The sequence below is a fragment of the Pseudomonas sp. GW456-12-1-14-TSB6 genome, from assembly GCF_059424205.1.
In genome coordinates this window covers 1-53,423 of record NZ_JBWKZE010000036.1, presented here as the reverse complement: position 1 = coordinate 53,423, position 53,423 = coordinate 1, and the positions used below count along the sequence as shown (strand labels likewise).

Below are 53,423 nucleotides of genomic sequence, written 5' to 3'. Positions count from 1 at the left end.
GCCCAACACCAAAACCCCGCCCCACGTTTCGACAATATCCCGCACAATCCCCAGCCCCAACCCATGCCCATGGGTCTGCTCATCCAGCCGCGTTCCCCGGCTGAACACCTGAGCCCGCTGCGCCTCGGGAATCCCCGGCCCGTCGTCTTCCACGCTCAGCACAAAGCCTTCCGCCGTCTCGACCACGCTCAGTCGCACCTCGGCATCCGCCCACTTGCAGGCGTTGTCCAACAGATTGCCGAGCAGTTCCAGCAAATCTTCACGATCCCACGGCAATTGCAGACCGGGTGGGGCCACATAACTCAGCTCCAGATGCTCGCCATGGATCATGTTCAACGTCGACAGCAACCCCGGCAGCTCGGCGTCGCAATCGAACAGCGCTCCCGGCAACGCATCGCCAGAGAGCCGCGCTCGGTTGAGCTCGCGGTTCAGCCGTTGCTGAACCTGTTCCAGTTGTTCCTTGAGAATCCTGCGCAGTTCCGGGTGCGCGTCGAGCCTTTCACTCGACGCCAGACTGAGCAGCACCGCCAACGGGGTTTTCAGCGCATGACCGAGGTTGCCCAAGGCATTGCGCGAACGCTTGAGGCTGTCTTCGGTGTGCGCCAGCAAATGGTTGATCTGCGCCACCAGCGGTTCCAGTTCCGCCGGCACTTGTTCATCGAGTTGCGAACGCTGGCCCTGCTGCAACTGGGCGATCTGCTCGCGGGCCTTTTCCAGCGGCCGCAACGCGCGGCGCACGGTCAGACGTTGCAACAACAGAATCAGCAGCAACCCGGCCAAACCGAGGCCGAGGCCGATCTGGCGCATGCGCTGGAAACTCTCGCGCACCGGCGTGTAATCCTGAGCCACGCTGATGGAAATCGACTGACCGAGCCGTCGATAGTCCGAGCGCAGTACCAGCAATTGCTGGCCGTCCGGCCCCAGTTGCAGGTTGCTGTGCAGGCCGGAGCGTTCGAGCAACGGCAGATCCTGATCCCACAACGAGCGGGAGCGCCAATGGCTGTCGGCGAAGTCGATGCGGAAGTAATGCCCGGAAAACGGTCGCTGGTAGGCCGGCGACAAGTGCCGCTCATCCAGCTGCAAGCCTTGCGGCCCGCGAACCAGCGCCACCAGCAGGCTCTCGCTGTCGTTGCGCAACCCGGCTTCGAGATAGCGCTGCAATCCCACTTCGAATAGCCACAGGCTGGTTTGCGCCAGCAGCACACCGACGACCACCAGCACGCTGATCAACCCGAGGCTCAAGCGGCGCTGGATCGATCTCACGAAGCCTGTCCGCCAAACAGATAACCCTGACCGCGACGGGTTTCGATCACACTTTTGCCGAGCTTTCGCCGCAGGTGATTGACGTGAACTTCAAGCACGTTGGAATCGCGCTCGGTCTCGCCGTCGTAGAGGTGTTCGGCGAGGTGGCTTTTGGAGAGAATCTGTTCCGGGTGCAGCATGAAGTAGCGCAGCAGACGGAATTCGGCAGCGGTCAGCTGAATATCGGCGCCGTCGCGCACGACACACTGGCGGCCCTCGTCCAGGTGCAGCCCGGCGGCCTTGAGCGTCGGCTGGTTGGCCTGGCCCTTGGAGCGGCGCAGCAGCGACTGGATGCGCAAATACAGTTCTTCCGGGTGGAAAGGTTTGGTCAGGTAATCGTCGGCACCGGCCTTCAGGCCTTCAATGCGCTCGGCCCAGGAATCGCGGGCGGTAAGGATCAGCACCGGAATCGTCAGACCGCCGGCGCGCCATTGCGCCAACACCTCAAGCCCCGGCACGCCGGGCAGACCGAGGTCGAGGACGATCAGGTCATAGGGCTCGCTGCTGCCCTGATAGACCGCATCGCGCCCGTCCGCCAGCCAGTCCACCGCGTAGCCTTGGCGTTGCAGGCCGGCGAGCAATTCGTCGGCCAGCGGTACGTGGTCTTCCACCAGAAGCAAGCGCATCAGTCAATCTTCCTTGTCTTTCACGAGTTCGCCGGTATCGGCCTTCAAGTGCAGCTCGCGGGCCACACCTTCGACGGTCAGCAACTCGACTTCATAAATGTAGACGTCGTGTTTTTCTTCCAGCTCGACTTCCAGCAGTTTCGCGCCGGGATAACGGTCCATCGCCTGGTGTAATACCTGCTCGAGCGGCAGGATCACACCCTGCTTGCGCAGATTGAGGGCTTCGTCGGGACCCAGGTCGCGGGCCATGGCCGTCGAGCAAAACATCACCAGCGCCAATGCCGTACGGCGGGTGGCGCGAACATTCACCTTCATTACGTATCCTGATGATCCTTGAGCACTTGCCCGCTCACCGCGTCCAGTTCCAGATCCCACTCCAACCCCTGCGGATCACGCAGTTCGATCTGGTAGATGTACTTGCCGTACTGTTCTTCCAGCTCGGTGTCGGTGATCGTCGAACCCGGGTGTTTGGCCAGCGCGGTGGCGTTGAGCTTCTCGAAGGAGACGATAGTACCAGCGTCACGCAGGCGCAGGGCCTCATCCGGGCCGAGATCACGGGCGTGAACGGTGCTGGCGGTGAGGCCGATGATCGAGGCGATGGTCAGGGCAGTCAGGGTTTTCATGGTGTCTCCGTATTTTTATGTGTCGCTACGGGCCGCACCTTAAAGGTGCGAACTTAACTGAAACTGAATTGCCATCATTGGGCCTGCTCCTGCAGCCACGGCAACATGTGCTTATAATCTTTCGCTTGCTAACGATCGAGACCGGTATGACCGCCATTCACATCAAGTTCCCTGCCCTCACCCTCAAGGCCGGCCCCAGGGCCATGGCGCGTATTCGGGCCCAAGGCCTGAACGCCGCCGACGTCGGCACCCTGCCCGGCGCTGCCGGTGGGCCCAAGGCATTGGGGATTCAGGGGCTGGATCTGGCGTTGTTCGGCGAGTGGTTGCCGGCGGCACCGCGCGAGCGTTCGCTGATCGGTGCCTCGGTGGGTTCCTGGCGGTTCGCCAGCGCTTGTCTGCCGGACGCCGCCGAAGGCATCCGCCGCCTCGGTCAGCTGTACACCGAGCAGAACTTCAACAAAGGCGTGACCATTGCCGAGGTCAGCCGCAGTTCGCAGCGCATGCTCGATGACCTGCTCGACGGCCGCGATGCCAGCCTTCTGACCAACGCCCATTACCGCTTGAACATCATGGTGGTCAAAAGCCACGGCGGGCTGGCGGAGGATCATCGCGGCCGGCTCGGGCTGGCGCTGGGTTCGGTGATCGCCGACAACCTGCGCGGCCGCGCGCGGCTGTCGCGGCACTTCGAACGGCTGATCATCCACGACCCGCGCCTGGCGCCGCCGGTGCATGCGCTGAACGACTTCCCGTCGCGTTTCGTCGCCCTCGACGCCGGCAACCTGCGCCAGGCGCTGCTGGCCTCGGGCTCGATCCCGATGGTCATGGAAGGCGTGCGCGACCTGCCGGGCGCCGGTGCCGGCACGTTCCGCGACGGCGGTCTGCTCGACTATCACCTCGACCTGCCCTACAGCGGCGACGGCATCGTGTTGTATCCGCACTTCACCGACCGGGTGATTCCGGGCTGGTTCGACAAGACCCTGCCGTGGCGCAAGGCGTCGGTGGAGCGCTTGCAGGACGTGCTGTTGCTCGCGCCGTCGAAGGAGTACCTGGCGCGTCTGCCCTACGGCAAACTCCCCGACCGTAACGACTTCAAGCGCTTCATGGGCGATGCGCCGAGCCGGCAGAAATACTGGCGCGCGGCGATGGACGAGAGCCGCCGGCTGGGCGACGAATTCCTCGAACTGACTGCCAATGGTCGCCTCGCCGAGCGCTTGCTGACCCTTTAGTCAGCACAGCCCTGGACAAGCTGGTAAACTCGCCGCCTGCCCGAATTCGCTGCGGCGAACGCCATCTGAACAGAGCTGAAATCACTGTGGAAATCTTCAAGGAATTTACGTTCGAATCCGCCCACCGCCTGCCCCACGTACCGGACGGCCACAAGTGCGGACGCCTGCACGGTCACTCGTTCAAAGTAGCGATTCACCTGAGCGGCGACCTCGATCCGCACACCGGCTGGATCCGTGATTTCTCCGAGATCAAAGCGATTTTCAAGCCGTTGTACGAGCGTCTGGACCACAACTACCTCAACGACATTCCGGGCCTCGAAAACCCGACCAGCGAAGTGCTGGCCAAATTCATCTGGAATGAGCTCAAGCCCTTGCTGCCGGAACTCAGTGCGATCCGCATCCACGAGACCTGCACCAGCGGTTGCATCTATCGCGGCGAATAATTCCCGCGACACAAAAAAACCACCGAGACCGGTGGTTTTTTTACGCCTATGCTTTTTGGCTCGAACCCGCCAAGAGGACAGGCCCATGACGGACTGGCTGCTGGATCAGGTCTTTGATTTCAACGGGCGACAGATTCGCCACGGGGTGCGCGGCGACGGCCCGCCGCTGGTGTTCGTGCACGGCACGCCCTTCTCGTCTTACGTGTGGCACCGCATCGCGCCGCACTTTTTTGCCACGCATCGGGTGCATTACTTCGACCTGCTGGGCTACGGCCAGTCCGAGCAACCGGACGCCGATGTCTCCCTCGGCGTGCAGAACGAATTGCTCGCGCAGTTGCTCGATCACTGGAATCTGCAACGCCCGGATGTGGTTGCCCATGACTTCGGCGGCGCCACCGTGCTGCGCGCTCATCTGCTCAACGGCAAGGATTACCGCAGCCTGACCCTGATCGACCCGGTCGCGCTGACACCCTGGGGTTCGCCGTTCGTGCAGCACGTGCGCCAGCACGAAGCGGCGTTCAGCGGCCTGCCGGATTACATCCAGCGCGCCATCGTGCCGACCTACATTCGCGGGGCGATTCACCGGGATATTCCCGATGACGAACTGGCGCCCTACGTGCAGCCGTGGCTGGGCGATCCGGGGCAAGCGGCGTTCTACCGGCAGATTGCGCAGATGGATCAGCGCTACACGCTGGAGGCGCAGACGCTGTACCCGACGATCCGTTGCCCGGTGCAGATTCTCTGGGGTGAAGAGGATCAGTGGATTCCCATCGAACGCGGGCGCGAGTTGCACAAGATGATTCCGGGATCGCAATTTCATCCGATCCCGAATGCCGGGCATCTGGTGCAGGAGGATGCGCCTGAAGCCATAGTCGCCGCGCTGCTGCGGTTCCTCTGATCCAATCCCGTGACCCTGTGGGACCAGCTGCTCCCACATGGTTCGGTACGGCGCCCGATGCACTGCTTTCGCGCCGATCATCCGTGTCTCGTCTATAAATACCCGCAACATCGCGTTTGGCACGACCGCTGCAACCACTTCGCGTCCTCCCCTTTCCAGCAAGGAACGCCCCATGACGCAAAACGATCCCGGCAACGATTACCCCCTCAGCGAAGTCCCGATGCACGCGCGCAAAGGCCTGGCCTCCACGGCGATGGTGCTGCTGGGCTTCACCTTCTTCACCGCGACCATGTTTGCCGGCGGCAAGCTCGGCGTGGCGTTCAACTTCGGCGAAATGCTCGCCGTCATCGTCATTGGCAATCTGCTGCTCGGTGTGTACGCCGCAGGCCTCGGCTACATCGCCTTCAAGAGCGGGCTGAATTCGGTGCTGATGGGGCGCTTCTGTTTTGGCGAAGTCGGCAGCAAACTCAGCGATCTGATCCTCGGCTTCACCCAGATCGGCTGGTACGCCTGGGGCACCGCGACGGCGGCGGTGGTGCTGGGCAAGTATTTCGACTTGAACGAAGCCACGGTGCTGGGCCTGATGGTGCTGTTCGGCCTGGTGTTCTGCGCCACGGCGTATGTCGGTTATCGAGGGCTGGAGATTCTGTCGTACATCGCAGTGCCGGCGATGATGTTGCTGCTGATGCTGTCGATGTGGGTCGCGACCGTGAAAGTCGGCGGCCTCGACGGTTTGCTCAGCGTCGTACCGACGGGTTCGCTGGACTGGTCGACCGCCATCACACTGGTGTTTGGCACTTTTGTCAGCGGCGCGACCCAGGCCACCAACTGGACGCGTTTTTCCCGTTCGGCGCGGGTCGCGGTGCTGGCCAGCCTGATCGGCTTTTTCATCGGCAACGGCCTGATGGTGCTGATCGGTGCCTACGGCGCAATCGTCTATCAACAGCCCGACGTGGTCGAAGTGTTGCTGTTGCAGGGCTTCGCCATGGCAGCGATGGCGATGCTGTTGCTGAACATCTGGAGCACCCAGGACAACACCATCTACAACTTCGCCGTCGCCGGCTGCAACCTGCTGCGCACCGGGCGCCGCAAGACCGTGACCCTGGCCGGTGCCGTGATCGGCACGGCGCTCGCGCTGCTGGGCATGTACGACATGCTGGTGCCTTATCTGATCCTGCTCGGCACGGTGATCCCGCCGATTGGCGGCGTGATCATGGCGGACTTTTTCTTCCGCTGGCGCGGGCGTTATCCGCGACTGGCCGACGCACGGTTACCGGCGTTCAACTGGCCGGGGCTGGCGGCTTACGCGGCCGGAACCGTCGCCGCGTTCGGCTCGCCGTGGGTCGCGCCGCTGGTCGGCATCGCCGTTGCCGCGTTAACGTATATCGCAGTGACCGGCCTGCTCGGCGCCCGCAACGCGGCCGCCCCTCTACAAGATCTATAAAAGGATTCGCCCGATGCACATCATCAACGCCCGACTGCGCAACCAGGAAGGTCTGCACGAATTGCACCTCGAAGACGGCCTGATCCGCAGCATCGCGCGCCAGACCGAAGCGCCGACCCTGGGCCCCGACGACCTCGACGCCGGCGGCAATCTGGTGGTGCCGCCCTTCGTCGAGCCGCACATTCACCTCGACGCCACCCTGACCGCCGGCGAGCCGCGCTGGAACATGAGCGGCACGCTGTTCGAAGGCATCGAATGCTGGGGCGAGCGCAAGGTCACCATCACCCAGGAAGACACCAAGACCCGGGCGAAGAAAACCATCCAGACCCTCGCCGCCCACGGCATCCAGCATGTGCGCACCCACGTCGACGTCACCGATCCGCAGCTCACTGCGCTCAAGGCGATGCTTGAAGTGCGCGAGGAAAGCCGTCACCTGATCGACCTGCAAATCGTCGCGTTCCCCCAGGAAGGCATCGAATCGTTCCGCAACGGGCGCGAGCTGATGGAAGAAGCGATCCGCATGGGCGCCGATGTGGTCGGCGGGATCCCGCATTTCGAGTACACCCGCGACCAAGGCGTCAGCTCGGTGAAGTTCCTGATGGACCTGGCCGAGCGCACCGGCTGCCTGGTGGACGTGCACTGTGACGAAACCGACGACCCGCATTCGCGCTTCCTCGAAGTGCTGGCCGAAGAGGCCCGCAGCCGCGACATGGGCGCCCTCGTGACCGCCAGCCACACCACTGCGATGGGCTCCTACGACAACGCCTACTGCGCCAAACTGTTCCGCCTGCTCGGGCATTCGGGGATCAGTTTTGTCTCCTGCCCGACCGAAAGCATTCACCTGCAAGGGCGCTTCGACAACTTCCCGAAACGCCGGGGCGTGACCCGCGTCAACGAACTGCTCGAAGCCGGGATGAACGTCTGCTTCGGCCAGGATTCGATCGTCGATCCGTGGTATCCGCTGGGCAACGGCAACATCCTGCGGGTCCTCGAAGCCGGCCTGCACATCTGCCACATGCTCGGTTATCGCAACCTGCAGAGCGCACTGGATCTGGTCACCGACAACAGCGCCAAAGCCATGCACCTCGGTGAACGCTACGGCCTGGAACAGGGCCGCCCGGCGAACCTGCTGATCCTGTCGGCGGACAGCGATTACGAAGTGATCCGCAGCCAGGGCCTGCCGCTGTATTCGATCCGCGACGGCAAAGTGCTGATGAAGCGGCAGATGCCGGTGGTGGAATTCGTCTAAGGTGTAGAAGTCGGCGCTGCAAGGGCGCCGACTTCTTCCGATGGACGCACTGTCATGCCGTAGTTCGCGCGTAGTTGCTCCGCTGCCATCCTCATTGATCCGTGAGGACGCGACATGAATCAAAAGACCACTTCCGATCCCATGGCCACGCTTTACCAGGAAGGCCGCCATACGTTTGTCGAACTCGTACCCGATGGAGGGGCCAGGCTCGACGCCTTGTTTCATACCGTTCCCGCACTGCGCGAACTTGCCGTTGGCGTGGTGTACGGGCATTTACACTCACGTCCCGGTCTTGATCCGCGATTACGCGAAGCGGTGTCGTTTGCCGCCATTGTCGCCTCGGGCATGGTCGGGCCACCGCTGAGCGTGCACCTCAAAACCGGCCTGGCATCGGGCCTCGCACCGGGTGAATTGACTGAAATACTGCTGCAGGCTTCGGCCTTCGCCGGTTTCCCCCGAGCGGTCAGCGCTGCGGAGCAGCTCAATCATCTGTTTGCAGACGCGGACCTTGAATCACCACCGTCACGCACCCCGAGAGAAGTCACTTCGAGATTTTGCTCTGACGTTCGCGAGGGCCATTCACCCATTCCGTTGAGTGCCGCCGTGAAACGCCAATTGCGGCACGCAGACCGTTTGGCGCTGCAAGCCTGCTCGGCGCAGGCTGTGATCGTCGAGTGCTTTCAAAGCCCCGAGACACAGCCCATAGCCCTGCTGTATGTGACGGTGGTCGATGACACTGTTGTCGCCGTGAAACTGTTCAAAGGCCAATGAACGGTTATGGATCGGGGCGGCTTTATCGCAAAACGATAGAGCCGACCTGTCAGATCTGACAGGCGACAATCGCTGCGTGTCGGCTCACAGTAAGCCCCAAGGGATCCATCGTTCCCGGGGGGACGATCATGAAAGGGACTTCACCACTTCTTCTGATTTTCGCGCTTGGCCTCGCCGTCACCGCCACCAGCTCTGCGAGCGCGGCAGTTCGCAACGGCGGCGGTGAAAATATTCTGCTGCAAACCTTCCACTGGAATTCCAGCCGCAATCCAACCCCCTGGTATTCAGTACTTGCTCAACAGGCGGCGACCATTGGCAACGACGGATTCACCCTTGTCTGGTTACCGCCCCCTTGGACGGACAACTCAAGCTGGACCGACAGCCAGGCTCAGACCTCCGGTGGTGGAGAAGGCTACTTCTGGAACAGCTTCGACAAAAACAGCCGTTACGGCACTGATCAGCAACTCAAACAAGCGGTGCTGGCGTTCAACAACGCTGGCGTGAAAGTCGTCTTCGACGTCGTGCCCAATCACACGGACGATAAAGCGGTCTTTCCGCTGTTCCCGGCAGGGAACAACGAACGGCGGCACGACTGCGCAAATTGTGACGAAGGTGACGCGTTTGTGGATGGGAGGGCGGATTTGAACACTGCGAATCCAACAGTCTTCGAAACCTTCAAAAACGAGTTCATCAATCTGCGCGACAACTACGGTGCTCGAGGCCTGCGCTTTGACTTTGTCCGTGGCTACGCGCCGGAAACCGTGGATCGCTGGATGAACGCCTTCGGCAACCAGCAATTTTGCGTCGGCGAGAACTGGAAAAGCCCCGGGGAATACCCGCCGGGCGACTGGCGACACAATGCGAGCTGGCAGGATGTGCTCAAGGACTGGTCGGATCGCTCGCACTGCACGGTGTTTGATTTCGCCCTCAAGGAGCGTATGCAGAACGGTTCGCTCGCCGAGTGGCGCCACGGTTTGAATGGCAATCCGGATCGTGCCTGGCGCGAAATCGCCGTGACCTTTGTCGACAACCACGACACCGGTTATTCACCCGGCGCCTACGGCGGCCAACATCACTGGGCGTTGCCCGATCCACTGGTCAATCTGGCTTACGCCTACATCCTCAGCAGTCCCGGCACGCCGACCGTTTACTGGCCGCACATGTATGACTGGCAGCGTGATCAACTGATCCGGCAACTGATCAAACTGCGCAAGAGTGCCGGAATCCGCGCTGATTCGCCGATTCGCTTCAACACTGCCTATTCGGGACTGGTCGCCACCACACAAGGTGTACGCGGCACATTGGTGATCGCCCTCAAATCCGATCTGCAACAGTTGCCGCAAGGCAAGGACGCGCCGACCTTGAACTGGGATAACGGCGATATCCGGATCTGGAGCGGCCCTGTGGAACCGGCGACAGTGGCAGTCAACGTGCATTGCGATAACGCCAATCCGCAACCGGGCGAAAGTGTCTATGCAGCGGGTTCATCGCTGGAGTTCGGGGCGTGGGACCCACAACATGCGATAGCGCTGACACTGAACAACAAACGCTGGAGCACAACCGTGGAGGTGCCAGGTCAGCAACAGCTCGAGTGGAAGTGCATCGTGCGGGGCCAGGCGCCGACCGCAGTGTATTGGCAGGCGGGCGCGAATAACGCATTCAAAAGTGGTGCGGTGAGCGACACTGTCGGGCGGTTCTGATCTTGAGGCTTCAGCAATTTTCGTCGCGCACGGCGGTGCCGAACAGACGCACGCCAGTCAGTTCTCCGTCGCGCGCCTCCAGCAGGATCAGCGCCGTGCCACCCGGCATTACCACCTGCACCTCTCCCGCCGACACCCAGCCTACCCGCCATGCCGCAGACGCCACCGCACTGGCGCTGGTGCCGGAAGACGCCGTCGGCCCCTCGCCCCGTTCGAACACCCGCGCCACAATGCGTTGATCACCGGCGCGCATCGCCCATTGCAGATTGACCCCGGCCGGGCACGGCTGGCCGGCGCCGGTGGGCATGGCGTAGGCGATGGCGGTCAGACGGTCTGCCAGGGGCGATTCAAGCATCTGTGCGTTGCTCGGCAATGCGGCTTCATCCTGCACCAGTGTCACGCAATGCGGATTGCCGATGCGCACGAACTGGCTGTGCACCCAGGCGGGATTGAGTTGCGCCAGCGGTCGAACACCGCTGACTTCCACACCGTTGAACGGCACCGGTTCAACGCCGAGCGCACCGACCGCTGCCGGGCCGAAACCGGGCTGGCCGAGGTCCAGCCAGAAGCCCTGCACGCCCGCCACTTGCGCCGGCTTGACCGAGGTCGGCACTGGCGATTGCGCATCCGGTTTATCGTGATGCACCCGTAGCGTCGCACCCTCCTCCGGCATCAGCCCCTGTTCGAGCAGCGCCCGGGAGAAAATCGTCAGGCCATTGCCGCTGCGTTCAGCCAGCGTGCCGTCGGTGTTGACGATCAGCACATCAAAGGGTGGCGAGGCTTGAAACGGGCCGATCAGCAAGCCATCGCTGCGGTGAGACTTGCTACCGGCGGGGCGTTGACCATCGGGCCAATCGCAGCACAGCGCAATGGCAGCAGCGCTCCATGCCTGTCGCGACAGCGCGCACTGCTCGGCGCCCGTCGGTAATTCGATCCCGGCATCGCGCAGCGCCTGGGGCGATACGACCCCGTAGATATTGCCTCGTGCATCGTAGAACTGCGTCATGAACCGGCCCTTGTTTTTCCCGTCGACAGGGGCGCCACTGTAAATCGCAACGCCCTGCCGAGGCGAGCGGGCTCGCTCCATCGAAAGAGCTGTGCAAGGATGTCCGCTGCTGAAACGTTTTTTGCCAAGGATCGTTATGACCAGCCTCACCCCTCAAGACACGTTCGTTCCCGGACGCCTCGAACAGATGTCCACGCGCATCGCCTTCTTCATCGCCGGGCTCGGCATCGCCGCGTGGGCGCCGCTGGTGCCCTACGCCAAAGCGCGCGCCGGGCTCGATGAAGGCACGTTGGGTTTGTTGTTGCTGTGCCTGGGCGTCGGCTCGATTCTGGCGATGCCGCTGGCGGGGATTCTGGCCACGCGGTTTGGCTGCCGCAAGGTAGCCACCGGCGGCACGCTGCTGATCTGTGCAGCATTGCCGTTGCTGGCGACGGTGTCGTCGATTCCGGCATTGATCGCCACGTTGTTCATGTTCGGCGCCGGGCTGGGCACGGTGGATTCGACGGTGAACCTTCAAGCGGTGATCGTCGAGCGGGCCAGCGGCAAGAACATGATGTCGGGGTTTCACGGGCTGTTCAGCCTCGGCGGGATCGTCGGCGCGGCGGGCGTCAGTGCCCTGCTCGGTCTGGGGCTGTCGCCACTGGCAGCGATGCTGGTAGTGGTGCTGGTGCTGATCGCGGCGCTGTTCAAGGCCGTGCCGCACATGCTGCCTTACGGCAGTGAAAGCTCGGGGCCGGCGTTCGCGGTGCCCCACGGGATCGTGCTGTTCATCGGCGGCATGTGCTTCATCGTATTCCTCACCGAAGGGGCGGCGCTGGACTGGAGCGCGGTGTTCCTGGCGCAGGAACGCGGGATCGACACTGCCTATGCGGGGCTGGGTTACGCAGCATTTGCGTTGACCATGACGGCGGGTCGCTTGACCGGTGACCGGATCGTCCGCGCACTGGGCGCAACCCGGATCATTCTGTTTGGCGGTCTGCTGGCAGCGGCGGGATTGTTTCTGGCGACCTTCGCCCCGAGCTGGCAAGCCGCGCTGCTGGGTTATGCGCTGGTTGGCGCCGGCTGTTCGAACATCGTGCCGGTGCTGTACACGGCGGTGGGTAAACAGACGGTGATGCCGGAAAGCATCGCCGTGCCGGCAATCACTACGCTGGGTTATGCAGGGATTCTGGCAGGGCCCGCGGTGATCGGTTTTGTCGCCCACGCCAGCAGCCTGAGTTTTGCCTTCGGGCTGATGGCGACATTGCTGGTGGCGGTGGCGATTGGCGGGAAAGCGCTGAAGGTATGAGCCTGATCTGATGTGTTCAGATCGTTCCCACGCTCTGCGTGGGAACGCAGCCAGGGACGCTCCGCGCCCCAAGAAAAGCGGACGCGGAGGTGTTCCCACGCAGACGGTTCGACGGAGGAACCATCAGTGCAGATCAGAAGCCTACGCTGGCCTGCACGAAGAACGTCCGTGGCGTGCCCACGTAGATCCCCGAGTTGTTGTCGCTGGAGCGGGTGAAGTACTGCTTGTCGAAGATGTTTTTCACCCCGGCGCCGAGCTTCAGGTTCGAGAGCTGCGAACCAAAGTCATAGCCGCCGCGCACGTTCCAGGTCACGTAACCCGGAATGTCGCCGTACTGCCCGTCCGCCGTGCCTTCGGTGATGTAATTGCCATTGAAGCTGCCATCAGCATTCACGCCGGTGCCCGGCGAGCGCTGTTTGGACTGGGCGAAGCCGTCGATGTTGTAGGTCCAGCGGTTGATGTCGTAACGCAGGCCGACGGTCGCCACCTGACGCGAGTAGAACGGCAGGTCGCGGCCCTTGAAGCCGGGGATCTCGCCTTCATAGGTCGCGCGGGTGTAAGTGAAACCGGCGTTGGCAGTCAGGCCATCGAGACGTGGATCGAGCGCCGCCATGTCGTAGTGCACCGACGCTTCGATACCCTGGTGCTTGGTCGCGCCGAGGTTGGTCCAGCCCACGTCGTTGCTGATGTATTGCAGTTCGTCATCGAAGTCGATGTAGAACAGCGTCACTTCCCCGCCCCACACGTCATCGTTGTAGCGCGTGCCGATTTCGTAGGTCTTGGCTTTCTCCGGTTCCAGGCCATTGGCGGTCTGGTCACCCGAGCCGCCCTGGCCGAGCTGGAAATATTGCAGGCTGCCGAAAGACGTCTCGTAGTTGGCGAACAGTTTCCACGCATCGGACAGGTGATACATCACGCTCAGGGCCGGCAGCGGCTCGTTGCTTTCGATGCTGCGGTTTTTCTCGGGGACGGGTTTGCCGGCGGTGTCGAGCACGGCGCGATCATGCCAGTCGGTGCTGATGTGTTCGAAGCGAATGCCTGGGGTCACGGTCCAGTTGCCGACGTCGATCTTGTTGTCGATGTAGACCGAGTTGGCCTCGGTGCCGCCGGTGCGATCCTGGAACACGTGACCGTCCGACGTCTTGGTGACCACCGGCTCGTTGTTGACCAGTGCCAGGCGGCTCGACTGCTCGTGCATCGCCTCTTTCAGATAACGGTAACCGACGCTGACTTCCTGGGTGGTCGGGCCTACGTCGAACACACGCGAAACACGCGGCTCGATGCCCAGCGTGTAGTAAGAACGCGGAAACGAGCTGAGGGTTTTCTGATCGCGGGCGGCGATGGTGCTGCCACGAAAGCTGTCGGAATAGTAGGTCAGCACTTCCGCCTGGGTGCGCTCGTCGATCTGCCGGATCCACTTGAACGACACGTCCTTGCGGCGGCCGCTGAAGCCGTCGTAGTCGCGGTCGGACTGGAACGGTTTGTCGTCGTACTGCTTTTGCGTCAGGCCGCCGGGCATGTCGGCGCTGGCGTCGTAGTAGTGGAAGTTGAGGCTGAAATCGTCCTGATCGGTCGGTGCCCAGTGGGTCTTGAGGATCACGTCGTCGATGTCGTTGCCGTTGTTGCGCTCGCGGTAACCGTTGCCGTTGACGCCCGAGTACAACAGCGCCATGCCGATACCGTTGTCGGCAGTGCCTCCAAGGAACGCGGTGTCGATGTGTTTCCAGCCACCGTGCTGCGAGGTCTCCAGAGTCGTGCCGATTTCACCGGTGGTTTTTTCCGGAATTGCACGGGTCACGAAGTTGATCACGCCGCCGACGTTCTGCGGTCCGTAACGCACGGAGCCGGCACCACGGACCACGTCGATGCTGTCGAGGTTGCCGGAAGAAATCGGCGCCATCGACAGTTGTGGCTGGCCGTACGGCGCAAACGCGGCCGGCACGCCGTCGATCAACACCGTGGAGCGTGGCGACAGACGCGACGTCAAACCCCGCACGCCGACGTTCAGCGATATGTCGCTGCCGCCGGTGCCGTTGGCTTCCTGCACCTGCACACCCGGCACGCGGCGCAGCACGTCGCCGACGTTCATCGCGCCCTGCTCGACCATCGCTTCGCGGCGGATCACGGTGCGCGCGCCGGGGTGGTTCTGCACCACGGCGGCGTTGGCGTCGCCGAGCCAGTCGCCGACAACCTTGATGTCGGTCACGCCCAGCTCCAGCGGGCCGTTGGCTGCGGAAGTCGGGGCCGGCGCCAGCGTCACCGAACCTTCATTGATCTGGTAATCCAGACCGCTGCCTTGCAGCAATTGGCGCAGGGCCTGCTCCGGAGAAAGATTGCCGTCCACCGCCGGCGCCTGTTTGCCAGCGACCAGGTCCGGGCTGAAAAACACCTGCAACGACGTTTGCTGGCCCAGTTCGCTCAGGGCCTGACCCAGCGGCTGTGCGCGGATGTGAATGGCTTCGGCGGCAAAAGCCATCGGCATGGCGGCGTTGACCGCCAGCGCGAGCGCCAGCGGCAACCAAGGAGATTTATTGTTTTTGGCGGTGGAGTTTTTCACGTCGAACGGAGTCCTGTGGATCGCAAGAGTGTGCGGCTGTTAATGCAAACCAGTTGCAGCTGAACAGGAAGACGACGAACTCGAAAAAAACCTGAATTTTATTTTGAAATTATTTCCTGGCTGCCGTCGGCAAGGGTGCGCACGGCCACCGGAAGAATGCTTGGCAAGGCCTTGAGCAAGGCATCGGTGTTGTCGGATTTGAACACGCTGGTCAGGCGCAAATTGGCCACGGCCGGGTTGGCGACCTTCAGCGGCTTGTCGCGATAACGCGACACTTCCTCGGCAACTTCGCTGAGGCTGGCATTGTTGAACACCAGTTTGCCGCTGCGCCAGGCCGTCAGCTCCGCCGGGTTGACCGCGTAGGCCGGCGCCACTTTGCCCTGGGCATCGATCCGCGTGCCGAGGCCGGCAGTCAGGCTGATGAAATCGGCATCGGCCGCATCACGGCCCTGCACCTTGACCGTGCCCTGCTCCACCGCGACCCGGGTCTGCGTCACGTCGCGCCGCACATCGAAGCGGGTGCCGGTCACCGTGACCTTGCCGCTGCCGGCCTCGACCACGAACGGGCGGGAAGTGTCGTGCTCGACGCTGAACATCGCTTCGCCTTCGGTCAGTTCGATGAGCCGCCGATCCTTCTCGAAACGCACCTGCAAACGGCTGCGGCTGTTGAGGTCGATCACCGAGCCGTCCGGCAGCGCGACATGCTTGCGCTCGCCCAGCGCGGTGGCGAATTCGGCGCTGTAACCCGTCGGGTGATTCAAGCCGCTGAACAGGCCGAGCCCGAGCGCCACCGCGACCACGCTGGCCGCCACGGCATAACGCAACAACGGACGGCGTTCGCGCCGCGCTGGCGGCATTTCGCACAAAGCTTTAAGTCGTGGCGCCGGCAGCAAATCCGCCGCCGTCCACAAGCCTTGCAGCAACTGGAATTCGTCCCGGTGCTGGGGATGTTCGTTCAACCACGCGTCGAAGTTCCGATATTGTTCGGCATCGATCGCTGGCTCCTGCAAACGCACAAACCAGCGTGCCGCGTCATCGCGCACCGTTGTTTGCCCGCACGCGCAATCACGAGTATCCATCATGGAATGTCCTGTTTGGCTGGGGATGAAAAGACGCCACGGCTCATGATTGCGCCCCATCCAGGCGATCACGCAGATGCCGCAGGGTGCGGATCATATACTTTTCCACCATGTTCTTGGACAGGCCCAGGCGTTCGGCGATTTCCGCCTGGGTCAGGCCTTCGATCTTCTGCCAGACGAAGATCCGTCGGCAGTTGACCGGCAGCTCCGTGAGCGCGCGTTCGATGGAGTCGGCCAGCTGGATCGCATGCATGTAATGCTCCGGGTCGCCGGTCGGCGACTCACTGAGATCGATCGCCTCCGACTCCATGGCGCCCCGCCGGTCCTCACGCCGATAACCGTCCACCGCAATATTGCGCGCGGTCTGGTGCAAATACGCCCGGGGTTGCTGCACCGCCGACGAATCGGATTCGAGCACCCGCACAAAGGTGTCGTGCGCCAGATCCTCGGCCTGCGAGCGATTGCGCAGGCGACGGGTCCAGGTGCCGATCAACTCTTCGTAATGCTCGAGAAAGCCGGGTCTGCGGGGCAGCATGGGGGTCATTGCGGCGTGCTGAAGAAAGGGGCGTGAATAGTAATGCTTCCTATTAAGCCGAAGCAATGGATTCCTCGGGTGTGCCGACGAAGCTGTTTTCTCTATCCCACCAGCGCTCTAAATCGCGGCAATCTCTACCTTGCGCGGACAGAACCAACCGTGCATCAAACCCGCCTGAAAGAACTGGACCGGCGCCTCGAACCCGGCCGACTCGATTAGACCGGCGACCTGCGGCGCAGGCAGAATCGCCACATCCCGGGCGTAGACCAAACGCGCTCGCTCAAGCATCTCCGCCGGCACTTGTGCCGATGCCATCAGCGTCATCCAGTGACGCAGCAATGCTTCAAAGGCCGGTGATTCGGTATCAGAGGCCAGATCAGCATTCGCCAGAACTCCGCCCGGCACCAGACGACGGGCAATCTCATGGAAAAAGTCGATACGAACCTGAGGGTCGAGCAAAAACTGCGACACCAGAAAACAGGTCGCGCCGTCGTAACCGGATTCATCCGTCAGCGTATCTAGATAGCCTTCGTGAAAACGGCAACGGGAGAAAAAACCGCCTTCGGTCGCTCGCTGACGGCACACGTCGACGCAGAGAATTCGGGCATTCTCCGGCAGGCCCGCGAACACCGAATCCAGCAGCAAATACAGGGCATCACGCAGGGGCGCCATGCCGCTCCACTGTTTGTCATAGACGGCGGACTGCTGGTCGAAGAGGGCCTTGAGTGCTTGATTGTCCATCGAAAACCTTCCTCTGCATCATAATCGAGTGCACCGCGCAGATTGCGGTGAAGTTTCATTATCGCAGGGCTGTCAAGGCTCTCGCGTGAAGCAGTCGATTGATCATTCCGCCCATCAACTGGTCGCAATCCATCAACCCCACACCCGTTCCGCACGGTACGCCGCGTTGCAAGTGGATAAAGAATTCGAGCTGGCACAGTTCAACATTTCCCAAGTGCACACCGAAGAACTCGGCGGCTTCATCTACTTCAACCTCGACCCGAATGCACTGTCGCCGCGGGATCTGTTCCCTGGGGCCGATGAGGAAATACGCCGCGTGTTTCCGGATCTGGCCGACATGCGCCTGATTCGGGCACACAACCTGTTGCAACAGATGCAGATGAGCGTGGCCCAGGTGGCGGCGTGTTCAGGGTTTGGCTCGCTGGAGCATTTCTCCCGCACTTACCGTGCTCGGTTTGGCTTCCCGCCGAGCGAGCATCGATGTCCGGCGTGGAGCACGCCAGTGATGCGCCAGTCGCTGGGCAAGGCACCTTGAAACGAAGAGCGGCCGTTCACCCGAGACGTTGCGCAAGCTTTTGGCAAAACAATGCCTGCAACAGGCAGGCACTATTGGAACTCGAACGTTCAGCTGTGCGTTCAGACCTCGTCGCACGATTGGCCACTTGAGTTCAATAACCGGACCGCTACCAACGCATTGTTCCCACCACCGCCATTGATCGTGTAGTCAACGCGAGCCGAGCCGTTTTGAATGGGTTTAATATTTGCGAGCCAGTCACCGATGTTTTTTTCCACCCCGTTGTCGACGTCATTCTGGGTAATAAAATGATTCAGCGATGTCTGAGTGCCGGGGATGGGCACTGAGCCACTTGGATCACTGTATCCCTGCCATGTGATTGTCAAAACACCACCGATTTGCGCACCGGTAAGTGGTCCAATTTTTACCTTGATGCCGTTCATTGGGTCAGAACGGCAAGTGATCACACCGTTAATTGCGCCTGGAAAAGTAATGTCGCTCATTTTTCAGCCCTCTGAATTGATTGGTTCAATGTCAGCGCAGGTTCAATCGGAACCACGCGCCTCAAGCCAATCGTCGTCCCTTATCAGCTTTTTGCACACTGTCAGAACTGACAGTCATTCAAGACCCATTCGCTATAACAACTTGTTCTTTCCAGCCAAACTCAGTTTCACTGTGGCACGAATCCGCGCGGGTTCTAGATCGGCTATCCGAGAACTCAGCGCTAATTCAGCTGGCGGTAGACCGGTTCCTCTTCGTCGAGGATTTCCATCAATGCGTTGAAATGCTTATCCGCAAACCCCGGATACTCCAGCCATTGCCGACACGTCTTGCGCGCCACTTCATCGCTGGCCACGCGCAATTCGCGCCCGGTCGCCAGTGCGGTGATGTACACCTCGCAAGCCCGCTCGAAGTAATAAAGATCATCAAACGCCTGGGCCACACTCGGTGCCGCGACCAACAAGCCGTGATTGCCCATCGGCAGGATCGGCTTGTCACCGAGCAGCCTGCTCCCCCGCTCCGCTTCTTCCCCAAGGCCCATGCCGTCAAAGCCGTCATCAATCGCCATCCGCTCGAAAAACCGCATGCTGTTCTGCTCGATCGGTGGCAGCCGCGAGTCCTTCAGGCAGGCCAGCTGGATTCTCAGGTGTTCGACGTTGTCGTGCATGGCGCGGCCTCCCGGTTTCACCCGAGTGTAGAGCGCGTGTATTCATCGACTTGACGGGAAACGACAGTGGCTGCCGTTTTGAGCGGGGTGCCCATCAGAAGCGGGAGCGAGCACGCTCGCTCCCACCGGTTTCACTGACGGTGAATCAGCCTTTTTCGTCGATCCCCGCTTGCAGGGGCCGACTGTCCAGATGACCGCTCAGGGTCACCGGGCCGACTTTCAGGTTGCCGTTTTCAAGGGACACCTTCGGTGCGTTTTCTTCGGTTTTGTGTGGCAGCTCCAGGCCGGCTTTTACGCCGTAGTCGAGGTTGCTCAGGTCGCGGCTGCTGACCTTCGAGCCGCCCAGATCGACTTGGCCTTCGGTGGCGGAAATCCGCGCGCCGGTTAGCTGGGTAGTGCCGCCGACAGTGAGATTCACACCCTGACCAGCGCTAATGCCGGAAGCCTGTTTCACGCTGTCCTTGTGCGCGTACTCGCCGTCGACTTTCAGCGTTGGCTTGTAGTCCGTGCCGGCCAGTTTGCCTTTGTCATCTGCGGGCGTCTTCTTGGCGGTCAGGCCCAGATCCACGTCAACCTTGGCGTGAGTGCTGGAGTCCTGACGGCTTTCGACCGACAGATCACCGGCCACGTTGCCGCTGACATTGCGCGCATCAATCCGCGCACCGTTCAGGCTCGCATCACCGGCGCTGTTCAACACCACCGTGTCAGCCTTGATCTGGCTATTCTGCCGAGTGGTGCCTTGCAGGTAATCCACGCCGACCTTGGCCCCGGCATTGAAGTCGTGATCGCTGCTGATTTTTTCATCGGCGGCGGTCGGTGTGCTTTTGCTCAGATTGCCACCGGCATTCAACGCCACATTCCAGTTGTTGCGGTTGTCGGTGGACTGCGCGGACTCCTGAACGAAACCGCCCTTCTGCGCGTCGATGCTGACGTTTGGCGCGCTGACCTGGGTGCCTTGCAGGTGCACCGAATCGCCGCTCAACGCGATGCCGTTCTGGCTGGTGAGCTGGCCACCGTTGAGGGTCTGCGTGTTCTCGTTGACCCGACCGATGTTGAAATTGCCGCTGAGGTTGCCGCCCTGATCGTGGCTCTTCTCGCTGCTGGTCTTGCTGCCGCCCGCCTTCAGGCCGCCGCCGAGATTGCTGCCGGTGGCGACGTGCGAGTCGGTGGCCGCTTGCAGGTTGAGCTTGCCGTCAGCTTTGAGGTCGATAGCACCAGCGCTGTCGATCTTCGTGCCCTGCTGCACCTGATTGCCACCGCTGCTCAGTTGCACCGGGCCGTTGCCATTGATACTGGCGACGTGGGCCTGGCTGTCGGTGGTCTGGTTGCCTTTGTGATCGAGCTGGAACCCGGCGCCGAGATCGATGTTGGTGCCGTCAGTGCCCGGCAAGGTGCCGACGGTCAGTGAACCGTTGCCACGCAGGCTGGAGCTGTCGCTGCTCTGGCGGTTGTTGGCCTGATTGAGAGCCAGATCGCCGCCGGTCTTGATGCTGACACCGCCCTGCCCGCCGTCGAAACGGCTGCCTTCGAACCGGGCATCGCCGCCGACATTGATGTTCACACCCTGATTGCCAGCGTAACCGCCGACCACCGCCGTGGAGCTGTCCTTGCTCGACTGGCTGCTGCCACCCGCGCCGCTGCCGGCCACGTTCACGTCTTCACCGGTCTTGGTGTAGACGCGCACATCGACCTTGGCATCCACCGATTTTTCGGTGCTACTGCGGGTGTTGTTCGCGGCATCGGCCACCAGTTTGTCGGCGCCGATGTTCACTTTGCCGGCGCTGGCGTTGTACTGGGTGCCCTGGTCGTGCAGCGTGCCGCCGACCTTCACGTCCACGGTCTGGCCGTCGAACCGGCTGACCACGGCGTTGCTGCCCTGCTCGGTTTTATCGGCGCTGACATGACCGATTGCCACGTCGATACCGACGTTCGGCTGACCGAGATTGGCCAGTGCGTCCTTGTCCGGCACCTTGCCGTCGAGTACTTCTTTCACCGCACCGGCAATCGGCCGGGCGATGTCCTTGTACTCGACGTTGGCGCCGATGTCCGCCGACCAGTTGCTCTCGCTGTGAGTGCTGCTTTCGGTGTTGCTGGCGGCACGGTTGTCGACTTCGTTGGCGGCGACATTCAGACCGTTGCCGGACTTCAGTTGCGCGCCTTCGGTGACGAGTTTGTCAGCGTTGATGTTCAGGCTGCCGCTGCTCTGCACGCCAGTGGTTTGCGCAGCGGTTTTAGCGGTGGTGTCTTGCGAAGTGCTGTGCGAGAAATCCACACCGCTACCCGCGCGGTCGAGGCCGCCGGTGTAGTAGAAACCGCCGCCGGTGTTGCGGGTTTCGGTCGAGGTGCTGTGGCTGTCCTGCTCGGCCAGCAACGAGACGCTCTTGCCGCTCAGGGTCGTGTCGCCAGCGGTGGATTTCACCTCGGCGCCCTTCAGCGTCAGATCGCCGCCCGCCTTCACCTGCACGCTGCCGCCGCTGAGGCTGGAACCCTGCTGCGTGACGTCGTTGACGGTGACGGTTTGCGCCTTGTCTGAGTAATGCACGCCGGCGCGATATTGCTCCGCCGTCTGCTCCTTGGCGTAGGCGTCGAAACCACGAGTCTGCGTGCTCTTGCTGCTGTCGTGGGTGTTCTGCGTCGAATGCACATTTACATCGCCCGCAGCATCGGCCACCAGCGCGCTGCCAGCCTTGACCGTGGAACCGGCGACTTCGATGTCCTTGGCGCTTTTGAGCTTGAGGTTGCTGTCGGAAGCGAGCTCGCTGCGCACCGTGGTGCTGTCCTTGCTGTTCTGCCGGGACTCGTCCTTGGTGATGCCGAAGAACTTGCTGTCCTTGTCGTGGTTGTTGCTGTGCGAGGTGTCCTGCACGCCGTCGATGGTCAGCGAACCGTTGTCGCTGATCACGCTGGCGTCCTGGCCGCCGCGCACCTGGCTGCCGCTGATGCGCACGTCGTCGGCCTTGACCACCAGTTTGCCGGCCGCGTTGATCTTGCTGCCCTGATGCTGGGTCTGGCCCTTTTCGGCGTCGCCGGTCTTGCCGAAGAAACCGCCGCCGACCAGATCACCGGAATAGCGGTTGTCGCTGCTGCGATTTGTGCGGGTCGCGGTGGTGATTTCCACCTGTTTGCCGGCCAGTTGCAGATCGCCGGCGCTGTTCAGTTCGGCGCCTTCGGAGCGCAACAGTGCGGCGGTTTGCAGGGCAATGTTGCCGGCCTTCAACTGGCTGGTGACGCTGCGCTGCTCTTCGCTGCTGCTGTCCCAATCGGCTTTCCACAGGTGCTTGCGGTGCTTGCCCTGATCGGTCCGGGTGTGGCTTTCAGTGGCGGCGGTCAGGCGCAGGTCACCGCCGCTTTGCACGCTGAGGTTGTTCTTCGCGTCGACCTTGGCGGCTTTCAGTTCGGTGTCTTTGCCGGACGACAATTGCGCGTCGCGGCTGGCGACGATCTGGCTGCCGTGCTGACGCGAATCGCTGTCGGTCTTGGTGCGCTCGTAAGTTTCCCAGGTGATGCCGATGGTGCTGTTGTTCCAGTTCTCGCGCTGTTCCTGGAGCTTGCGGCTTTCCACGGTGGTCAGGGTCAGATTGCGCTTGGCCTCGACCTTCACGTCGCGACCGCTCACGTCAGTGGCGGCCAGGGTCAGGTCCTTGCCGCTGTGCAGGCCGACGTCGCCCTGGCTGCTGCGGATACCGGCGCGGGTCAGGTCGAGGCTGTCCGGGATCGCCTGACCGCTGACGCTCAAGTCGCCCGCCGAACGGATCTGCACACCGTCACGCCCGGCGACTTGCACAGCGCCGACCTTCACGCCCGCGCCTTCTGCGGTGCTGACGATGTTGATGCGTCCGGCCTGCATCGCACCGAACAGGCTGGCGTCGATCCGCTGATCGGTGGTGTTGTCAGCCGGGTCCACGGCTTTCACCTGGCCGCTGGCGTAGTCGATCTGATTGCGCCCGACGGTGAAGTTCAGTTGATCGCGAGCGCTGATTGCGCCCTGGCTGTCGATGCGCGGGGCGATCAGGTTGATCGAACCTTCGCCGTTGCGCAGGCCGCCGCTCTGGATCTGCAACTGACCGGTGGCGTCGCGGGTGCTCAGGGCTTGCAGCTTGCCGTCGTTCAGCTCGGGACGGCCGACCAGCAGATTGGCGTTCGGCGTGTTGATGAAACTGCCGCCGTTCACCGAAATGCCGTTCGGGTTGGCGAGTACGTAGTCGGCGGCGCGACCGAAGATTTCCTGGGCGCCGTTGATGGCCGACGGGTTGCGGCTGATCACTTCGTTGAGGATCACGCTCGCGGCCTGGCCCTGCAATTGCGGGTTGGCCGCCAGTTGCCCGGCGAGCTGCGATTGCCCGCCCTGCAAGGCGTTGTTCAGCACCAGTCCCTGACGGTCGACGTTGTAGTCGAGGAACTGGTTATGCGACAGGCCCGAGCCATTCGGCGCAACGATGTTGACGATCGGGACGCCGCCCTGGGTCTGCAATTGCGCGGTGCCGCCGGGGCCGGGTGCGACCACCACACCGCCGGCCATGGCGCCCGGCAGGTGAGCGACCAGAAACAGGCTGGCAATCGCCCAGCGCAGTTTGCCCCGTGGGGAAAGATGAAACGCAAAGGTGTTCATTGGCATAAAAAACTCTCCATGTAGTGCGGCATCACGTTGCGCGTTGAGTTGAAGGCCACGGCTGTCGCGCTCAGGTCCGATGGCTGTTGTTCACTGACGTTCATATCTGTAATCCGACCCGCATCAGCCAGGTTTCAGGCTCGCGGTGCAGGCCGGTCGGGGTGTTGAGGCTGCGCTGGTAATCGACATCCACTTGCAGGTTTTTCCAGCCCAGGTTGAGGCCGATGCTGGCGCCGCTCAGACGTTGAACCGAAGCACCGTGATCGGCCTTGATCCAGCCGTGGTCGAGGCCGACGCGCGGGGTGAGCTGCACCGGCAGATCGGTGCGCAGCGGCACGCGCAAGGTGTTGCGCCAGATCGCGCCGCTGGCGCCGGACGCACTGCTGATCCGATAACCGCGCACGGCGGAATCGTCGGTGCCGAGCAGTTGTTCGATCGCCGGCAGCGGATCCGGGCTGTATTGCACATTGAGTTGGCTCTGCCATTGCCAGGCTTGCGCGCCGAGCTGGCCATTGCGCCATTGGCTGAGGCCGGCGCGGTACTTGCGAAACTGCGCCTTGGGCAGGTTGTTGACCTGGTGATCGGCATCGTCGTCGGCACCGAACTCGCTTAAACCCTGGGCGTAATTGACGTCGAGGTTCCATACCGCGCGGTCGAGCCAGAACAGATTGAGCCCCGCTTCGGCCACGGTCAGGGTCGGGCTCTGGATGCCCAGGCGGACGTTTTCCAGATAGCTGTCGACATCCTTGTGCGCCAGTTGCAGGTTGGCACTGAGCTGATGGCTCTGGTCGCGCCACAACACCCGGTCGGCGCGCAGGTAGAGTTGATCGGTGATGCCGGTGCTGTGCAGGGTCGCCGTGCTGAGTTTGAACGGCGCGCGGTATTCGGCGTGGCTGGCGAAGGTGCTGAACGTCCAGTAACCGTAGGGAATCGCGTAATAGAGGCTGACGTTGCGGCTGTAGCGGTCGCCCTGATTGAGGGTGTCGCTGGCGCTGAGGCTCAACAGATCGTTGAGTTCGAGCGGACTGTCGAGGGTCAGGCTCAGCGTGTCGCGATCACGACCGGTGCTGGCGCTGCCGAGGTTGTCCACGCCCAGGCCCAAGCTCCAGCGCGACTGTCCCGAGGTACGTGAACGCAGGATGATTTTCGACGCCCCGGGCTGACTGCCGGGGGCGATGTCGGCGGTCAGATCGAGCGAGCGCAGACGGTTCAACTGATCCAGACCCTGCTCCAGATCCCGCAGGTTCAGCGGCTTGCCGAGCATGCCTGGGAACGCGCCACCAAGGGACACCGGCAGGCTTTGGTCCGCCAGTTCGATGGACTCGATGTAACCTTCGTCGATCAGGATATCCAGCGATTGCCCCGCTGCCGGCGCGCTGCTCAGGTACGGCCGGCTGGCGACGTAGCCCTTCTCCACGTACAGCGCGGTGATGGTCGCCAGCAGATGGTTGATCTGGCCGACGCCCATGCACGGCGCCAGCAGCGGTTTGATCCGGGCGTTGAGCTTGTCTTTGTCGATCAGCGTGACGCCGCCGATGCGCGTCCCGCTCAAGGGCCAGCAGCGCTCATCGGGTTTGATCGATTCAGGAATGGCCGGATTGGCCGGCGCCGGGCCGAACGCGCCGCGCTCCAGCTGCCGCTTGCGCTGTTCGAGTTGCAGCTGTTGCAGATCGCGCTGTTGCAGCTGTTGCTGGCGCAGCACTTCCTGGCCTGGGGCTGAAACTTCGGCGGCGAGAACGCCGGGCGCACACACACTCAATAACAAGGCCGACAACAGCGGGCGCGGCAGGGAACGACTACTGAAAACAACGCAAAGCGAATACGGCACTCAACATCCTTGCAATCAACTGGCGTAATGCCACCCCATCAATTGCGGTGATAGTCAGAGCCTTCCTACACAAATGCAAGACGCTTCCTGCGCTGCTTACATTTCTTAAACAAATGCCCTTTTAGCGCGGATCGCCAGCGATAACGCCAGCAAGTTGCAGATCATCAGGGTTTCCCCGAGGGCCTGAGACCAGGCTGCCAACATCAATCCCCCGCCGATCAACAGGTAGTAAAACAGCCCCAGCAACGCGCCGGCGGTACCCAAGCGATCCGTGTAATTGCTCAAGGCTGCTCCCAGAATGTTCGGAATCGCCATGCCGAACGCCAGTACCACCAGCAGCATCGGCAGCACGAACCAGATGTGCGCCTGCAACAGCCACACGCAGATGCCACCGAGCAAACCGGTGACGGCCGCAAGGCGAATCAACTGCAGCGGACTGCAGCCGATGCGCAGCAAGCATTTGTTGAGCCATGCTCCAAAACCTGAGGCCAACGCGAGCATCACGCCGCTGTAGCCGAACGCTGAACTGCTCAGCCCAAGCCGCTCGAACAGAAACGGTCCGAGGCTGTAATAGCTGAACAACGCAACGTTGAACGTTGCGATCCACAAAGCCGAACGCCAGATGCCGGGATCGCGCAGCATGTCGCCCATGGTTGCGAACAGGCCGACGGGGGTCAGTTGTGGTGGACGGGTTTCCGGCAAGACGCGCCAGCTCCAGAGCCACAAGGCCGACGCCAGCAACAACAACGCAACGAGTACGCCGCGATAGCCGAAGCCCTGAACCAGACTCGCCCCGCTGAACAAACCGATGGCTGGGCTGGCCGCCAGCGCCATGCCTGCCAGAGAAAAGACCTGGGCCAGTTCGCTCCCGCGAAAACGATCGCGCAACAACGTCTGGGTCACCACCGAGCCAACCGCAGCGCCGAATGCCGCCAGTGCCTGGGCCATCAACAAGCCGTTGAAACTGCGAACGCTCAAACCGAGTACGCAGGCAAAAACATAAATCGCCAGACCGGCGAGCATCGAGGGCCGGCGGCCGATCCGGTCGCACACCCGCCCCCACGTCACCACACCCAACGCGAACGCCAGGAAGTACACCGACAGGGTTTGCGCCGCCGCTTGCGGGCCGACATCAAATGCCCGGCCGATATCCCCCAGCGCCGGGCTGAACAGGGTCTGGGCGATCTGCGGGAACATCAGCAGTGCAATCGCCAACATCAACAACTTTCTTTGGTCCATCACCAAGACTCCTCAACAAAAACGCCGGGGAGTTTAAAAAACGGTGGCTGACGTATTATCCGAATCCTGACAATTTATCGTTGAAATCGGACAAACCATGGCCTGGCTCGAAGCCCACGATCGTTTTGACCCTGATCGCTTCCCGGCGCCGGTGATCGGCATCGCCTCTACTCTCGGCGATCACGACTCCGGCCTGCATCGGCATCAGCGCGGGCAACTGCTCTACACCCGACAGGGCTGCACCCGCATCACCCTGGCGCAGCAGTTGTGCCTGCTGCCGCCGTCGCGGGCGGCGTGGATTCCCGGTGGCGTCACGCATCGGGCGGTGATGCAGCAAAGTGTCGATTACCGCTCCATCTACCTGACGCCCGAGTTGTGCTGTGAGCTGCCGCAACAGGTTTGCGTGATTGAGGTCAGCCCGTTGCTGCGCGCGGTGCTGGAACCGATGGCGATTGCCGATTTCGCCACCGATTGGCAGCAAGGCAAATTTGTCCATTTGCTGGGGCTGTGCCTGAGTGAAATCCGTGATGCGGTGCAGCAACCGATGCTCCTGCCCCTGCCGGAAGACAAGCGCCTGGCGCTCCTGCTGGCACAACCCGAGCGACTGCCACCAGAACTGCAAGTGCTTGAGCAACAGATCGGCGCCAGCAGCCGCACCATCGGCCGGATCTTCCAGCGCGAAACCGGCATGAGCTATCAGCAATGGCGCCAACAGTGGCGGCTGATGCGCGCGATGGAATTGCTCGCCACCGGGCGCAACCTCGGCTACTGCGCGTTTGAACTGGACTTCGCCAGCGACAGCGCATTCATTGCGTTCTTCAAATCCATGACCGGCAGCACACCCGGCGCCTGGCTCAAGTAAGCAACTGACGATCGGCGACAAAAATCAATTGCCACAAAATATTACTCGCGTCATATTACGGTCGTAATAGCCATTCCGCTTTCTCAGGTATTACGCCATGACCAGCATGCCCACCGTAGAACCCGATCTCGCCGTTCCGGTCAGCGCTCCCAAACCGACCCTGCTCAAACGCCTGCTGTTGCCCACTGCGGGTTTGGCCGCGCTGGTGTTCGCCGGCCTATATGCCGCGCATTGGTGGGGCACGGGGCGATTTCTCGAGGAAACCGACGATGCCTACATCGGCGGCGACGTCACGGTGATCGGGCCGAAAGTCGCCGGTTACATCGAGGAAGTGCTGGTCAGCGACAACCAGAAGGTGAAGGCCGGCGACGTGCTGATTCGCCTCGATGCCCGCGACTACCGCGCCAATCTGGCCAAGGCTGAAGGCGCGGTCGCCGCCGAAGAGGCGCTGCTGGCTAACCTCGACGCCACCGAACAACTGCAGCAAGCGGTGATCGGTCAGGCCCGTGCCGGTATCGATGCCGCCAGCGCCGAAACCGCCCGCTCGCGGGATGACAACGCCCGCTACAAGCGTCTGGTGACCACCAATGCAGTCTCGGTAGAAAGCGCGCAACGGGCCGACGCCACCTTCAAGACCGCGCAAGCCTTGAGCGCCAAAGCCCAGGCCGAATTGCTGGCCGCGCAACGCCAGCTCACCGTGATCGAAACCCAGAAACAACAGGCCCGCGCCGCCCTCCAGCAAGCCCGGGCCGAGCGTGATCTGGCGCAACTCAACCTCGGCTACACCGAACTGCGCGCTCCGGTTGACGGCGTGATCGGCAATCGCCGCGCGCGGGTCGGCGCTTATGCCCAGGCCGGTTCGCAGCAGTTGTCGGTGGTGCCGGCCAGCGGCCTGTGGGTCGATGCGAACTTCAAGGAAGACCAACTGGCGCGGATGAAACCCGGCCAGCGTGTGAGCATCCGCGCCGACGTGTTGTCCGGCCAGGAATTCCACGGTCGCCTCGACAGCCTCGCCCCGGCCACCGGTTCGCAGTTCAGTGTGCTGCCGCCGGAAAACGCCACCGGCAACTTCACCAAAATCGTCCAGCGCGTGCCGGTGCGGATCCTGCTCGACCCGGCCGACGGCGTGCTCGGCCACCTGCGTCCGGGCCTGTCGGTGACCGCTGAAGTCGACACCCGCGCCCAACCTGAAACCACGGCTGTGGCCAGCGCGCCATGAGCACCGCCCTCACCGCCGCCGCGCAGCCATTCAACGCCGCCGAGATGGCAACGGCGACCAAGGTGTTCGCCTTCGCCACGATGTGCATCGGCATGTTCATCGCGCTGCTGGATATCCAGATCGTCTCGGCCTCGCTGCGCGATATCGGCGGCGGGTTGTCCGCCGGCACCGATGAAACGGCGTGGGTGCAGACCAGTTACCTGATCGCCGAAATCATCGTGATCCCATTGTCGGGCTGGCTGTCGCGAGTGTTCTCCACGCGCTGGCTGTTCTGCGCCTCGGCGGTCGGCTTCACCCTCGCCAGCCTGCTCTGCGGCATCGCCTGGAACATCCAGAGCATGATCGCCTTTCGCGCACTGCAAGGGTTTCTCGGTGGGTCGATGATTCCGCTGGTGTTCACCACCGCGTTCTTTTTCTTCACCGGCAAACAGCGGGTAATCGCCGCTGCCACCATCGGCGCCGTGGCTTCGCTGGCGCCAACATTAGGCCCAGTGATCGGCGGCTGGATCACCGACATTTCCTCTTGGCACTGGCTGTTCTACATCAATCTGGTGCCGGGAATTTTCGTCGCCGTGGCGGTGCCGATGCTGGTGAAGATCGACCAGCCGGAACTGTCGCTGCTCAAGGGCGCGGACTATTTGAGCATGGTGTTTCTGGCGCTGTTTCTCGGTTGCCTGGAATACACCCTCGAGGAAGGCCCGCGCTGGAACTGGTTCAGCGACCAGACCATCCTGACCACCGCATGGATCAGTGGCCTCGCGGGGCTGGCCTTCATCGGCCGCACGCTGCACGTGGCCAATCCGATCGTCGACCTGCGCGCGCTCAAGGATCGCAACTTCGCCCTCGGCTGTTTCTTTTCCTTCGTCACTGGCATCGGCCTGTTCGCGACGATTTACCTGACGCCGCTGTTTCTCGGCCGGGTGCGCGGCTACGGGGCACTGGACATTGGTCTGGCGGTTTTCTCCACCGGGGTGTTCCAGATCATGGCGATTCCGCTGTACGCCTTTCTGGCCAATCGCATCGATCTGCGTTGGATCATGATGGCGGGTCTGGCGTTGTTCGCCTTGTCGATGTGGGAATTCAGTCCGATCACCCATGACTGGGGCGCCGGAGAATTGCTGCTGCCGCAAGCCCTGCGCGGGATCGCCCAGCAACTGGCGGTGCCACCGGCGGTGACATTGACTCTAGGGGGCTTGGCACCGGCTCGGCTGAAGCATGCATCGGGCCTGTTCAACCTGATGCGCAATCTGGGCGGTGCAATCGGGATTGCCGCGTGCGCGACCATTCTCAACGATCGCACCAACCTGCACTTCACCCGGTTGGCGGAGCATCTGAACAGCAGCAACGAAGCGGTGAATCAGTGGCTGGCCCAGGTCGGCGGCAACTTCGCCGCTCTGGGTCAGAGCGGCGATGTCGGCGTCACCGCCAGCCTGCGTCAGCTGTGGCTGCTGACCTACCGTGAAGCGCAGACGCAAACCTACGGCGACACGTTCCTGATGATCATGGTGTGCTTCGGCATCGCCACGGCGATGGTGCCCTTGATGCGCAAGGTGCAACCACCGGCCGCGCCGAGTGCCGATGCACATTGATCGATCAGGCCTGTGGGGTTTTACGAAAGCCCACGGCCAGACGGTTCCAGCTGTTGATGGTGCTGATCGCGACCGTCAGGTCGACCATTTCCTGGGGCGAGAACTGCGCAGCGACCACTTCGTAGTCTTCGTCCGGGGCGTGGGTCAGGCTCAGTTGGGTCAGGGATTCGGTCCACAGCAGCGCGGCGCGTTCACGTTCAGTGAAAAACGGCGCTTCACGCCAGGCGGTCACGGCGAACAACCGGCGCGGGGTTTCGCCGCCCTTGATCGCGTCGGCGGTGTGCATGTCGATGCAGAACGCGCAGCCGTTGATCTGCGAAGCGCGCAGCTTGACCAGTTCGATCAGGGTCTTTTCCAGCGGCAGTTTCGAGACGGCGGTTTCCAGGGCGATCATCGCTTTCAGGGCATCTGGGGACGCGGTGTAGAAATCGATACGAGGTTTCATGGCGACTCTCCGGGGCAAGTGAATGTGGGGCTACGTTAGTCCCGGCGTCCCGACCGGCAAATAGCCAATCTCCCGGAAGATGGGTAGGCCACTGCGTCGGTGTCAGAAAAGAAAGTGTGAATGGGCAATTGCCATCACTCGTTGCGCGCCACTAGAATGCGATCAATTCTTAATTGCACCCTAATCGCACTCTCGATTGCATCTCTGGCAACGGACGCCCGAAACGAGTACCTGCCCTCCATGTCGTCCCTCGATCAGCCGTTGAATCAGCAAGTCCAGACGCTCTACAGCGAACACCACGGGTGGCTGCAGGGCTGGCTGCAGCGCAAGTTGGGCAACCGCTGCGAGGCGGCCGATCTGGCGCACGATACCTTTTTGCGCCTGCTCACCCGGCAGGTGATCAAGCCGCTGGGCAACGAGCCCCGGGCGCTGCTGACGCACATCGCCAAAGGCCTGATGATCGACCGCTGGCGGCGTCAGGACCTGGAGCGCGCGTACCTGGAAACCATCGCGCACCTGCCCGCCGCCGAAGTGCCGTCGCCGGAAACCCGCTACCTGATTCTCGAAACCCTGTGGCGCATCGAAGCGCTGCTGCGCGAACTGCCGGAGCAAACCCGCGAGACCTTCCTGCTGTCGCAGATCGAAGGCCTGACCTACGCGCAGATCGCCACGCGCCTGAATGTTTCGCTGATCACCGTCAAACGCCACATGCGTGCCGCGTTCATTGCCTGCCTGAGTGTCGCCTGATGAATTCGTCGATGATCAATCCGCAGATTCTCGGCGAAGCCGCCGACTGGCTGGTGCAACTGCATTCCGGCACCGCCACCCCGTCCGACCACCAGGCCATCGCCCAATGGCGCACCCGCAGCGCCGAGCACGCCATGGCCTGGCAACGGGCCGAAGCGCTGTTGGGGGATTTGCGCAGCGTGCCGGCCAACGTCGCGATCCAGACCTTGAAACGCGCGTCCCGCAAAGAAGGCCTGAGCCGCCGCCAGACCCTCACCCGCCTCGGCTTGCTGTTGATGGCCGGGCCGCTGGGCATCGCTTCGCAGCATGTGCCGTGGCAGCAATGGACCGCCGACCAGCGCACCGCCGTCGGCGAGCAAAAGAACCTGCAATTGCCGGACGGCACCCAACTGGTGCTCAACACCGACAGCGCCGTGGACATCGCTTTCAGCCCGGTGGAGCGTCGCGTCCTGCTGCTCAACGGCGAAGTGCTGATCAACACCGCCGCAGACGCCAGCGCCCGTCCGTTCATTGTCGAAACCCCGCAAGGCGTGGCCCGCGCACTGGGCACGCGATTCTGCGTGCGCACCGAGGGTTCGGGCAGCCAAGTGTCGGTGCTCGAAGGCCAGGTTCAGATCACCCCGCAACTGCTCAAGCACAGTGCGATTCTTCAGGCGGGCGAGCGCCAGCGCTTCAAGCTCAACAGCTTCGACAGCGCCGAAACCTTCGACACCGCGTCCCTGGCCTGGGACAAAGGCATGCTGCTGGCCAGCAACATGCGTCTGGACGAATTGCTCGGCGAGCTGAGCCGCTATCGCCGGGGCGTACTGCGCTGTCATCCGGACGTCGCGGCGATGCGCGTGTCCGGGGCGTTTTCCCTGCGCGACACCGACGCCAGCCTGCGTTTGCTCAGCGATACCCTGCCGCTGAACATCAACAGCCTGACCCGTTATTGGCTGTCGGTGGAGCCCCGTGTCTGAGCCCTCGGAAAATAATTTCAATGTTCACTGATACCTTTTCGTTTCTCGTCCGGTGAGTGGATAGACCTTTCAATTCCACGCCCCCGACAGGAACACCGAATGACCGCAATGCCATCGCCCCGCCCCGCCACGTTTGCGCTCAAGGCCCTGAACCTGAGCCTGGCCCTGGCCTTCAGCGCCCTGTTGCCGAGCGCCGCCCACGCCGCCGACAGCGTCAGTGAAAGCGCCAGCCGCAGCGTCAACATCGGCCCCGGCCTGCTCAGCCATGTGCTGGCGCAATTTGCGGTCAGCGTCGGCGTGCCACTGTCGTTCGATCCGGCGCAACTGGGCAATCGCCAGAGCCCGGGCCTGCAAGGCAGCTACACCGCACAGAGCGGTTTTGCCCGGTTGTTGGAAGGCAGCGGTTTCGAGCTGATCAGCACCGGCCACAACGGTTACACCGTGGCGCCGAAAGTCGCGGCGGACGGCGCGCTGGAACTGGGCGCCACCAACGTCAGCGCCCTGCGCGACGACAGCGGTGATACCTACGGCGGCGAACAGGTCGCGCGCCGCGCGCAGATCGGCATGCTCGGCAACCAGGAGGTCAACGACCTGCCCTTCAGCGTCACCAGTTACACCGCCAAGACCATGGCCGATCAGCAGGCTCAGACCGTTGGCGATGTGTTGCTCAACGACGCCTCGGTGCGCCAGTCCAACGGCTTCGGCAACTTCTCGCAGATGTTCATGATCCGCGGCCTGCCGCTGGCCTCCGATGACATTTCCTATAACGGCCTCTATGGCGTGCTGCCCCGGCAGATCATCGCCGTCGAAGCGCTGGACCGGGTCGAACTGTTCAAGGGCCCGAATGCATTCGTCAACGGCGTGACCCCGAGCGGCAGCGGCATCGGTGGCGGGATCAACCTGCAACCCAAACGCGCGATGGACACGCCGACCCGCAGTGTCACCCTCGATTACAGCGCCGACGGTCGGGTCGGCGGGCATCTGGATCTGGGCCAGCGTTTTGGCGAGGACAACCGCTTCGGCGCGCGGGTCAACCTGATGCAGCGCGAAGGCGATACTGCCGTCGATGACGAAGACCAGCGCTCGTCGCTGTTCAGCGTCGGCCTGGACTATCGCGGCGATCGCCTGCGGGTCTCGACCGATTTCGGCTATCAGAAGCAGGTGATCAACCAAGGGCGCTCAGTGATCTACGTCGATTCGAGCCTGACCAAAGCCCCCAAGGTGCCGCACGCCAACGCCAGCTATGCCCAGAGCTGGAGCTATTCGCAACTCGAAGACACCTTCGGCATGGCCCGCGCCGAGTACGACCTGAACGACAACTGGACGGCCTACGTGTCCGGCGGCGCCAAGCACACCCGCGAGAACGGGGTTTACTCGTCGCTGACCGTTATCGACCTGAACGGCAGCGCCCGTGGCGGCATGCTCTATTCACCCCACGACGAAGACAACCAGAGTGCCATGGCCGGGCTCAACGGCCGTTTCGACACCGGCCCCGTCACGCACCAGTTGAACCTCGGCTGGGCGGGCATCTGGGGCGAGCAGCGCTCGGCGTTCGAAACCATCGGCACCGCCGGGCGCTACAGCACCAACCTGTACAACGTCACCGACAAGCCGCGCCCGGCGCCCACCTCGTTCGCCAGCGACATCAATGACCCGCGCATCACCGGCAAGAACACCCTGCGCAGCGAGGCGATTTCCGACACCCTTGGCTTCGTCGATGACCGCATCCTGCTGACCCTCGGCGTGCGTCGCCAAGAATTGAAAGTCGACGGCTGGAGCACCGCCACCGGCGCCCGCACCTCGAGTTATGAAGAGTCGATCACCACCCCGGTCTACGGCCTGGTGATCAAGCCGTGGGAACACGTGTCGTTCTACGCCAACCGCATCGAAGGCCTGGCCAAGGGCCCGACGCCGCCGACCACCGCGATCAACCGCGACGAAACCTTCGCCCCGGTGCGCAGCAAGCAGATCGAGGCCGGCGTGCGCCTGGACATGGGCAGCTACGGCGCCAACCTCGGCGTCTATCGCATCGAGCAACCGTCGAGCTACACCCAGGACGGAATCTTCCGGGTCGACGGCCAGCAGACCAACAAAGGCGTGGAACTCAACGTCTACGGCGAACCGCTCGACGGCCTGCGCCTGCTCAGCGGCGCAACCGTGATGAAGACAGAACTGGAAGGCAGCAGCAACGGCGTGAATGACGGCAATCGCGCCGTCGGGGTGCCGCGCTTCCAGTTCAACCTCGGCGCCGACTGGGACATTCCGGGCCTCGAAGGTGCCGCACTCAGCGCGCGCATGCTGCGCACCGGCGGCCAATACCTGAACGCCGCGAACACCCAGAGCATTCCGGCGTGGAACCGCTTCGATCTGGGCTCGCGCTATGCCTTCAAACTGGATGAAAAGCAGATCACCCTGCGGGCCAATCTGGAGAACGTCGCCAACGAAGCTTACTGGGCCTCGGCCAACGGCGGTTACCTGACCCAGGGCACGCCGCGCACGCTGAAGGTTTCGGCCACCGTGGACTTTTGACCGCTCGTCATCCGGCCGGCACCAAGGGTTCGGCGCGTCTGACCAATATCAGGTAAACCCCTTTCCGGAGACAGACCATGATCACGCGCAAACTCACCTCGCTGTTGTTGATCGGCCTGCTGGCCACAGGCTCAGCCGCGACATTCGCCGCCAACGACGGCGCCGATGCCACGGGCACCAAATCCGGCTCGACCAGTGGTTCACAAATGCCGCCCGACAACACGCCGGGCTCGCCGTCCGGCGGCAGCGGCGCGGGTGGCGGCACCGGCACCAACGGCGGCGCCAGCGGTTCAGGCTCGGGAGCAGGAGGTGGCACCGGTTCGGCCGGTGGCGGCACGGGTGGTGCCGGCGGTGGCACTGGCGGCTGAACGAACAAGAGCAGGCCGTGGTAAACGCCATGGCCTGTGTCTGAACCTACCGTTTTTGTCAGCGATCCGAGCGCAGCAATTCGCCGAAACCGACGTCCATCGACAACACGGCCGCGCGATTGCGGCCGGCGTTTTTGGCCTGATACAGCGCCGCATCGGCGCGCTGGATGAACAGCTCCGGGCTGTCGTTGCCCAGCGGAATAAATGCATAGCAACCCAGGCTCACCGTCAGATAACCGGTGGGCGAGCCGCTGTGGGTGATGTGTTTGTCCATGACGCTGCGGCGGATCTGCCCGGCAATCGCCAGCGCGCCGTTGATGTCGGTGTTCGGCAGCAACACCGCGAACTCTTCCCCGCCGTAACGCACCGCCAGATCGGACTTGCGCTGGCAGCAGTTCTTCACCACCTGCGCCACCTGCGTCAGGCAATGGTCGCCGGCCACGTGGCCGTAGGCATCGTTGTAGCTTTTGAAGAAATCGATATCGAGCATGATCAGGCTCACCGGGCTCGACTGCCGCGCGCCCCGGGCAAACTCAACCTCCAGCGAGCGCTCGAACAGACGCCGGTTGGCCAGCCCGGTCAGGCTGTCGTGGGTGGCGATCTGCTCCAGCGTCCGCTGGGCCTTGCGCAGGTTTTTCTCGATCCGCTCGCCATCGCGCACCTGATGAATGAACACCCAGCCGAACAGCCCCACGCCGAGCATCACCAGCGCCACGATGACGCTGGACTGGAACGCCCGGTCATACCAGCCCTGGAGGATCGTGTCCCGGGACGAAGACGCCGCGACCACCAACGGGTAGCTTTCCAGCTGCCGGTAACCGTAAAGACGGGTGACACCGTCGACCACCGAATCGATCATCGCGGTGCCGGCGGCTGCATTGGGCAGCAACTTCTGGTAGATCTCGCCCTTGGCCAGCGAGGTGCCGATCAGGCTCTCGTCGAACGGCCGCCGGGCGAGCAAGGTGCCGTCGGTCAGGCCGAGGAACATGGTGCCGTTGTCGTCCAGGCTGAAGCTTTTGAAGAACCGGTCGAAGTAGGACATCTTGATCCCGGCCAGCAGCACGCCCTGAAAATTGCCGGCGTGGTCGTTGACCCGTTTCGAGATCGGGATGATCCACTCGCCGTTCTCGCGGCTGCGGATCGCCGGGCCGATATGCGCCACAGCCGAGACGTTCTGCTGGTGAAACTTGAAGTACTCGCGATCGGCCACGCCATTGCCGCGTGGCAGATCCGGGAACGAGGTAATCACCCACTGCCCTTCGCGGTCGAACAGGAACATGCCGTGCAACTGCTCCAGTTGCTGCACCCGCCGCGCGAGGGTTTTCTGCAAACGCGGCTTCTGCTCCGCGCCATAACCATCGTCCTGAACCCAGTCGACCAGGCTGGTCAGCACCAGATCCGCTGCCAGAAAAGTGTCTTCAGCCTGCTGCGCCATGGCCCGGGTCAGGTTGGCCGACGACACCTGTGCGTTGGCCAGATCCTGGCGCCGCGACTGTTCGATCTGCAAATACAACAGACCGGACAGGCTCAGACACACAGCCACGATGAACAACACCGCCGCCTTGCGCAGGGGCAAACGCTTGAGGGTGCCGCCGGGGGCCTGGTGCGGATCGTGAATGGGGATAGGCAAAAGCGTGTCCTGGGCAGGTACGACAGGGGCAAAAGCCCGAAACCCTTGTTCTTGTGAGCGTAGCCCACCGGGTTGTGTGGGGCAACCAAGTGCCCCCGAGACAATCCCGACCCTGTTGCTATCGGCGCGCAGTAGAAATGGATGACCTGCGACGCGAATTATTTTTGCCTGCCCGTTTTCCTCACTTTTACCCCCCGCTCGACAACCGCCGCATTGCACTGTGCAGATGCGCCCGCGCACTTTCCGGATCGCCCTCGCGCATCTGCTCGTAAGCCCGTTGCGCAACCGCGTGCGGCACCGGTTTCAACGCCCGTTGCGTGGCCATCGCCAGCAGTTGCACCTGCGCGGCACGCTCCAGGTAATACAGATCGTCCCAGGCTTCGGCGATGGTCGGCGCCCCAACGATCACCCCATGATTCTTCAGAAACAGAATGTCGGCCTCGCCCATGACCCCGGCAATCCGGTCGCCTTCACGCTCATCCAGCGCCAGCCCGTTGTAATGCTGGTCCACCGCCGTGCGCCCGTAGAACTTCAGCGCGGTCTGGCTCAGCCACAACAGTGGCGGCCCCTCCAGCAGGCACAACGCCGTCGCGTTCGGCATATGGGTGTGGAACGCGACCTTTACCCGAGGCAGTCGCTGGTGCAGGCGCGCATGAATATAGAAAGCAGTGGCCTCCGGCTGACCCTCGCCGTCCACTACGTTGCCGGCGAAGTCGCAGACCAGCAGGTTGTGCGCCGTCACTTCGGAAAACGCATAGCCGTACGGATTGACCAGAAACAGGTCAGCGTGTCCCGGCAACATCGCCGAAAAGTGATTGCAGATCCCCTCTTCCAACCCGTGCAGCGCCGCCAGTTGAAAGCACGCCGCCAGTTCGTGGCGGGCGGTGATGATGGCTTCGCTGTCGAGGTTCAATGAGCCGGAACGCGCAGCTCGGGCGCTGCCGGTCAGGGTATGGGCCATGGCTAAACTCCTTTACGACCAGCCAAGGGACGAGAACAGCGGCAGCACTTCGTCCAGCGTGTTGAGGATCGCGTCGGGCCGATAGTCCGGCAGCAACTGACGACCGGTGCCCCGGTCGATCCAGACGCAACGAAAATGCATGTCGCGGGCCGCCGTGTGGTCGAGCATCGGGCTGGCGCAGATGTGCACCACCTGATCGCGGCTGACGCCCAATTGCTCATGAGCGTAGTCGAACAGCCGCGGCGCCGGTTTGTAGGCACCGGCCTGTTGCGCGGTGATCACCCGATCGATATGGCCGCCGAGTTGAGCGACGTTGCCGGCGATGATGTCGTCATCGGTGTTGGAGACGATGCACAGCTTGAAACCCTTGGCCTTGAGCTGCGCGAGGGTCTCGACGACTTCAGGAAACGGCGGCATCTGCGGGATCGCGGCGGCCAGGCGCTGGCTGTCCTGGCTGGCACTCGCCAGCCCCAGCTCCTCCAGGGCCAGTTGCAGGCCGAGGGTGCTCAGCTCGCGAAACGAGCGGTGCGGCGGCGTCTGTTCCAGGCGATGTTCGTGGCGGTCGTAGACCTCGATCAGGCGCCCGGCGTCGACCCGGTGCTCGCCCTTCTCGCTCAGAATCCGCTCGGCCACGGCGCGCAGGCCTTCGTCCCATTGAATCAAGGTGCCGTAGCAATCGAATGTCAGCCATTGCGGGCGCGGTGTGTTGATCAAGGTCATGGGGAATTCCTCTGCAAGTGAGGGCTTCAGCTTATGAACTCGGGGTGATAGTGTGAAATTAAATAAATAGCCGACTGTCAGTTGCCAAACAAATATCGAGGCCGCCGCCATGCTGGATCTGGAACTGCTGAAAACCTTCGTCTGCGTGGTTGATGAAGGCAGCTTCACCCGCGCCGCCGAACGCGTCCACCGCACCCAATCCACGGTCAGCCAACAGGTGCGCAAACTGGAAGACCTGGTCGGTCACGCCCTGCTGTTGCGCGACCGCACCGGGCTGAACGTCAGCGTCACCGAGCACGGCGAACTGCTGATTCATTACGCCCGCCGCCTGCTGGCCTTGTCGGCCGAGGCCAGCGAAGCCTTGGCCAGCGATCTGGATCTGGAAATCCTGCGCATCGGCATGCCGGAAGACTTCGACGCCCGACGCATGGCGCTGATCCTCGCCGGCTTCACCCGCAGCCACCCGCAAGCGCGACTGGAAACCGTCAGCGGCATGAGCCTCGACCTGCGCCAACGCCTCGACAGCGGCGAAATCGACATCGCCCTGATCAAACGCGAACCCGACAGCGGCCCCGCCTGGGCGACCTGGCCGGAACGACTGGTTTGGGTCAAGGGTGCTGAGTTCGACTCATCCAGTGCCGTGTTACCGCTGGCGCTGTTTCCCCAGGGCTGCCTGTACCGACAACGGGCGATCCGCCTGCTCGACGTGGCGCAACGCCCATGGCGTGTGGCCTTCGGCAGCCACAGCCTGACCGGCATTCAGGCGGCGGTCGCCTCCGGGCTCGGGGTTTCGGTGCTGCCGGCGTCGGCGGTGTTGCCGGAGCATCGGGTGTGCACGGACTTGCCGCCGCTGCCACCGACGGAACTGGCGCTGGTCAGTCGCGAGGGGGTGTTGAGTGGATTGCAGCGAGGGCTGGTGGAGTTTTTGCGGGGAGAATTGGGGGTGGATGCGGGGGGATTTGCTTGATCCCCCCAAATGGCGCTGAGCTCAGGGCTTGTTGACTTCGCGCAGCAGGTCTGCGACCGGGAGGTTCATGGTGTTTGAGTAGTAGGGTTTGTAGCCGTAAGCGGTGACCACGACCTTGCAGGGGATTTGTTGTTTGTCTGAGAGGAGTTGGTTGATTTCTGCCACTGACAAATATCTTTCCGAGCTTCGGTTGCTGGAGGTCTCGGAAATGAAAGCATGGGTCAGATAAGAGTATCCCGCCGGGGCTCCGTCTCTTTTATCCGGCGATATCAATCCAAACGCTGAAAACCGAATGGCTTTACCAACCGAGAAATCCTGATCTTCAGCCAAGGCACAATGAAGCATGCCTGAAGCCATTCCAACCCTCTCTCCCCGACCAAAAAGATCCAACACATCAATATTCGACTGATATCTGATTACATATAAAGATCTGTCTCTCTCAACAGACACATAGCTCAAATTCGCTGGAGGCCATACATGGTCTTTTGCACAACCAGAACAAATCACGAAAAGCAGGCAAGCGAACAGTCTATACATCAGGAAAATTCCTCCATGATCGAGTCAAACAGCAGATCACCAGCAGACTTGTTTCCCGCGATACGTGCGGTAAACAGACCCAAAGCGTTTGCATGATTGGTATCTACATTCACGTTCAGTGACGGGCCACAAGTGATAAGCCATTTTTCGCCAAAGTCGGCGACCCCATCTGAAGGGTCTCTTTTGCTAGGCGTAGCCTTGATATTGACCCAATTGGCCGCAACCGGATCAGGACGGTCAAAATAGATATCTGAACCCAACCAGACCAAAGCGCCCTCACCCACGGGATCAAGGGTAACCAGCATCTGAACACGGTATCCCCATTCGGACATGATCTTTGTCAGGTGCGCGCCATTCCAGCCACCGAGGCTGTGGCCGACGATATATACGGGGCAGCTTTTGTAAGGGATCAGGCTTAGAACATACCGCTGAATATCTTTCTTTCCTTTGACTTCGTTGTACCCCAACCAATCCGATTTATATTTCCCCTCCGTTGCCAAATCCTGAACGCGCTGATCGAAGTATTTATGGGCTTCTTGAATGTTTCCATACGGCCCTGAAAAGTAATAACTCTCCTTATCCCCAGCGCCTCCGACAAACACAACAACCGCCTTGGTACTCTCCACCGGCACAGACTTCACACTGACATCCTTCTTGTCCGTCAGCGTATGTTCCTTATGCAGCTTGTAATTGTTGCCTTTCTCGCACGTAACCGTTTCCGCACTCATGCTTCATTCCTCCAGAAACAGTTTGATGGTTTCAGGAAGATGCGAACTGATCGTGTGGGTAAAACCGGCGGCGTCAGACACGCCGTGCTCCATCCGACCGTCCGCGCGCTGAATCATGTACGGATGATTCGGCATCGGTTCGCCGGTCGTGTCATTCACCAACTGCAACTTGTCGGTGAAATGCACCGGCATTGGCAGCAGGCCGCTGAAAGGAGCGTTCACCACGGTATCGCCGATGATCACGGTGCCAGATCCACCGATGACCACATTTCCATGCCCACCGGTGCTGTCCAGGGTGGCGGCGTTCAGGCCATTGATAAAAACCGTCGAGGCAACGCCACCGGTAATCGGACTGCCGCACGCCGACTTGTCGGTCATTCGCGCAGCGGGCAGCCCGTCGAAATTCACATTCGGCGAACCACTGACAATCGGGTTGGTGCCATGCCCCGGCAATGGGCAAGCGGTCGGGTCGGTCACTCGGGCAGCGGGTTTTCCGCTCATGAAAAGCTCCTTGCGGTGTCGCATCATCATCCATTGGCGCGCAAGCATGAACAAAGTCGGGGCGTTGTTCAAACCCGCATGCAAAAAAACAGGCGCCTGAAGAGGCGCCTGTTTTTTATGGCCGGTAACCGCTCCGGTCAACGCGATGGCGGCACTCGAATATCCCCCGCCCGGCACTGGGTTTTCACGCCCTTGCCGCAGGCGCCGAATTGCAGGTCCTTGCCCATGCACACTCGCACTTCCGAGAGTTCCGGGCCGTTGCAGATGACGGCGATGCCGTCTGACGGGATGCCCGGATTGCTCTTGCGGAACAGATCGGCAATTTCCTGCGCTTCGAAGTAATAAGAGCTACTGAACGGTTGCAGCTCTTCCGGGATTTTCACCGCGGCCACGGCTTTATCCGATTCGTCCAGATAGCCCATCGCGCCGAGGCCGCTGCAGGTGCCGTGTTTGCTCCATTCGTGGTCGAGGAGTTTTTTGGTCGGGAACAGCGTCAGGCCTTTGGCCGTTTCGGCGGCCGACAGGTTGGTCAGCGGTGGGCAGGATTGCGGCCAGCCGCCCTTGGCGTATTGCGGCCACAGGCCATGCAGGACAAAACCGTAACCCTTGCCGGTGCATTGAGGGTCGCTCTTGTGGGTCAGGCAAAAGGTCGGCGACCAGGACAACGCCAGCAGGTAGTAATCGAACACCCCCGCCACCGATTCCGCCTTGCTGGCAGACGACTGGCGCGCCGAACTCAGGCCGATGCTACCGACCGTCAGCGCAATCAGCGCCATAATTGTAAAAAGCTTTTTCATGTTCCCGTTCCTTGGGACGCGTGCGTCCGTGGTTTCTGTGGTCTGACCATCACTTGGCCAGACGCTGATTGAGTCATGCCCGTGTTGCAAGCGCATGACGCAGGGCAAAACCTGCATTACTTTGAAAGGACTACGATGAAGTTGAAATCACCACAGGGAACCGACATGAGTAAAGCAGACGAACTCGCCGCGAAACTCAAACAAACCCGGCACACCCATGCTGACGAAATCACCTGCGCCGAACTGGAAATCGATTGCTGGCCGGCTCAGGTCTACGCCTTGTATCACCGAATCGAAGGCTGGTTGCAACCGGTCACCGAAGTCGGCCTGAAGATTCGGCGCAATCCTACGCATGTTTGCGAATCTTCATCGGATGGCGAGACCCACGACTACGCCATCGACCAGTTGATCATCGAAGCCAACCACCACAGCCTGACGTTCGACCCCATCGCCCGCTTCACCGAAGACGGCGCAGGGCGCGTGCAAATCGTCCTGCCGGGGCGCGAAGCATCGCTGCTGCGCACGGTCGATGAGCACGGTGAAAGCCATTGGTGGTTGCAGACGCTCGAAACCGGGCAACAGCTGGATGCGATTGCGTTGACGGAAAACAACCTGCTGCTGGTAGTCCAGGAAGGGCTCGGTCTGTAGGTTGAACCTGACGCAACTGTAATCCGCGCCTCAGCCAACTGAAAGCTGCCGCTGGTTAGCCTCCCCGTCATTGGTCAAACGGGGACTTCCAGCGCATGCCTTCCACCACCTCAAGACGCACCTTCGTCAAAGGCCTCGCCGCCGGCGGTCTGCTCGGCGGCCTCGGTCTGTGGCGCACGCCGGTCTGGGCCTTGAACAGCCCCGGCCAGGTCAATGAGTTAAGCGGCACGGACTTCGAGCTGTTCATCGGCGAAACCCCGGTCAACTTCACCGGCCAGCCCCGCACTGCCCTGACCATCAACGGCAGCCTGCCCGGCCCGCTGCTGCGCTGGCGCGAAGGCGACACCGTGACGCTGCGGGTGCGCAACCGGCTCAATACAGACACGTCGATCCACTGGCACGGCATTCTGCTGCCGGCCAACATGGACGGCGTGCCGGGCCTGAGTTTCAAGGGCATCGAGCCGGGCGGCGTGTACGTCTACCAGTTCAAGGTCCGCCAGCACGGCACCTACTGGTATCACAGCCATTCCGGCTTGCAGGAACAGGCCGGGGTCTACGGGCCGCTGGTGATCGATGCGCGGGAACCGGAGCCGTTCCAGTACGACCGCGACTACGTGGTGATGCTCAGTGACTGGACCGACGAAGACCCGGCCAGCCTGATGAAGACCCTGAAAAAACAGTCCGACTACTACAACTTCCACAAGCGCACCGTCGGCGATTTCATCCACGACGTCGGCGAAAAAGGCTGGGGCGCCACCGTCGCCGATCGCACGATGTGGGCGCAGATGAAGATGAACCCCACCGATATCGCCGACGTCAGCGGCGCCACGTACACCTTCCTGATGAACGGCCACGCCCCGGATAACAACTGGACCGGCCTGTTCCGCCCCGGCGAAAAACTGCGCCTGCGGCTGATCAACGGCTCGGCCATGACCTACTTCGACGTGCGCATTCCCGGATTGAAAATGACCGTGGTCGCCGCCGACGGCCTGCACGTCAAACCGGTCAGCGTCGACGAGTTGCGCATCGCCGTGGCCGAAACCTATGACGTGATCGTCGAACCCGCCGCCGACGCCTATACCCTGTTCGCCCAGGCCATGGACCGCACCGGTTACGCCCGAGGCACCCTCGCCGCCCGCGCCGGTTTGTCGGCCCCGGTGCCGGCGCTGGACCCGCGACCGCTGGTGACCATGGACGACATGGGTATGGGTGGAATGGATCATGGTTCGATGGACATGAGCGGCATGGATCACTCGAGCATGAACATGGGCCCGATGCAGTCGCACCCCGACAGCGAAAAGGACAACCCGCTGGTGGACATGCAAGCCATGACCACCGCGCCGAAACTCGACGACCCCGGCCTCGGCCTGCGCAACAACGGTCGCCGCGTGCTGACCTACGCCGACCTGCGCAGCACGTTCGAAGACCCGGACGGCCGCGACCCGAGCCGCACCATCGAGTTGCACCTCACCGGCCACATGGAGAAATTCGCCTGGTCGTTCAACGGCATCAAGTTCTCCGACGCCGAGCCGCTGCTGTTGAAGTACGGCGAGCGGATCCGCCTGGTGCTGGTCAACGACACGATGATGACTCACCCCATTCACCTGCACGGCATGTGGAGCGATCTGGAAGACGAAAACGGCAATTTCCAGGTGCGCAAACACACCATCGACATGCCGCCCGGCACCCGTCGCACTTACCGCGTCACCGCCGATGCGCTCGGCCGTTGGGCCTATCACTGCCATCTCCTGTACCACATGGAAATGGGCATGTTCCGCGAAGTGCGGGTGGAAGAATGAGGACGCCGACCATGACTCGATTTGCCGCGTTTTCGTTGTCGCTTCTGTCGATGGCTCCGGCCTTCGCCGCCAGCGACATGCAGGGCATGGATCACAGCCAGATGGGCGATATGCAGAGTATGGACGACGGCATGATGCAGCCCGCCGCGCCGACCGAAAGCCGCACGCCGATCCCGGCGCTGACCAACGCCGACCGCGCCGCCGTGTTCACCAGCCACGCCGGGCATCAGGTCCACGACAGCGCCATCAACACGTACTTCCTCGCCGACAAACTTGAATGGCAGGACGCCGACGACGCCAGCACCCTGGCCTGGGATTTGTCCGGCTGGATCGGCGGCGACATCGATCGGCTGTGGCTGCGCTCCGAGGGCGAACGCAGCAACGGCAAGACCGAAGACGCGGAAGTCCAGGCGCTGTGGGGCCACGCGATTTCGCCGTGGTGGGACATGGTCACTGGCGTGCGCCAGGACTTCAAACCCGGCGCCCCGCAAACCTGGGCCGCGTTCGGTCTGCAGGGGATGGCGCTGTACAACTTCGAAGCCGAAGCCACGGCGTTCCTCGGCGAAAACGGCCAGAGCGCGGTGCGGCTGGAGGGCGACTACGACATCCTGCTGACCAATCGCCTGATCCTGCAGCCGACCGCCGAACTCAACGTCTACGGCAAAAACGACCCGCAACGCGGGATCGGCTCGGGCCTCGCGAACACCGAAGCCGGGCTGCGCCTGCGCTATGAAATCCGCCGCGAATTCGCGCCCTACATCGGCGTGACCTGGAACCGCACCTACGGCAACACCGCCGATTACGCACGGGAAGAAGGCGAGGATCGCAGCGAAGCGCGACTCGTCCTCGGCGTGCGGCTGTGGTTCTGAATCCCATCAAAAAACAACACCGAGGTCTTGCATGCGCACATTGAAAATCTCCCTCGTCCTCGCCAGCGGCTTGCTCTTCAGCACCCTGGCCCAGGCCCATCCGAAACTGCTGTCGTCAACCCCGGCCGAAGGTGCCGACGGCGTGGCGCCCGGCAAGATCGAACTGCGCTTTTCGGAGGATCTGCTGACCCAGTTCTCCGGCGCCAAACTGGTGATGACCGAAATGCCCGGCATGGCCCACTCGCCCATGCCGATGAAGGCCAAAGTCAGCGCCGGCAGCGACCCGAAAACCATGCTCGTCACCCCGCTCGCACCTCTGCCGGCCGGCACCTACAAGGTCGAATGGCGCGCGGTGTCGTCGGACACGCACCCGATCACCGGCAACGTCACGTTCAAAGTGCAATGAGCGATGGCTGAACTGATCAACATCCTCCTGCGTCTGGCGCTGTATGTGGATTTGCTGCTGTTGTTCGGGCTGGCGTTGTTCGGGCTGTACAGCGTTGACGCGGTGCTGCGGTTTCGGCCGATGCTGCGCAGGATGGCGTTGATCGGGGCGCTGCTGTCAGTGGCGGCACTGGTGCTGATGACCCGCGCCATGAGTGGCGAAACGGAGTTCGCGGCGCTGTGGCCGCACCTGCAAATGATGGTGCTGGAAACCGACGTCGGGCTGGCGTGGACGCTGCGGATGATTGCGCTGATCGCCGTGATGATCGGGCCGGGATTGTGGCCGGCGTCGATGGCCGGCGCCGTCGCCCTCGCCTCCCTGGCCTGGAGCGGACACGGCGCGATGGATAACGCGTGGCACCTGCTCAGCGACATCCTGCACCTGCTCGCGGCGGGTGCGTGGTTAGGCGCCATGCTCGCGTTGATCTTGATGGCGCGGCTCGACGCACTGTGCAGCGAGGCGCGCATTCGTTCGCTGGCGGATTCCGTCAAACGCTTCGAAGGCGTCGGCGCGGCAATTGTGCTCATCCTATCGATCACCGGCGTGGCGAATTACCTGTTCATCGTCGGCCCGACACTGGGCGAAATCCTGCTCGGCACCTACGGCATTCTGCTGGCGATCAAGGTTGTATTGTTCGGGGGAATGTTGGTGTTGGCCGCGTTGAACCGCTTCCACCTCGGGCCGTTGCTCGAGCAATCTTTGCGCGCCGGGCAGCATCAAGTGGCGGCCAATGCCTTGCGCCGCAGCGTGGCACTGGAGCTGATGATTGCGCTTCTGATCGTGGGACTGGTGGCGTGGCTGGGCACGTTGAGCCCGGAACCGGGGTGACACCCGGCAAACCCATTCACTACACTGGCCCGCACCTCCACTGCACAAGCCCGATCACAATGACAATTCCAAAAAGCACGATGATCTTCTGCGGCCTGCTGGCCATGACCGGCGCCGCCCAGGCACAAGAACCGGCCTCGCACCTCGACACCATTCAGCAACAGGGCCAGTTGCGCGTCTGCACCACCGGCGACTACAAGCCCTACACCTTCAAACGCCCGGACGGCGGATTCGAAGGCATCGACATCGCCATGGCGCAAACCCTGGCCGACAGCCTCGGCGTCAAGGTCGAATGGGTACAGACCACCTGGAAAACCCTGATGCCGGACATGCAGGCCGGCAAATGCGACATCGGCGTCGGCGGCATCTCGGTGACCCTGGAGCGCCAGAAAAAAGCCTTCTTCAGCAACACCCTCGACGTCGACGGCAAGATCCCGCTGGTGCGCTGCGCCGACCAGTCCAAATACCAGACCATCGACCAGATCAACCAGCCGAACGTGCGCCTGGTCGAACCCGCCGGTGGCACCAACGAAGCCTTCGTCCACGCCTTCCTGCCCAAGGCGCAACTGGCGTTGCACGACAACGTGACCATCTTCGAACAACTGCTCGACAACAAGGCCGACGTGATGATCACCGACGCCTCCGAAGCCCTCTACCAACAAAAACTCAAACCCGGCCTGTGCGCCGTCAACCCGAGCCAGTTCATGCAATACGGCGAAAAAGCCTACCTGCTGCCGCGCGACGACATCAGCTGGAAACTCTACGTCGACCAGTGGCTGCACCTGAGCAAAGTCACCGGCAAATACCAGAAAGTCCTGAGCGAATGGATCGCCGTACCCGCGGCCCAGTAACCCTCAATCGTCATGCATCAGGCCGGAGCTGTACTGGTTGAAACTGTTACCGATATTGCTCCCGCCGAACTTCAACGTATTCACATTACGCGCCTCCGGCGACTGACAGTCGCTGGAGAAACAACTGGTGGTGGTCAAGCCTCCGGAACCGGAACAGGCGGTTAGAACCGAGACGGTTGCGACGATCAACAGCGCTTTGAGTGGATTGTTCATGGTGTGTGGCGCTCGGGTGGGATCGGGATCTTGTAGAGGGATCGTAGGCCGGCGCGGGTGGCGGGAAGATGAAACTTGCGGGGTTTTCAGCGTGGGTTCAGGTTCGGCCTTTCACAAAGGTTTACATCGGTTTTTCAGTTCGCTCGGTATAGTTTTTTGCAACTTGAGCAACCCAGAGAACCCGCAATGCCGTCGACCAGCCAGTTGGTAAATCCTGACCTGATAAAGATTCGACGGCTGTTCACAACACCCCTCGCCAGCATCCAGTACCCCGATGCCGCAAAACTCAATTCCCAACTGAAAACCATCATCACAACCCGTATGGCGCAAGATCGCAGCGGCGCCCAGCGCAGCAACGACGGCGGCTGGCAGTCCGCGAACGACTTCCATGAATGGGGCGAAGAAGCCAGCGACGCTCTCGTGAAGTTCGCCAAAGCGTTCGCCGTGCAAATGACAGCAGTGCACAGCGAACAATTCGGACTGACCGAACCGAGTTTCGAATGGAAACTCAACGCCTGGGCCAACGTGAATACCGCCGGCCACAGCAACGCCCTCCACGGACATCCGGGCGCCTTCTGGTCAGGCGTCTACTGGGTGGATGCCGGCGGCCGAGAAGACGACCCGACCGTCGGCGGCGACCTGGAATTCGCCGACCCACGCGGCATGGTCGCCTCCACCTACAACCCCGCACTGCGAATGCGCGTCGAAGACTGCATAACCGCCGGCTTCAGCAGCACCTGCGCCGCCAGCAGCGGCACCTTCATCATGTTTCCGTCGTGGCTGATGCATTCGGTTCGACGGTTTGAAGGGACGAGACCACGGATTTCGATTGCGTTTAATTTTGGGGCTTGAAGCACAGAAAAGCAGCCCTCCGTGACAGAGGGCCGCAACGACCTACTTCGGCTCGACGTTATCCAACGCCTGATTCACCGCCAACGACCCCAACATCACCAACTGCGCAATGCCGATGGCGGTTTTGCGGTGGGCGGGTTCCAGGGTGGCGGCGAAGTTGTTGAGCATTTCGGAGGCTGAACCTAGGGATTCGCTGGCGTTGGCGAGCAGGGATTCGGTGTCGTAGGCCGGGTTGGCGAAGTACATCGGGTCATGTTGGGTGTGGCTGCCCATGATCCGTTGCTGTGGGGTGAGGTAGTGATCGAGGGCGCGCTCGGCGGCTTCGTTGAGGGTTCGTGAATCGGGGAATTTGTAGGGGGAAACCGGATCGGTTTCTGGTGGGTTGGGTGTTGGTTTGAACATGGATGAAACTCCTAACACTTTTAGTGAAGGCTTCACCCTTTCGCTACCAAACGAAGGGTGGCGGCCATGAACAGGTTGGTAGACCGGGTGTTAGGAGCCGGCGCGCCCGAAGACGCCCTGTACATGACCACCATAGACCCCGGCCGAAAGCACGACCGGAGACGATGACGCTGTACATCTAACACACGGGCTACCAAACCCGATCACTGGTTTTCAGTGACCCGAGAACGATAAAAGCCACGGGGGTAGACGCACAAGCCGGCGGATTCTGTCTTAGGTGTAGGGGGTGGCGCAAGAATTCGTAGGGTTTTGATGACTACGACAAAACTCATTTAAACGAGCAAGTTATTTTGTTTAAAACAAGCTCTGGGGATTTGTGGCTAGCAAATCGCTGCTTGGGCAGTGGCATTCAGGTCGGGCCGATGATGGATTGGGCGCAGGTCTGAGACACAACCCCAGATTGACTGGCTTGCCCGTCGAAGTTTCTTCGTCCCATAGCAATTTTTAAGCAAGCTGTAAATGCTGTCTACAAGTTCACTGCCAGTACTGTACTTGTATTTTTTTCTCGAAAGGAGTCGAGTCCATGTCAGACGAATATCCGTTATCGGACGTGCTAGAAAGGATTATTAAAATTAGCTAGTGCTCGAGGTAGCCCTGTTGGAGCTGACGCTTCATGCTGAGCAGCATGATTCGAGCGGAGTAGGAGACAGCATATGGGACGCCTTGTGAGCAATTAGCGAGAATGCTGGACACATCAAGCAAGGCTTAGCCTAACTGAAAGGAAAGGGGGCGAAATAGATCCCGGTCGCTGTAGTCTATCTAAGACATGGTTTTATCTGCTTGCCTGGATCAGAATAAAGTAGAGCCGGTCGAAATATCTGCAAGAAAAATCACACCGCAACATACAGAGATAAAAGGTAATAGATCTAATTAAACTAATGATTCAGGGCGCCCGCACTATAAGCATCGCGCCAAAAAGCCTCGCTAAATATCTTTAAACTCTTCCTTCAGTAACTCTGCAAACTTATCTTTTGCACGATGAAACTCAACATGCCTGTTCCATATAAAATAATTTTGCACGGGAAGCAAATCGCTAAACACTTGCCCACAGATGCCTCCGATTAGTCTAAACTGCTCAAAGACCCCCCTAGGTACTAACGACACTCCCGCCCCGGAACTCACACATCCAAGAATAGTGCCATAACTTGCTATGCTGATTATCGAACTCGATACTTTATGATGATCTAGCCAATTTACCAGCGTCTTTCTGTATGGACATCCTTCAGGCCACATGAAAATATCAAAGCCCCTAAGATCCTGCGGTTCACGTATCGTTCCCGCAATTGGAGAGGCTATCAGTACTAATTCCTCCTTGTAAATCTCAGCACTTTCAATGTCTGCATGCTCAACTCCAACGGCAACAATTGCCCCGTCGAGTTTATAATCAACCACATCCTTTAATAGCTGCGACCATTCTCCAGTACTAAACTGCATTTGCACAGAAGGATAAAGACAATGATATTTTGACAGCAGCTTAGGCAACCTGCCTGTAGCGGAGGACTCTATGGCGCCGATCCTTAAGTCCCCCGATGGTGCAGCTGCAGGGTCAAGAGCTCTTTGTGACTCCTGGCATAAAGACAAAATCTTGTTAGCGTAGCTTAAAAACAACCTCCCAGAAGGACTGACAACTAGCCCCCTCCCCTTCCTTATAAATAAAGAGACGCCCAACTCGTTTTCTAATATTTTGATCCTGTTCGTTATATTTGATGGAACACAGTGCAATAGTTCAGAAGCGCGCACAATACTACCTTGATCGACAACTGCCTTGAACATAGCTAATTGGGATAGCTCCACTTCATTACTCACTAAAAGTGAACGATGAATTCAGTATAAATCACTTGTCTCAGGGTATCAAGCTCGTTTAAGTTCTGAACGGATTCATGCAGAAACTAACATTGGAAATAATTCGATCGACCTCAAGGAGAGAGAAACCTCATGAATTCAGCATCCCCGCAAATTCGTTTTGAAACATTTGAAAAAATTCCTATGCAGGAGTTTGGTGAGGTTTTTATTGAGGCGCTACCGAAGCATATTCGAAGTTTAAAAATTCCCGGGCGAACTATATTTGAAAACCACCGCAGGGAGCCGATATCAGCGCAAGTCTTGAAAATATCCGAAATCCAAGATGCTTTGCTTGAAGTGCTCCGCCATCCAATCACGCAAGAAGCTCAGTTTCATACTGAGAGTGCTTTCAGAGTCTTCCTAAAAAAACAAACAGTAGACTCTGCCGTTCTTAAGTTTTTCAATGGGTGGAATGAAACCCATAAAACAACCAGCTTGGTCTCAGCTAAAATTATTGTGCGCCTATCAGCCGACGCTATATCGGTACCGGCAGAAAAGCGAATTAGCTATCACAACGTCATGGCACACATGCATGAAGTCGCTAAAGATGATTTCGGGCTTGGTCACCAAGGGCATGACGGTATGTATAGTCATATGACCAGCGCCTTTGGTGCGACGGATTGGGTTAGAGACCAATACAAGGTGCAAGAATGCAATGAATTCTCCGAGTTTTTATATAATACCGGTGTAGCAAAACATAAATCGGCCTTGAATTCAGTCGAGCATACAACCTCAATCATGGACGCTATGATGGTTTCTATCGCGTCAGAGCTATGGAATGGCCGAGAGTACAACTTTATCGCTCAGTTCATAGAGAATAAGTTGGTTGAAATCAATCCTTCGCTGAGGACAAACGTTCAATCATTGCGTAACGCCAAGGGATACGTAATAGGTCATTCCGGCGAAGTTGAAAACAAGCATGGGTTGCATGCGTTAGCTGCGGCACAAGCATATGCTCGAACTGTAGATACAAACTTCAAGCTAGGGCGACTTAAGGGAATTATGCTTAATTACAATGAACGAGTAGGAAAGGCTTTTGCTGCGATGCACCGAGCCCTAAGTGCATAAAAAACAAGGCTCAATGTAGCTAGAGCATCTGATAAGAAAACTATACGCGCTTTACCCGAGAAGCATTTTGTTTTGCCACCTGGAAAATCTGCCGATTAGCTCACGTAGCCGCGCCGTAAACTAATCGGCACATTCAGGAGAAAGTATAATTAAAGATAAGAGGACATCATGACTTTTCGCTGGATATTCAAGTTACGAAAGGATCCTCTATATGAGTTTTGACCAAGCTTTAATCGTTCTGGGCTTTTTTGCCTTTTGCGGTGGTTTGATAGACGCTGCAGTAGGCGGTGGAGGGCTTGTACAAATCCCGGCACTTTTACATGCCCTACCTCAGCAATCCCTTGCTACAATTTTTGGCACTAACAAATTAGCTGTTTTGGCAGGAAATCTATCCTCAATATTTAGATATTTAAAAAGGATAAAAATCGTGTGGAGGCTTATGCTCCCCACCATGCTTTCAGCTTTTTTATTTGCATTTATTGGTGCCGCTTCAGTCTCCATTGTGCCAAAACAGCTGATGGAATTTGTTGTTTTTTTTATCCTTATTGCGATGGCCATTTATACCTTTACGGAAAAAAACCTAGGCTTATTCAGCCAAAATATACATTGCGGAACAAAAGAGATTATATTAGGAATTTTTTTTGGCGGCCTTATTGGTTTTTATGACGGTGTTTTTGGGCCAGGCAGCGGCAGTCTTCTACTTTTCGTTTTTGTTAAGTTTTTCGGCTTCGATTTTTTAAACGCATCAGCATCTGCAAAGCTTGTCAACTTGGGAACGTTTAGTGCGGCTCTTATATTTTTTGTTCCGTCTGGCAATGTCTTATGGATAGTAGGTAGCGTGGTGGCCGCTTGTAATATTGCGGGTTCACTCACTGGGGTTTTTTTAGCATTACGTTACGGAAGCGGTTTCATTAGGATATTTTTCTTAATTCTACTTGTATTTTTAATCGGGAGAATGGGGCTAACGATATTCAACAAATATCTTATCAGTTAACTATGCTGACAATGGGGATTCGAAAAAATGGGGATGAATTTTAGTTACCACTTAAACAAAAAAATCTGTCCTCTTTTTTCTTAAAAACCTCCTCTGCGTCGGCACCATAGAAAAATGGGGGACTGATGGACCCGCCCCTTCTCAGCC

Annotated in this window: 49 protein-coding genes and 2 pseudogenes; 26 read left to right on the top strand and 25 right to left on the bottom strand. The window is 60.7% G+C overall.

Annotation, left to right across the window (positions count from 1 at the left end):
• From AC07Y2_RS25390 to AC07Y2_RS25375, 4 genes are all read right to left on the bottom strand, one after another.
• Positions 1-1,263: ATP-binding protein (locus tag AC07Y2_RS25390; protein ID WP_103387175.1), on the bottom strand; the 1,263-nt coding region annotated here is incomplete at its 3' end.
• Positions 1,260-1,928, bottom strand: coding sequence for a response regulator transcription factor (locus tag AC07Y2_RS25385; RefSeq protein ID WP_011335105.1), 669 nt, complete (start codon positions 1,926-1,928; stop codon positions 1,260-1,262). The genes AC07Y2_RS25390 and AC07Y2_RS25385, both read right to left, overlap by 4 nt.
• A gap of 3 nt (positions 1,929-1,931) precedes the next feature.
• Complete coding sequence (locus AC07Y2_RS25380) at positions 1,932-2,243, bottom strand: PepSY domain-containing protein (RefSeq protein WP_064597979.1); 312 nt, start codon at positions 2,241-2,243, stop codon at positions 1,932-1,934.
• A complete protein-coding gene (locus AC07Y2_RS25375; protein ID WP_039770261.1) occupies positions 2,243-2,551 on the bottom strand; it encodes a PepSY domain-containing protein in 309 nt (102 codons plus the stop codon). The genes AC07Y2_RS25380 and AC07Y2_RS25375 overlap by 1 nt, the downstream gene beginning before the upstream one ends.
• Positions 2,552-2,697: 146 nt before the next feature.
• On the opposite strand from AC07Y2_RS25375, the gene AC07Y2_RS25370 reads away from it, so the two are divergent.
• The 7 genes from AC07Y2_RS25370 to AC07Y2_RS25340 all read left to right on the top strand — a co-directional run bounded on the left by AC07Y2_RS25370 (position 2,698) and on the right by AC07Y2_RS25340 (position 10,282).
• A complete protein-coding gene (locus AC07Y2_RS25370; RefSeq protein WP_103387174.1) occupies positions 2,698-3,777 on the top strand; it encodes a hypothetical protein in 1,080 nt (359 codons plus the stop codon).
• Positions 3,778-3,863: 86 nt separating this feature from the next.
• Entirely contained in the window at positions 3,864-4,220 is a 357-nt protein-coding gene (queD, locus tag AC07Y2_RS25365) for a 6-carboxytetrahydropterin synthase QueD (RefSeq protein ID WP_007955941.1), read from the top strand.
• Positions 4,221-4,305: 85 nt separating this feature from the next.
• Positions 4,306-5,118: an alpha/beta fold hydrolase gene (locus tag AC07Y2_RS25360; protein ID WP_103387173.1), complete on the top strand. Its 813-nt coding sequence runs from the start codon at positions 4,306-4,308 to the stop codon at positions 5,116-5,118.
• 172 nt (positions 5,119-5,290) lie between these two features.
• Positions 5,291-6,562 carry a cytosine permease gene (codB, locus tag AC07Y2_RS25355; protein WP_011335109.1) on the top strand — a complete coding sequence of 424 codons (1,272 nt, stop codon included), beginning with the start codon at positions 5,291-5,293 and terminating at the stop codon, positions 6,560-6,562.
• A gap of 13 nt (positions 6,563-6,575) precedes the next feature.
• Positions 6,576-7,811, top strand: coding sequence for a cytosine deaminase (gene codA, locus AC07Y2_RS25350; RefSeq protein ID WP_085648185.1), 1,236 nt, complete (start codon positions 6,576-6,578; stop codon positions 7,809-7,811).
• A gap of 114 nt (positions 7,812-7,925) precedes the next feature.
• Complete coding sequence (locus AC07Y2_RS25345) at positions 7,926-8,582, top strand: carboxymuconolactone decarboxylase family protein (protein WP_039770271.1); 657 nt, start codon at positions 7,926-7,928, stop codon at positions 8,580-8,582.
• A gap of 128 nt (positions 8,583-8,710) precedes the next feature.
• Positions 8,711-10,282 carry a glucan 1,4-alpha-maltotetraohydrolase domain-containing protein gene (locus tag AC07Y2_RS25340; RefSeq protein WP_074689164.1) on the top strand — a complete coding sequence of 524 codons (1,572 nt, stop codon included), beginning with the start codon at positions 8,711-8,713 and terminating at the stop codon, positions 10,280-10,282.
• Between the two features lie 10 nt (positions 10,283-10,292).
• On the opposite strand, the gene AC07Y2_RS25335 is transcribed toward AC07Y2_RS25340, so the two are convergent.
• The gene (locus tag AC07Y2_RS25335) at positions 10,293-11,288 is read right to left on the bottom strand and encodes a diaminopimelate epimerase (RefSeq protein ID WP_103387172.1); all 996 of its coding nucleotides are present in this window, start codon (positions 11,286-11,288) and stop codon (positions 10,293-10,295) included.
• A 136-nt stretch (positions 11,289-11,424) separates the two neighbouring features.
• On the opposite strand from AC07Y2_RS25335, the gene AC07Y2_RS25330 reads away from it, so the two are divergent.
• Positions 11,425-12,576 (top strand): MFS transporter, encoded by a 1,152-nt coding sequence (locus AC07Y2_RS25330; RefSeq protein WP_039770273.1) that lies wholly within the window; start codon positions 11,425-11,427, stop codon positions 12,574-12,576.
• Between the two features lie 133 nt (positions 12,577-12,709).
• On the opposite strand, the gene AC07Y2_RS25325 is transcribed toward AC07Y2_RS25330, so the two are convergent.
• The 4 genes from AC07Y2_RS25325 to AC07Y2_RS25310 form a co-directional block, all read right to left on the bottom strand.
• Positions 12,710-15,133, bottom strand: coding sequence for a TonB-dependent siderophore receptor (locus AC07Y2_RS25325; protein ID WP_103387171.1), 2,424 nt, complete (start codon positions 15,131-15,133; stop codon positions 12,710-12,712).
• Positions 15,134-15,231: 98 nt separating this feature from the next.
• Positions 15,232-16,215, bottom strand: a complete 984-nt coding sequence (locus AC07Y2_RS25320; protein WP_103387170.1) for a FecR family protein — start codon at positions 16,213-16,215, stop codon at positions 15,232-15,234.
• A 40-nt stretch (positions 16,216-16,255) separates the two neighbouring features.
• Positions 16,256-16,756 carry a sigma-70 family RNA polymerase sigma factor gene (locus AC07Y2_RS25315; RefSeq protein ID WP_103387169.1) on the bottom strand — a complete coding sequence of 167 codons (501 nt, stop codon included), beginning with the start codon at positions 16,754-16,756 and terminating at the stop codon, positions 16,256-16,258.
• 108 nt (positions 16,757-16,864) lie between these two features.
• Positions 16,865-17,488, bottom strand: coding sequence for a class I SAM-dependent methyltransferase (locus tag AC07Y2_RS25310; protein WP_103387168.1), 624 nt, complete (start codon positions 17,486-17,488; stop codon positions 16,865-16,867).
• A gap of 337 nt (positions 17,489-17,825) precedes the next feature.
• On the opposite strand from AC07Y2_RS25310, the pseudogene AC07Y2_RS25305 reads away from it, so the two are divergent.
• Positions 17,826-18,023 (top strand): annotated as a pseudogene (locus AC07Y2_RS25305) (helix-turn-helix domain-containing protein); the annotation flags it as partial.
• 101 nt (positions 18,024-18,124) lie between these two features.
• On the opposite strand, the gene AC07Y2_RS25300 reads toward AC07Y2_RS25305, so the two are convergent.
• The 5 genes and pseudogenes from AC07Y2_RS25300 to AC07Y2_RS25280 all read right to left on the bottom strand — a co-directional run bounded on the left by AC07Y2_RS25300 (position 18,125) and on the right by AC07Y2_RS25280 (position 26,846).
• Positions 18,125-18,505: a hypothetical protein gene (locus tag AC07Y2_RS25300; protein WP_103387167.1), complete on the bottom strand. Its 381-nt coding sequence runs from the start codon at positions 18,503-18,505 to the stop codon at positions 18,125-18,127.
• 221 nt (positions 18,506-18,726) lie between these two features.
• A pseudogene (locus tag AC07Y2_RS25295) lies at positions 18,727-19,140 on the bottom strand (class II aldolase/adducin family protein); the annotation flags it as partial.
• A 175-nt stretch (positions 19,141-19,315) separates the two neighbouring features.
• On the bottom strand, positions 19,316-23,785 hold the full coding sequence (locus AC07Y2_RS25290; protein ID WP_103387166.1) for a hemagglutinin repeat-containing protein: 4,470 nt from the start codon (positions 23,783-23,785) through the stop codon (positions 19,316-19,318).
• Positions 23,786-23,879: 94 nt separating this feature from the next.
• Positions 23,880-25,607 (bottom strand): ShlB/FhaC/HecB family hemolysin secretion/activation protein, encoded by a 1,728-nt coding sequence (locus tag AC07Y2_RS25285; RefSeq protein ID WP_103387165.1) that lies wholly within the window; start codon positions 25,605-25,607, stop codon positions 23,880-23,882.
• Between the two features lie 105 nt (positions 25,608-25,712).
• Entirely contained in the window at positions 25,713-26,846 is a 1,134-nt protein-coding gene (locus tag AC07Y2_RS25280; RefSeq protein ID WP_103387164.1) for an MFS transporter, read from the bottom strand.
• 97 nt (positions 26,847-26,943) lie between these two features.
• Between AC07Y2_RS25280 and AC07Y2_RS25275 the strand changes: the two genes are divergently transcribed.
• The 3 genes from AC07Y2_RS25275 to AC07Y2_RS25265 all read left to right on the top strand — a co-directional run bounded on the left by AC07Y2_RS25275 (position 26,944) and on the right by AC07Y2_RS25265 (position 30,516).
• Entirely contained in the window at positions 26,944-27,708 is a 765-nt protein-coding gene (locus tag AC07Y2_RS25275) for an AraC family transcriptional regulator (RefSeq protein ID WP_103387163.1), read from the top strand.
• Positions 27,709-27,805: 97 nt separating this feature from the next.
• Positions 27,806-28,927 carry an HlyD family secretion protein gene (locus tag AC07Y2_RS25270; protein ID WP_103387162.1) on the top strand — a complete coding sequence of 374 codons (1,122 nt, stop codon included), beginning with the start codon at positions 27,806-27,808 and terminating at the stop codon, positions 28,925-28,927.
• Positions 28,924-30,516 carry a DHA2 family efflux MFS transporter permease subunit gene (locus AC07Y2_RS25265; RefSeq protein WP_103387161.1) on the top strand — a complete coding sequence of 531 codons (1,593 nt, stop codon included), beginning with the start codon at positions 28,924-28,926 and terminating at the stop codon, positions 30,514-30,516. The genes AC07Y2_RS25270 and AC07Y2_RS25265 overlap by 4 nt, the downstream gene beginning before the upstream one ends.
• Positions 30,517-30,520: 4 nt before the next feature.
• Here AC07Y2_RS25265 and AC07Y2_RS25260 read toward each other — a convergent pair whose 3' ends face one another.
• Positions 30,521-30,961: a carboxymuconolactone decarboxylase family protein gene (locus tag AC07Y2_RS25260; protein WP_011335126.1), complete on the bottom strand. Its 441-nt coding sequence runs from the start codon at positions 30,959-30,961 to the stop codon at positions 30,521-30,523.
• A gap of 240 nt (positions 30,962-31,201) precedes the next feature.
• Here AC07Y2_RS25260 and AC07Y2_RS25255 point away from each other — a divergent pair, with 240 nt between their 5' ends.
• The 4 genes from AC07Y2_RS25255 to AC07Y2_RS25240 all read left to right on the top strand — a co-directional run bounded on the left by AC07Y2_RS25255 (position 31,202) and on the right by AC07Y2_RS25240 (position 35,564).
• On the top strand, positions 31,202-31,708 hold the full coding sequence (locus AC07Y2_RS25255; RefSeq protein ID WP_085613166.1) for a sigma-70 family RNA polymerase sigma factor: 507 nt from the start codon (positions 31,202-31,204) through the stop codon (positions 31,706-31,708).
• Positions 31,708-32,667, top strand: a complete 960-nt coding sequence (locus tag AC07Y2_RS25250; protein ID WP_103387160.1) for a FecR domain-containing protein — start codon at positions 31,708-31,710, stop codon at positions 32,665-32,667. The genes AC07Y2_RS25255 and AC07Y2_RS25250 overlap by 1 nt, the downstream gene beginning before the upstream one ends.
• Before the next feature lie 99 nt (positions 32,668-32,766).
• On the top strand, positions 32,767-35,196 hold the full coding sequence (locus tag AC07Y2_RS25245) for a TonB-dependent receptor (protein WP_103387159.1): 2,430 nt from the start codon (positions 32,767-32,769) through the stop codon (positions 35,194-35,196).
• A 77-nt stretch (positions 35,197-35,273) separates the two neighbouring features.
• Positions 35,274-35,564 (top strand): hypothetical protein, encoded by a 291-nt coding sequence (locus AC07Y2_RS25240; RefSeq protein WP_103387158.1) that lies wholly within the window; start codon positions 35,274-35,276, stop codon positions 35,562-35,564.
• A 58-nt stretch (positions 35,565-35,622) separates the two neighbouring features.
• Here AC07Y2_RS25240 and AC07Y2_RS25235 read toward each other — a convergent pair whose 3' ends face one another.
• The 3 genes from AC07Y2_RS25235 to AC07Y2_RS25225 all read right to left on the bottom strand — a co-directional run bounded on the left by AC07Y2_RS25235 (position 35,623) and on the right by AC07Y2_RS25225 (position 38,875).
• A complete protein-coding gene (locus AC07Y2_RS25235; RefSeq protein WP_103387157.1) occupies positions 35,623-37,194 on the bottom strand; it encodes a sensor domain-containing diguanylate cyclase in 1,572 nt (523 codons plus the stop codon).
• Positions 37,195-37,381: 187 nt separating this feature from the next.
• On the bottom strand, positions 37,382-38,155 hold the full coding sequence (locus AC07Y2_RS25230; protein ID WP_103387156.1) for an aldolase: 774 nt from the start codon (positions 38,153-38,155) through the stop codon (positions 37,382-37,384).
• Positions 38,156-38,167: 12 nt separating this feature from the next.
• Complete coding sequence (locus AC07Y2_RS25225) at positions 38,168-38,875, bottom strand: haloacid dehalogenase type II (protein ID WP_103387155.1); 708 nt, start codon at positions 38,873-38,875, stop codon at positions 38,168-38,170.
• Between the two features lie 109 nt (positions 38,876-38,984).
• Between AC07Y2_RS25225 and AC07Y2_RS25220 the strand changes: the two genes are divergently transcribed.
• Positions 38,985-39,842 carry a LysR substrate-binding domain-containing protein gene (locus AC07Y2_RS25220; RefSeq protein WP_103387154.1) on the top strand — a complete coding sequence of 286 codons (858 nt, stop codon included), beginning with the start codon at positions 38,985-38,987 and terminating at the stop codon, positions 39,840-39,842.
• Between the two features lie 21 nt (positions 39,843-39,863).
• Here the strand turns inward: AC07Y2_RS25220 and AC07Y2_RS25215 are convergent, their stop codons facing one another.
• The 4 genes from AC07Y2_RS25215 to AC07Y2_RS25200 all read right to left on the bottom strand — a co-directional run bounded on the left by AC07Y2_RS25215 (position 39,864) and on the right by AC07Y2_RS25200 (position 42,405).
• Entirely contained in the window at positions 39,864-40,379 is a 516-nt protein-coding gene (locus AC07Y2_RS25215; RefSeq protein ID WP_176240522.1) for a hypothetical protein, read from the bottom strand.
• The gene (locus AC07Y2_RS25210) at positions 40,379-41,107 is read right to left on the bottom strand and encodes an alpha/beta fold hydrolase (protein WP_085748572.1); all 729 of its coding nucleotides are present in this window, start codon (positions 41,105-41,107) and stop codon (positions 40,379-40,381) included. The genes AC07Y2_RS25215 and AC07Y2_RS25210 overlap by 1 nt, the downstream gene beginning before the upstream one ends.
• Before the next feature lie 3 nt (positions 41,108-41,110).
• Positions 41,111-41,608: a PAAR domain-containing protein gene (locus AC07Y2_RS25205; RefSeq protein WP_011335137.1), complete on the bottom strand. Its 498-nt coding sequence runs from the start codon at positions 41,606-41,608 to the stop codon at positions 41,111-41,113.
• 137 nt (positions 41,609-41,745) lie between these two features.
• On the bottom strand, positions 41,746-42,405 hold the full coding sequence (locus AC07Y2_RS25200) for a ribonuclease T2 (RefSeq protein ID WP_103387153.1): 660 nt from the start codon (positions 42,403-42,405) through the stop codon (positions 41,746-41,748).
• A 165-nt stretch (positions 42,406-42,570) separates the two neighbouring features.
• On the opposite strand from AC07Y2_RS25200, the gene AC07Y2_RS25195 reads away from it, so the two are divergent.
• The 6 genes from AC07Y2_RS25195 (at position 42,571) to AC07Y2_RS25170 (ending at position 47,845) form a co-directional block, all read left to right on the top strand.
• Positions 42,571-43,053 (top strand): hypothetical protein, encoded by a 483-nt coding sequence (locus tag AC07Y2_RS25195; RefSeq protein ID WP_064598036.1) that lies wholly within the window; start codon positions 42,571-42,573, stop codon positions 43,051-43,053.
• Positions 43,054-43,148: 95 nt separating this feature from the next.
• Positions 43,149-44,852, top strand: a complete 1,704-nt coding sequence (locus tag AC07Y2_RS25190; protein WP_103387152.1) for a copper resistance system multicopper oxidase — start codon at positions 43,149-43,151, stop codon at positions 44,850-44,852.
• An 11-nt stretch (positions 44,853-44,863) separates the two neighbouring features.
• Complete coding sequence (locus tag AC07Y2_RS25185) at positions 44,864-45,721, top strand: copper resistance protein B (protein WP_103387151.1); 858 nt, start codon at positions 44,864-44,866, stop codon at positions 45,719-45,721.
• Positions 45,722-45,752: 31 nt separating this feature from the next.
• Positions 45,753-46,127 (top strand): copper homeostasis periplasmic binding protein CopC, encoded by a 375-nt coding sequence (gene copC, locus AC07Y2_RS25180; protein WP_103387150.1) that lies wholly within the window; start codon positions 45,753-45,755, stop codon positions 46,125-46,127.
• A 3-nt stretch (positions 46,128-46,130) separates the two neighbouring features.
• The gene (gene copD / locus AC07Y2_RS25175) at positions 46,131-46,994 is read left to right on the top strand and encodes a copper homeostasis membrane protein CopD (RefSeq protein WP_103387149.1); all 864 of its coding nucleotides are present in this window, start codon (positions 46,131-46,133) and stop codon (positions 46,992-46,994) included.
• Between the two features lie 59 nt (positions 46,995-47,053).
• Positions 47,054-47,845, top strand: coding sequence for a transporter substrate-binding domain-containing protein (locus tag AC07Y2_RS25170; protein ID WP_178082885.1), 792 nt, complete (start codon positions 47,054-47,056; stop codon positions 47,843-47,845).
• 3 nt (positions 47,846-47,848) lie between these two features.
• Here the strand turns inward: AC07Y2_RS25170 and AC07Y2_RS25165 are convergent, their stop codons facing one another.
• Positions 47,849-48,058, bottom strand: coding sequence for a hypothetical protein (locus AC07Y2_RS25165; protein WP_103387147.1), 210 nt, complete (start codon positions 48,056-48,058; stop codon positions 47,849-47,851).
• 186 nt (positions 48,059-48,244) lie between these two features.
• On the opposite strand from AC07Y2_RS25165, the gene AC07Y2_RS25160 reads away from it, so the two are divergent.
• On the top strand, positions 48,245-48,910 hold the full coding sequence (locus tag AC07Y2_RS25160; protein WP_103387146.1) for a TIGR02466 family protein: 666 nt from the start codon (positions 48,245-48,247) through the stop codon (positions 48,908-48,910).
• Positions 48,911-48,952: 42 nt separating this feature from the next.
• Here the strand turns inward: AC07Y2_RS25160 and AC07Y2_RS25155 are convergent, their stop codons facing one another.
• Complete coding sequence (locus tag AC07Y2_RS25155; protein ID WP_007955862.1) at positions 48,953-49,312, bottom strand: DUF6124 family protein; 360 nt, start codon at positions 49,310-49,312, stop codon at positions 48,953-48,955.
• 984 nt (positions 49,313-50,296) lie between these two features.
• Positions 50,297-51,166, bottom strand: a complete 870-nt coding sequence (locus AC07Y2_RS25150) for a LysR family transcriptional regulator (protein WP_080770642.1) — start codon at positions 51,164-51,166, stop codon at positions 50,297-50,299.
• Between the two features lie 141 nt (positions 51,167-51,307).
• Here AC07Y2_RS25150 and AC07Y2_RS25145 point away from each other — a divergent pair, with 141 nt between their 5' ends.
• Together AC07Y2_RS25145 and AC07Y2_RS25140 are read left to right on the top strand one after the other, a co-directional pair.
• Positions 51,308-52,282: a hypothetical protein gene (locus AC07Y2_RS25145; protein WP_103387145.1), complete on the top strand. Its 975-nt coding sequence runs from the start codon at positions 51,308-51,310 to the stop codon at positions 52,280-52,282.
• 211 nt (positions 52,283-52,493) lie between these two features.
• Positions 52,494-53,276, top strand: a complete 783-nt coding sequence (locus AC07Y2_RS25140; protein WP_039770317.1) for a sulfite exporter TauE/SafE family protein — start codon at positions 52,494-52,496, stop codon at positions 53,274-53,276.
• The last annotated feature ends 147 nt before the right edge of the window (positions 53,277-53,423 follow it).

Bases quoted from the DNA above. Each gene is read 5' to 3' on its own strand.
- AC07Y2_RS25345 (WP_039770271.1), top strand. From the start codon at position 7,926: ATGAATCAAAAGACCACTTCCGATCCCATGGCCACGCTTTACCAGGAA.
- AC07Y2_RS25260 (WP_011335126.1), bottom strand. From the start codon at position 30,961: ATGAAACCTCGTATCGATTTCTACACCGCGTCCCCAGATGCCCTGAAA.
- AC07Y2_RS25145 (WP_103387145.1), top strand. From the start codon at position 51,308: ATGAATTCAGCATCCCCGCAAATTCGTTTTGAAACATTTGAAAAAATT.
- AC07Y2_RS25265 (WP_103387161.1), top strand. From the start codon at position 28,924: ATGAGCACCGCCCTCACCGCCGCCGCGCAGCCATTCAACGCCGCCGAG.
- AC07Y2_RS25275 (WP_103387163.1), top strand. From the start codon at position 26,944: ATGGCCTGGCTCGAAGCCCACGATCGTTTTGACCCTGATCGCTTCCCG.
- AC07Y2_RS25270 (WP_103387162.1), top strand. From the start codon at position 27,806: ATGACCAGCATGCCCACCGTAGAACCCGATCTCGCCGTTCCGGTCAGC.
- codB (WP_011335109.1), top strand. From the start codon at position 5,291: ATGACGCAAAACGATCCCGGCAACGATTACCCCCTCAGCGAAGTCCCG.
- AC07Y2_RS25205 (WP_011335137.1), bottom strand. From the start codon at position 41,608: ATGAGCGGAAAACCCGCTGCCCGAGTGACCGACCCGACCGCTTGCCCA.
- AC07Y2_RS25375 (WP_039770261.1), bottom strand. From the start codon at position 2,551: ATGAAAACCCTGACTGCCCTGACCATCGCCTCGATCATCGGCCTCACC.
- AC07Y2_RS25240 (WP_103387158.1), top strand. From the start codon at position 35,274: ATGATCACGCGCAAACTCACCTCGCTGTTGTTGATCGGCCTGCTGGCC.
- AC07Y2_RS25370 (WP_103387174.1), top strand. From the start codon at position 2,698: ATGACCGCCATTCACATCAAGTTCCCTGCCCTCACCCTCAAGGCCGGC.
- AC07Y2_RS25310 (WP_103387168.1), bottom strand. From the start codon at position 17,488: ATGGACAATCAAGCACTCAAGGCCCTCTTCGACCAGCAGTCCGCCGTC.
- AC07Y2_RS25340 (WP_074689164.1), top strand. From the start codon at position 8,711: ATGAAAGGGACTTCACCACTTCTTCTGATTTTCGCGCTTGGCCTCGCC.
- AC07Y2_RS25380 (WP_064597979.1), bottom strand. From the start codon at position 2,243: ATGAAGGTGAATGTTCGCGCCACCCGCCGTACGGCATTGGCGCTGGTG.
- AC07Y2_RS25160 (WP_103387146.1), top strand. From the start codon at position 48,245: ATGCCGTCGACCAGCCAGTTGGTAAATCCTGACCTGATAAAGATTCGA.
- AC07Y2_RS25290 (WP_103387166.1), bottom strand. From the start codon at position 23,785: ATGCCAATGAACACCTTTGCGTTTCATCTTTCCCCACGGGGCAAACTG.
- AC07Y2_RS25210 (WP_085748572.1), bottom strand. From the start codon at position 41,107: ATGAGTGCGGAAACGGTTACGTGCGAGAAAGGCAACAATTACAAGCTG.
- codA (WP_085648185.1), top strand. From the start codon at position 6,576: ATGCACATCATCAACGCCCGACTGCGCAACCAGGAAGGTCTGCACGAA.
- AC07Y2_RS25140 (WP_039770317.1), top strand. From the start codon at position 52,494: ATGAGTTTTGACCAAGCTTTAATCGTTCTGGGCTTTTTTGCCTTTTGC.
- AC07Y2_RS25165 (WP_103387147.1), bottom strand. From the start codon at position 48,058: ATGAACAATCCACTCAAAGCGCTGTTGATCGTCGCAACCGTCTCGGTT.
- AC07Y2_RS25330 (WP_039770273.1), top strand. From the start codon at position 11,425: ATGACCAGCCTCACCCCTCAAGACACGTTCGTTCCCGGACGCCTCGAA.
- AC07Y2_RS25315 (WP_103387169.1), bottom strand. From the start codon at position 16,756: ATGACCCCCATGCTGCCCCGCAGACCCGGCTTTCTCGAGCATTACGAA.
- copD (WP_103387149.1), top strand. From the start codon at position 46,131: ATGGCTGAACTGATCAACATCCTCCTGCGTCTGGCGCTGTATGTGGAT.
- AC07Y2_RS25230 (WP_103387156.1), bottom strand. From the start codon at position 38,155: ATGGCCCATACCCTGACCGGCAGCGCCCGAGCTGCGCGTTCCGGCTCA.
- AC07Y2_RS25255 (WP_085613166.1), top strand. From the start codon at position 31,202: ATGTCGTCCCTCGATCAGCCGTTGAATCAGCAAGTCCAGACGCTCTAC.
- AC07Y2_RS25320 (WP_103387170.1), bottom strand. From the start codon at position 16,215: ATGATGGATACTCGTGATTGCGCGTGCGGGCAAACAACGGTGCGCGAT.
- AC07Y2_RS25280 (WP_103387164.1), bottom strand. From the start codon at position 26,846: ATGGACCAAAGAAAGTTGTTGATGTTGGCGATTGCACTGCTGATGTTC.
- AC07Y2_RS25300 (WP_103387167.1), bottom strand. From the start codon at position 18,505: ATGAGCGACATTACTTTTCCAGGCGCAATTAACGGTGTGATCACTTGC.
- AC07Y2_RS25215 (WP_176240522.1), bottom strand. From the start codon at position 40,379: ATGTATAGACTGTTCGCTTGCCTGCTTTTCGTGATTTGTTCTGGTTGT.
- AC07Y2_RS25185 (WP_103387151.1), top strand. From the start codon at position 44,864: ATGACTCGATTTGCCGCGTTTTCGTTGTCGCTTCTGTCGATGGCTCCG.
- AC07Y2_RS25250 (WP_103387160.1), top strand. From the start codon at position 31,708: ATGAATTCGTCGATGATCAATCCGCAGATTCTCGGCGAAGCCGCCGAC.
- AC07Y2_RS25220 (WP_103387154.1), top strand. From the start codon at position 38,985: ATGCTGGATCTGGAACTGCTGAAAACCTTCGTCTGCGTGGTTGATGAA.
- copC (WP_103387150.1), top strand. From the start codon at position 45,753: ATGCGCACATTGAAAATCTCCCTCGTCCTCGCCAGCGGCTTGCTCTTC.
- AC07Y2_RS25225 (WP_103387155.1), bottom strand. From the start codon at position 38,875: ATGACCTTGATCAACACACCGCGCCCGCAATGGCTGACATTCGATTGC.
- AC07Y2_RS25190 (WP_103387152.1), top strand. From the start codon at position 43,149: ATGCCTTCCACCACCTCAAGACGCACCTTCGTCAAAGGCCTCGCCGCC.
- AC07Y2_RS25335 (WP_103387172.1), bottom strand. From the start codon at position 11,288: ATGACGCAGTTCTACGATGCACGAGGCAATATCTACGGGGTCGTATCG.
- AC07Y2_RS25195 (WP_064598036.1), top strand. From the start codon at position 42,571: ATGAGTAAAGCAGACGAACTCGCCGCGAAACTCAAACAAACCCGGCAC.
- AC07Y2_RS25360 (WP_103387173.1), top strand. From the start codon at position 4,306: ATGACGGACTGGCTGCTGGATCAGGTCTTTGATTTCAACGGGCGACAG.
- AC07Y2_RS25245 (WP_103387159.1), top strand. From the start codon at position 32,767: ATGACCGCAATGCCATCGCCCCGCCCCGCCACGTTTGCGCTCAAGGCC.
- AC07Y2_RS25385 (WP_011335105.1), bottom strand. From the start codon at position 1,928: ATGCGCTTGCTTCTGGTGGAAGACCACGTACCGCTGGCCGACGAATTG.
- AC07Y2_RS25170 (WP_178082885.1), top strand. From the start codon at position 47,054: ATGACAATTCCAAAAAGCACGATGATCTTCTGCGGCCTGCTGGCCATG.
- AC07Y2_RS25155 (WP_007955862.1), bottom strand. From the start codon at position 49,312: ATGTTCAAACCAACACCCAACCCACCAGAAACCGATCCGGTTTCCCCC.
- AC07Y2_RS25200 (WP_103387153.1), bottom strand. From the start codon at position 42,405: ATGAAAAAGCTTTTTACAATTATGGCGCTGATTGCGCTGACGGTCGGT.